A 44,153-nucleotide genomic window follows, 5' to 3' on the forward strand; every position below is an offset into this window, starting at 1 on the left:
AAGAAGGCAATAAAAAGTACAGAAGCCGAAAAATAGATGTCGAGCCCGTCTTTGGACAAATTAAACACAACCGAAAATTCAACCGGTTTTCTCTAAGAGGCCTATCCAAAAACACCACGGATTGGGGTCTTATTTGTGTTGCCCACAATTTAAAAAAGTGGGATGATCTTCTACAAAACAGGTAAAAAGAGTGAAGGTTTAGGAGGATAAATNGGGATATCTCTCCTAATTTTGAATAAGTTACTCGAAATTGAGGACAAAATGATCTCAAAATAAAAAACTGACTCAAAAGAGTCGTCGTTCAACGACCTTTTGAGTCAACCTCTTTTAAAATCAAGAAAAATATTGCAAATTTTACTCCTCGCCTTCAATGCTGAGTCCTTCAACGTGCTTCTTGTTCATAAGCTTATTCTTTTTTCTGTTCTCTTTCGACTCAAAAATAATGTCAAAATCATACTCGTCCGGGTACAATTCCTCAGCCGGTATATAAAGTTTTAGTCTTTTATGATTAATGATCATTTTTTTCCCTTTTATTTGTACTGAAAAGTTCCCTCTCTCATCAGGTCCTTTGTAAATGATGCCAATTTCATTCTGAGGACTTATCAGTACGTTATCTCCTTGTTTGAAAGATTGAATGGCCTCTTCGCTCTTCTTTTCTTCCTTTACTCTTCTGATGTGGCGGTTAACGGTTATTTGTCTTTCTAATTCAATTTTTGAATTGTGTTCGTTACGGTAAGATTGATACGTTCTTTCTTCCTTATAAGTGATTTGATGAGCTCTTTCTATGATCTTGGGATGCATCCCAAGTTTTAGTGCTATAGCAAATGCCTGGCTCTCTCCACCCTTCCCTATCATAAGTTTATAAGTAGGCTTTAAGGTATCCAGATTAAATTCCATTGCCCCATTTATGAATCCTTCATGCGCTTCGGCAAATCCTTTAATTTCACTATAATGTGTAGTAGCCATTATTGTTGGCCCTTTTTTGTACATTTGCTCCATTATGGCTGTTGCAAGGCCCATTCCCTCAGCAGGATCTGTTCCCGAGCCTAGTTCATCCAGCAGCACAAGTGTCCGGTCATTCGTTTCTTGCAAAATCTCAATGATATTCCTGATCCTTGAACTAAAGGTGCTTAAGTTTTGTTCTATGCTTTGGCCATCCCCTATATCTAAGAGCACCTGCTTGAATATGGCAATGGAGGAACCTTCCTGAACAGGGAGCAGCATCCCTGATTGCGCCATCAGCGTCAGCAGCCCGACTGTTTTTATGGTTACAGTTTTCCCGCCGGTGTTGGGTCCAGTGATAACAAGCGCGTGCTGACCGTTTCTGCCCAGCTCTAATGTCAGCGGCACAGCATCCTTTCCCAGTAAAGGGTGTTTAGCGCAAATAAGCTTAATATAATGGGATTCATTTAAATGAGGATTTTTTCCATCAATGGATCTTGCATACTTTGCTTTCGCAAACAGCACATCATAATGGATCATGGTCTCAACGGCCATTCTAATCTCTTTTTCCTTTTCCTCCACAAGGCCGGTTAAGAAAAGCAGAACTTGCTGGACCTCAGCCTCTTCTTCAGCCATCAGCCAATTCAATTGTTCTTGATAGACAGAAATTTCCTCCGGTTCAATAAAAATGGTGGAGCCAGATGCCGATGTATCCAAAACAGAGCCTTTAATTTTATTTTTATATTCTTTCTTTACTGGAATCACATATCTGCCGCTGCGCTGGCTTATGACCATCTCCTGCAGATAACTTTTATTCTTGTTTGATTTTATAAGCTGATGGACCTTTTCCTTCAGTCTTTCTTCCTGAATCGAACGTTGCTTTCTTACTTTTAAAAGTTCCTTGCTTGCGTAGTCATCCACTCTTCCGTTTCTTATGCACCTGATAATTTCTTCTGCTAAAGCAGGCAATTCTTCAATTGAATAGATATAAGAAGCTACTCTTGGTGCCAGAAATTCTTTATCTTTCATAAACCTGCGTATTTTTCGGCAGCAATCCAAAAAATCGTAAACCTTCATCAGCTGTTCAGGACTTAAAGCAATTCCCTTGTTAAAATTCTTCAGTACTGATTCAATTCCATCAAGGCCATGAACTGGAATACTTGCACTCTTCTCAAGTATGTTAACCGCTTCTTCAGTTTCATCCAGCCAGGATTTAATTTGTTTGAGATTTACAGATGGCATCATCTCAAGCAGTTTCTTTTTCCCCTCTTTAGATAAAGCAAACTGTGAAGCCCTCTCTTTAATGTTGTCATAATCCAATTGGGTAAAAGTATTTTTGTTCAATGTTTCTTCCTCCTTAATTTGTTAAGGGATTTTCCTGAAATGTTGTTTTAATTATAAATTTTTCGATGCGGGAGTTAATTGTCCTCCGCTACAATCAATTCAGTTGGTTAATCTTAGTAAGCTCCGAACAGCAGCAAGCTTTATGAAAACAGCGATTAGCTATTAACTCTGTTAAACTTGCCTTTAGATATCCACTCGTGTAAGCTCGCTTTCAGCGGCGGTCCGGGGGCTTCTCCCCATGGTGTCTCGCATATCCTCCTCCCTCAACATAGTGACATTGGCAATGGCGGCTTTAGAAATTCTATTTCCATAAAAAAAGACCGCAATGAACAATGTTCATCACGGTCTGTAAGACAGAGTAGTCCCTGTCAATAAAGCAAATATATCTAGACAAAATAAAAAGCCATGTAAGAGAACACAGCTGCATGCCAAAAATATATTGCCTGTTTATGCAGTGATATTGTTCTTAACTTTCATTCTCAAGGCATGCTTAAATAAGCTTAAAGCAGAGCTTTAATTTTGCATGATTGCCTTTGAATGACCGTATAAAATTAACGGATTAGTTAAGAACGACACCTAACATAAAACATACTCCTTTGCCAAATGGCCCCAATTTCTTTTCCATATTATCATATTCATTTCATTAATATTTGTCAAACTATTTTTGATTCTTGGGAGATATGCAGAAAAACGTCGAATATTATCAGAAAATTATTTTAATTCAGAGTTGATTTTACAGTTTTATTAGTGTTAACATACCAATGTAAGCGTAACCACAGGTGTTCTTCTAAAAGTTTGGCATCGAGAATTACATAGAATACTATTTTAAGGAGGAATTATATGAGTCAACTAACTGTAGGTTTAAAAGAAAAGGTAGAAAAATTCTTAAATGGAAAGAAAAAGCTATATATCAATGGAGAATTTGTTGAAAGCAAAACACAGAAGACTTTTGATACTTATAATCCAGCAACAGGTGAAGTGCTGGCAACTGTATATGAAGCAGGTGCAGAAGATATAGATTTGGCTGTGAAGGCTGCACGAAAAGCCTTTGACGAAGGTAAATGGTCTAAAATGGGCGCTTCTAAGCGCAGCCGGCTAATGTATAAGCTTGCTGATTTAATGGAACAGAATAGTGAAGAATTGGCACAGCTTGAGACTTTGGATAACGGGAAGCCAATCCGTGAAACCACAAACGCAGATATTCCTCTTGCTATTGAGCATATGCGCTATTATGCAGGCTGGTCAACGAAGATTGTAGGACAAACGATCCCAGTAAATGGACCGTTCTTCAATTACACTCGCCATGAAGCTGTTGGGGTAGTAGGACAGATTATCCCTTGGAACTTCCCTCTTCTTATGGCAATGTGGAAGCTTGGTGCTGCTCTTGCAACAGGATGTACTGTAGTCCTTAAGCCTGCAGAACAGACACCTTTATCTGCCTTATATCTGGCGGAATTAATGGAAGAAGCAGGATTCCCTCCAGGTGTGGTAAACATCGTTCCTGGGTTTGGCGAAACAGCTGGCCAGCCGCTTGTTGACCATCCATTAGTAGACAAGATTGCTTTCACTGGTTCTACCGAAGTAGGGAAACTGATCATGTCCAATGCTTCAAAGACTCTTAAGCGCGTAACGCTTGAGCTTGGCGGCAAGTCGCCAAACATCATCCTGCCTGATGCAGATCTATCAAAAGCAATCCCAGGAGCCCTTAATGGGGTTATGTTCAACCAGGGCCAGGTTTGCTGTGCAGGTTCCCGCGTATTTATCCAGAAAAAGCAGTTTGATAATGTTGTAGCTGATATGGCTTCCCATGCAAAGAAAATTAAGCAAGGCGCCGGTATTCATGCTGACACGGAAATTGGCCCGCTCGTCTCTGCTGAACAGCAAAATCGAGTTCTTGGCTATATTGAAAAAGGCCTAAGCGAAGGTGCACAGCTTGTTGCAGGCGGTGAAAAGCCTCAGGAACAAGGCTACTTCGTCTCCCCTACTATTTTCGCAGATGTGCGCGATGAAATGACAATTGCCAAGGAAGAAATCTTTGGCCCTGTAATTTCTGCAATGCCATATGAAGATCTGGATGAATTAATTAATCGTGCAAATAACAGTGAATATGGATTAGCAGCTGGGGTTTGGACTCGCGACGTTGCAAACGCCCACTATATTGCCAACAAGCTTCGTGCAGGTACAGTTTGGGTAAACTGCTACAATGCGTTTGATGCAGCATCTCCATTCGGCGGATATAAGCAGTCCGGCATCGGACGTGAAATGGGATCTTACGCTCTTGATAATTATACAGAAGTAAAGAGTGTTTGGATTTCAATGAAGTAATTGATAAATAAAGTAATTGATATTAGTAAACGGAAAAGGAGCCTGAATAGGTTCCTTTTTTTTGTCCTCCCTTTTCGTGTTGATTCCACATTTAAATTTGTTCACACATTATCCATAGGATTTTCAATGGATATTAATTATCTTTATATTGGGAGGGAAAATAATGAAAAAGATTTATTTTATAAGTTCGCTCATTGTATTTATAGGCATTGCAGCAGGCATAACTTTTTTTATAATACGTGATGCGACCGCAAAGATACCTGAAAATATCACACTTGTAACCGCAAATGATGAGGTATATGATTTTGATGAATCCGAAGAGAAACTTAAGTTAGTTGAATTTATTTATACACATTGCCCTGATATCTGCCCTGCAACTACACAAAGGATGAACATGCTTAAAAATGACCTTAAAAAGGAAGGCGTTTACGGAGATAAGATACAATTTATAACGGTAACCATAGATCCTTACAGAGATACAGCAGAGGTACTCAGAAAATATATGAATACCTTTGATATTGAAAATGATGGAAACTGGATTTTGCTTACGGCAGATTCCAATAACTTAAAGCAGGATCAATTGGAAATTCAGGAACTAGCCAATACGTTTCAATTCCAATACAGGGATCCCGGTGATGGCTTTTATGTTCATAGTACCTTTGTTTATCTATTAGATGAGAATAATAAATTTATTAAGAAATTCCCGATGGGAGAAGATTTTAATAAAAATGAAGTTTTTAAAAAGGTCATGAAGGAAATTTAATTTTATACAAATTAAAAAACGGCGGATGCAATATCCGCCATTTTTTTAACCTAATTCGTAGAAGAAGATAGATTTTTGTTTTGGTTAATGAGTATTAAAGTTTTTGATCTTGGCTTGGAAAAGCTTACTTTAATACCGGATTGCTTCAATCGGTTCACTAAATCAACGAGCTGCTTTTTAGCCATTTAAAAAACTCCTTTTTTCCTGCCTGTATGTTTAATATTGTACATGAAAATTATGAAAAAACTATGAACAAAAAGGAACATTTTTTTAATTATTTTTCGACTTCGGCCTCATCCTTCTATGGGCTTAAACAAAGAATTCCAAAGCTTGTTCAAATTCATTCCAAATTGCTGCTTTATTCATTTTGAGAATGGCTTCTACTCCAGATTGTTCAAGTGCTGTCCATGGCAATAAAAGAACAATATGTTTTCCGCTGTCTTCAGCAAATTCCGAAAATACGGGTCCGTGGCGTGTAATTGTCACTCCATAATCGATGGTTATTCTTCTTTTTTATTTTTATTGGTTCCTCCTTAATTACTTCTGCCTTTTCCCGCTTTACATTAAACAGAAACTCATTTTTGTATTATGACATATGCAAAGCTCTTTCCTAAATCTAACCTGCTTTTGCCTATTATGTAAGGGACTTGTTCCGGATATGAGGGGAATAGATTGTATGTTTTTTCTACCGGAAAAAGCTGAAGAAGATAATAACGGAATGCCTGGCTATTCCAATGGCCGCTGAGATCATATGCCATGTATTTACCTATGGTCAGAGAATCAGCAAGTGACCACTCCTCAGGCTCAGTATGGCTATTAAAATTGCAGCAGGTCCAAGCTGCATATCTTTTTAATTTTGATTTTGATCTAAACTAGACTAAACTTCGGATACAGAAAACCTTACTAATATTAAATTTTTACTTGGAACACGCCTGACAGTTTCTGCTCACCAGCTTCATTTTTAACTAACACTTCTCCAGTCAATCTTTTCTCATCTTCTTCAAACGTTTCACCTGTTACTCTTCCTTCAATTGTCAGTTTCTCGCCTGGACGTGTCATTCTGCTAAAGCGGACTTTGAACATTCTCAGGTCTTTTCTTGGAAACCATTTAGTCAATGCTTCTCCTGCCATTCCCATTACCAGCATTCCATGGGCAATCACTCCCCCCAAGCCTGCTTTCTCTCCGATTGGAACAACCGTATGGATTGGATTAAAGTCTCCTGATGCACCTGCATATCTGACTAGCTGTGTATGGGTAATTTCAGGTTTATGGAGTGGTGTCAAATGTGTCATTTTGGTGACCCTCCTCTTTCAATAATGGTTGACTCAGAGTAGAGAACCTTTACTCCATCGACATTTTTGTAGGTGATTCCTACAGTAAAAAAACGTAAATTCCTTTTTTCAAATGCTGAAATTAATCTTGGATAGGCATTGATGGTATCTCCCGCATATAGCTCTCCCATGTAGTGATATTCCTGCCCTCCATGAAGAACCTTTAAGGGGTCTAAGCCGAATAGGTCAATCAGTGTCTCAAAATCCAAACCACCCCACATTTCTATTGCTGTTGGAAATGTGGGCGGAACCGGTATGTCCCGATATCCCTGACTTCTTGCTGTTTCCACACAATAATAAATAGGATTTCTATCTCCTATTGCCATTGCAAATTCCTTGATTTTGCCCCTTTCAATTGTAAACGTGAAGGGTTCAATTCTTACATCCTCTTTTAATAGAGATTCCATAATATATACCACTTCCTTCCTTTCTGCTGTCAAATTTCACTCTTTTATATATATTCCATTTTTTCATTCTACATCCTTTTAATAATCGAATCTTTCTATTTTTAGTGGCAGAAGCCAAAAAATGAATTAAGAAGAGTTAGCGAATATGTGATGGAAGTGTTATAATTTTAAGGATAATGTATTTGGAGGAATAAAAATAATATGATAACTGTCAGTAATGTTGGTCTTCGATATGGTGACCGGAAACTTTTCGAAGATGTTAATATTAAATTTACACCGGGCAATTGCTATGGATTGATTGGAGCAAATGGTGCCGGAAAATCCACTTTCTTAAAAATTTTATCTGGAGAAATTGAAGCACAGTCAGGCAGTGTTCATTTAGGTCCTGGTGAACGTCTTGCAGTACTAAAGCAGAACCATTTTGAATATGAAGAATTTGAAGTTTTAAAAGTGGTTATTATGGGGCATGCCCGCCTTTATGAGGTTATGCAGGAAAAAGATGCAATTTATATGAAGCCTGATTTCACAGATGAAGACGGTATGAGGGCTGCCGAGCTTGAAGGTGAATTTGCAGAATTAAACGGATGGGAAGCAGAATCTGAAGCAGCCATCCTTTTAAAAGGTTTGGGAATTGAAGAAGAGCTTCATACAAAAAAGATGGCAGATCTTTCTGGTTCGGAAAAGGTTAAAGTGCTTCTGGCACAAGCTCTATTTGGCAAGCCGGATGTCCTCTTGCTTGACGAGCCGACGAACCACTTGGATATCAAAGCGATTCAATGGCTTGAGGAGTTCTTGATCAACTTTGAAAATACAGTCATTGTCGTTTCCCACGACCGTCATTTTCTAAACAAAGTATGTACGCATATTGCCGACCTTGATTTTGGCAAAATCCAAATTTATGTCGGAAACTATGACTTCTGGTATGAATCAAGCCAGCTTGCATTGAAGATGGCCCAGGATGCCAATAAAAAGAAGGAAGAAAAAATCAAAGAACTGCAAAGCTTTATTGCGCGTTTCAGTGCAAATGCATCGAAGTCCAAGCAGGCAACTTCACGCAAAAAGCTGCTTGAGAAGATTTCATTGGATGACATTAAACCGTCTTCAAGAAAATATCCGTATGTCGGCTTCACTCCTGACCGCGAAATCGGCAATGATTTGCTCCGTGTTGACGGCATCAGCAAGACGATTGATGGCGTTAAAGTCCTGAACAACGTAAGCTTTATTATGAACAAAGATGATAAAATTGCATTAGTTGGCTCAAACGAACTTGCTAAAACTACACTATTTAAGATTTTGACAGGCGAAATGGAACCGGATGAAGGAACATATAAATGGGGTGTGACAACATCTCAGTCTTATTTCCCTAAAGATAACTCCGAGTTCTTCGAAAACTCTGACCTGAATCTTGTTGACTGGCTGCGCCAATTCTCCCCTGCTGATGACAGTGAGAGCTTCTTAAGAGGATTCCTAGGGAGAATGCTTTTCTCGGGAGAAGAAGTCCTTAAGAAGGCAAGTGTATTATCGGGAGGAGAAAAAGTCCGCTGTATGCTTTCAAAAATGATGCTTAGCGGCGCCAATGTGCTTCTTCTGGATGAGCCGACAAACCATCTTGACTTGGAATCCATCACAGCATTGAATAATGGTTTGATTAATTTTAAAGGTTCACTAATCTTTGCTTCCCATGACCATCAATTCATCCAAACCATCGCCAACCGCATCATTGAAATTACACCGGCTGGCATCGTGGATAAGCAAATGACTTATGATGAATACTTGGAAGATGCTTCGATCCAAAAGCAAGTAGCAGAAATGTATAATTAATGAAAAAAGCAGGAGGTTCAGCCTTCCTGCTTTTTTGCATTATACATCCTGTTTCTTATTTTTATGACGTGCAGAGGAAGCCGTTCTGCTCCCTGTTTCCATGTTTGTAGTCCCTTGACCTTTTACATTTGGAGAGCTTAAACCCGCCTTCGAAGGATCCTTTTTGCGTTTGCTCATTTTCAACACCTCCTTCTTTACTTTTTGTAACTGGCATGTTTTTATCCGTGGAATAAAAATGGATAAAAATAGCCAATCTATCAACGGAGGAGGTGTTATGAATGACGAAAAGAGTAGCGGTTGAACAATCCTTAACAAATGTATCTGATGCGCTGCGCCAAAGAGGATATGAGGTTGTTGAGATGAAATCGGCACATGATGCGGAAAATTGCTCATGCTGTGTTGTAACCGGTTTTGACTCCAATGTAATGGGCATGCAGGATACTTCTACAAAAGCACCTGTGATTGAAGCAAACGGCTTATCGGCAGATGAAGTTTGCCGACAGGTAGAACAAAGAGTGCAATAAATGTGTCAAAGACTAAAGAGATAATCTTTAGTCTTTTTTTTGTTCTCGCTTGCAATAGTCGTTTTTTCTGCACATTTCTGCATTCAACTCGGCTGGCTTGGTTTCTAAATAGCTCTTTTTGTAACAGACAGGCATAAGACAGTTTCGCGGATATATTCCAGATTTCGTGAATATATTTTCGCGGATATAATCATTTTTTCGCGTTTAAATCGTTTTTCCTGATAAAAATCAAGCAAATGCACAAAAAACGGGCATTACACCCGTCTTCTCCGTCTTGCTTTTTCTTTTAGATTTTTTATTAATAAAAGGATGAACACCGCAAATAAAAATAAGGTCAGGCCTATTTTGCCGTAATAACCAGTTGTTTCTTTTTTAGGTTCCTCTTCTGGTTTCAGCTGGCTTGACACGACTTCATCTTTTTTATCTTCTGACAGCTGAACAGTTTGAATGACCTTTCCATTTTGATCTTCAATCAAAAGCTTTCCCTTAGGTGTCACATTTTCATTGAATGTCCCTTTTGGCAAGGTGATTGCTACATCTTTTCCGCCTGTCGTATAGTTTTTTCCATCTGCAGGGAATACCTCAGTGCTGCTAAGATCTGATGATTCAAAATGATTGAATCCAAAATTTAAAAGGCTTTTTGTATCCTTGTATATATCCCTCTTAAAATCTGCCTTCAGCACGATGGCAGTGAGCTTGATTGATTCGTTCTCAGCAGATGTAGCAAGCGTTTGCTTTGCTTCATCTACAAAACCTGTCTTCCCTCCTGTGACACCCTCAAAGGGAACTTCCCCCTTAAGCATCCGATGATGGGTAAAAATCGTTGTTTCCCATGACTTTCCAGACCATTTTAATTCCTTTGTTCCAAATATCTTTTTAAAGGTTTCATTTTTAAGAGCGTAGTTTGTTAATTTTGCAAGATCTTCTGCAGTAGTATAATGGTTCTCATCATGCAGGCCATGCGGATTCACAAAATGGGTGTTTTCTAAATGCACTTTCTCTTTTAAGTAGGAATTCAGATTCACCGAATAACGATCCATGCTCCCATCGAGATGCTCGGCGATTGCCCACGCAGCATCATTGCCTGAATTGATCAGCATCCCTTGCACGAGCTTCTTAAGGGGAACCTCCTCGCCTTTTTCCAGATATACTCTAGTTCCATCAACTTCAACGGCTTCTTCACTTACCGTTGCCATTTCATTTAAATCTCCGTTTTCAATCGCATAAATAGCGGTAGCAATTTTGGTTAAGCTTGCTGGAAACATCTTTTTGTCTGCATTTTTTTCATATAATATTGCCCCTGACTCCGAATCAGTGAGAACTGCTGCCTCACTGATGATCTCAGGTTCAGTTAATTCTTCAGCACCTGCCATCGTATCTGGAAACGATGAAAGGAGCAGCATAGCAAGTATCAATTTCTTCATAAATACACATCCAATTCGATCCCAATAATCGTCCAATACCGATTGTAACAAAGAATCCAATAAGGTAGATATTATAATTATAAATTGTTACACAATTGAAAATTTAATGCCGAAATTTGAAAGTACTGATAAAGTAAGGAAATCCTACCTTTATTTATTTCCAAACTTACGCTTCAATAAGAATAAAAAAACAAGCAACCCAAATGGATTGCTTATTTTTTTAGCTGCTGCAGCCGCCCCCGCAGCTTGAACAGCTTGATCCTCCGCCGGAGTCATTTCCTCCCGAATCATGGTCTGTTGGACTGCTGCAAGCATAACCTGAGCAGGAAACACCTCCTGCAGCCCCTCCTTTGGCCCATTCAGGCGGCATGAGTTTATCCATATATTCATCGTAACTGTCAGATTCATAAAAAGAATAATAAACTGCCGGCAGCAGCAAATAAGAATATTGGTTTACAGCAGATTGCTTTACAAATTCCGGTGTTTTAATATCTCGCTTAATCTCTTCAGCTTCCGAGATTTCTTTTTTAAATTTGCCGATCAAATCCTTCTTTATATCCAGCCAATGGCTGCTTTTTCTGAAATATTTGGCTAATAGTTCCTCTTCATTCATGTTTTTAAAGTCTTCAAGGATTTCTTTTTTAATTGGGTTCTTTAAAAATCCTCCCCAAATTTTCCTGCTGTTGTGGCCCGTTTCAAAAAGGGTTAAATACATCCAATCGAAAAAGGCCCTTTCTCCTGGAATTGGTGTACTGTCCATATTGGGAACGTGGTGCAAATACTCTCCATAAAAATCCTTTGAAAACTGGCCGTATTCACGGGTAAACATAAGCATTTCATGCCAAATTTCATCCACTTTGTCACTGAACATTGGGACCGACCTCAAAAGGCTATTCAGAACGAAATATCTTTTAAGTTCAAAAAAAGCCCATTCATATTCGTGATCCTTCCATTGCGGATGATCCTTTAATACCCTATTTTTAATATTTTCGCTGTATCCTTGAGGCAATGAGTTTTCAAGCTCCTGAATAATAGGCAGCAAGCTGTCTGATTGGATGCCCAGATTATCAGGAATGGGCTCATTTTTAATGAAAGAAGCCCTTTTAGATCCCGTAAAAAGGATCTTCATAAACACTGCGAAAAATATAATGCCGAAAAAAACCAATAATAATTCCATTTGTCCTCTCCTTCCATTTATGCTTTCTCCATTATATATGAAATGTGCATATTTTTTACAGAATAAGGGCATATTTCAGCCATCCCAATAGAAAAACCGCCTTGACGGCGGTTTTAAGGCTTCATTTTCATGTGGAATTCTTTTAAAAAGTCGACATACACGTCATCGCGGGCAAGCCATGCCAAATACTTTCTTTTAATAAATGTTTCAGCAGCCTGGAAATCTCCAAATGGCTCCTGTATGAGTTTCCCATTCATTTCGATGTTCCATTTATTTTCTTTCTTGGAAAAAATGAAGAATTTATCACCCTTTCTATTTTCGTACAGCGAGCCCTGCGGTGAATTTTTATTGTTGTATCTATTTTTGAATGCGTCTTGCCTCATGGGGTCCAGAGGGAAAATATCATTGACGAACAGCTGGAAAGCCTCTTTTCCCATTGAGCACCCGGATGCTTTAGCATGGCCGCCCCCACCGAACTGGCCAGCTATTGCGGATACATCCACATGATCATGAATGGTTCTGAAACTGATTTTTTTGCCGCCAAGATTTAAAATAGCGATATAATCCAAATGAGGATTATCCTTCCCCAATTCATTTCCAAGCTCAGAATGATAAGACTCTGCATGGACAATTCCTGCACAATAATCTCCTATGAAGGTTTGGACGATTTCCCGCTTTTTTCTTCTTATATAACGTTCAATTTTCTCTTCTTCCATCTCAAGCAGCTTCTGTTCAAAATCGTCAAACTCAAAATGCTCAGCGTTTAGTATGCGTTCTGTCATTTTTTCTTCAAATTCATCGATTGATACCATAAAAAATAAGTCATTGAGATTCTTTGCTTTGATATTATCATTTTGGTCCCATTCCCAAGTATCATATTGGCGGACCAATTCAACAAATTCATCGATCGCCTGGGATTTATTTATAAGGTCATGTTCAAGGAGATATTCATAAAGCAATGAAGTGGCAGCTGTCAGCCTGCCATCTTCATAATTAACCTTTATTCTTCCCCAGCTGTAATCATTAAAGTGCAAAGCGGTTTTATGATGGTCGATCAATCGAACATTCCCGCCGCTCTTTACAAGGTCATCAAGCCTTATGGCATTTTCCTCATTTACTGATAAATCTGTGATAAAGAGGAAATCATCTTTCAGTCCTTTCTCTTGTTCGAAAAGCCTTTCGATCTGATGGTCCAGCCCCATCACAGAATTGTAGCGGACGTCTACATCCTTTCCAAAAGCGATTCTCGCAATTATGCCGCAGCCGACCCCATCCAGGTCATTATGCGTATACAGCCTGTACAAAATGCATCACCTGCTATCCTTAGACTCTTTTATATAATGTTACAGTATCCTTTACTAGTTTGTTTTTACAGTAGGATTCTATGCGAAAAATCCCCGCTGGAATTAGCGGGGAACAAGGTTTAGAGCAATAAATAAGCCAGAGGAGCTGCGATGACAATGGTTAAAATCGTTCTCTCCACCCAGATGGCAAGCAGCTGGGGGATTGAGATTGGTATGTCTGTTGATAAAATGCATGGTACAAGTGCCGAGAAAAAGATAATGGCTGAAACAGAAACAACGCCGATTACAAATTTGGTAACGATTGCTGCTTCTGCCACAAGCAAGGCTGGCAAAAACATTTCCGCGATTCCTACCGCACTTGCTTTCGCTGCAAGTAATGGTTCTGGAAGCTGGAAAAGAGCAGTAAAAGGATAAAAAACATACCCAATCCAATCAAAAACAGGTGTGAATTCAGCCAGGATCAAACCTAAAAGACCCACTGACATAATGGATGGCAGTATGGACATGGTCATGATAAAGCCGTCTTTTAAGTTCACGCTGATGTTTTTCCATAATGAAGGTGAATGGGCAGCTGTGTCCATTGCTGTTTTCCATGCTGCCTGCAGACGGTTTCCAGTAATGGTTTCTTTAGGCGGTTCCTGGCCGTTATAATAACTTTCACTCATGGACCGCAATGGCCAAATTCGGACGGTAATCGCGGTGACGATAAAAGTTACGGCCAATGTTGTCCAAAAATAAGTATTCCACATTTCCATTAATCCAAGTGTTTTGGCAACGACAATCATGAATGTTGCTGAAACGGTTGAAAAGCCTGTTGCAATAATGGCTGCTTCTTTAATGCTGTATTTCCCTTCCTTAAACACACGGTTTGTAATTAAAAGCCCGATCGAGTAGCTGCCCACAAAGGATGCCACTGCATCAATGGCAGATCTTCCGGGTGTCTTCCAAATTGGCTTCATGACAGGCTGCATGAGAACGCCAATAAACTCAAGCAAGCCATATCCCACAAGCAATGCTAAGAATACCGATCCAATCGGGACAAGCAAACCAACGGAAATGACAAGCTTTTCAAATAGGAATGGGCCCATGCTCGGATCGAAAAGCCATTCGGGACCAAAACTAAAGACGATCATAATCGCAGCAAGCAATCCAATGATTTTAAATATAGAAAAAACGGTATTAACTTTATTCTTGTTCCACGTCTTTGTGTAGAAAGGGTATATGGCTCCAAGCAAAATGACGAGTAATGCGTAATAAGGCACTAGGGCTGGAATAGCTGTTTGGATGGCTGAAACCAAATGGTCCAGCATGATGGAGGATTTCTCGTTCAGGGTAACGGGGATAAAAAACATAAAAATGCCAATTGCGCTATAAAGGAAAAACTTTATTGCATTTTTCGAAGTGGCACTGGGTCTATCGAGCTGTGGTGAAGGTGAATTCATCATCGTTTCTTTTTCCATTCTCTTTCCCCCTTAAATTTTAAAGTAAGGAGCAAAAATGCCCCTTACAATTATTTATTCATCAATGCTGTTAAAAAGGTTAAAAAAGTGTATGTGCCTGCTTTTACGGTAGGCTGTGCCTGATGGTCCCTTGTTGGGTCCAGGCAAACGATATCCATGGCAGCTGTTTTGGAAGATAGCCCTGCAGTATAGACGGCTTCAAATAGTTCGTCTGTCCTCATCCCTCCTGGGGTAGAGGCTGGAACGCCCGGAGCAAATCCGATATCAAGAACATCCATGTCGATTGTCACATAAATGATGTCTGCCTTTTTCTCCAGCTGCTTGAGAGCTTCTTCAACCGTTTCAGTTATTCCGCGTTTTCTGGCTTCTTTCAATGTAATGCAGTTAACGTTGTGTTCACGGGCATATTGGATGAGTGATTGGCCATTAAAAAAGCCGTGAAGACCAATGTTGTAAACATTTTCACCTTTTATTACGCCGTTCTGAATCAAATTGCGAATGGGTGTTCCATTTGTTGGCCCGTGGTCATCGAGGCTGCGCAAATCCAGATGAGTATCAAACTGGAGAATCCCAATCTCTTTATCCGGCTCCAGTTCCTTCAAGCCGCTTACAAGCATGGCGGTGATGGAATGGTCCCCTCCGATGGCGATAGGAAAGGAGTTTGGGAGATGCTTTTTGACATCTTTAATCGTTTGTTTGATATTTGCATGACTTTGCGGAATATCGGTAAAATGCATTTTCACATCGCCAAGGTCCGCAACATTCAGATGCTGAAGATCACATTCAAAATCAAGATTATAAGTGGAAAAACCTTTCCAGGATCTCCGGAATGCTTCAGGGAATTCTGAAGCACCTGAGACACTGATGGATGATCTGGAAAGCGGGACGCCGAACAGGACGGCATCCCAGTTTGATTTTCCTATTTCCTTGATGTCCTGGATTTGATGAATCCATTCATGCACTTTTACATCCATCCCTAGTTCAGTTCGGGGCCAGAAGAAACCCGGAAGAGTCAGCGTTGATAGCATAAACTCCCTCCTTTGACAACGATATCCCCATTTTTAATGACTGTGTCTGTATGATTCATGCCGTAATGATATTGCATTTGCATATAGTTCGGTACATTAAGAAGCAGGAGGTCAGCCTTTTTGCCCTCTTCTATGCTCCCGATTTCTTTTGCGCGATTGATTGCATGAGCAGCATTAATTGTAGCAGCAGAAATGGCTTCTGCAGGAGTCAATCCCATATGCATGCAAGCAAGATTCATCATGAATGGCATGGAGCATGTTGGCGAAGATCCTGGGTTGCAGTCTGTTGAGAGAGCTACAGGGACTCCTTTATCAATCATTTTTCGGCCCCTTGCTGCTTCAGCCATTAGAAAGAATGCGGTTCCCGGAAGGAGAACACCGATTACGCCCTTCTCAGCCATCATCTCCATCCCTTTTTCTGAAGCTCTTAATAAATGGTCAGCTGAAATAGCGCCAACTTCAGCGGCAAGTTCAGCACCTTCATAAGGTTCAATTTCATCAGCATGGATCTTTGGTGTTAAGCCAAGCTTCTTCCCGGCTTCCAAAAGCTTTCTGGACTGTTCGGGAGTGAATACACCTCTTTCGCAGAAAATATCATTGAATTCGGCCAGTTTTTCTTCTGCTACTTTAGGGAGCATTTCACTGATGACCAAATCAATGAAATCATCCGGATTTTCTTTGTATTCCGCAGGAACGGCATGTGCGCCCATGAAGGTTCTGACAACGTCCACCGGGTGAAGCTCATCCGCTTTTTGGGCTGCCGCAAGCTGTTTCCGCTCTGTTTCCCAATCCAGGCCATAGCCGCTTTTTGCTTCTACAGTCGTGACTCCGTGCTTAAGAAAGCGATCGAGACGGACCAGGCTCTCTTGAACCAACTCTTCTTCAGACGCTTTCCTGGTCTTCGACGTGGTGGCGTGAATTCCGCCGCCATTATTCATAATTTCCATATATGTGGCACCGTTGAGGCGCATATTGAATTCCTCTTCCCGGCTTCCTGCATAAACAAGGTGTGTATGCGGGTCTACTAGTCCCGGAAGCAGAATTTTACCTGAAGCGTCAATGATTTCAGCTTCATCCAGTCTGTTCTGATATTGGCTTTCGAGCTCTGCTGTTTTCCCTGCCGCTTTTATTACGCCGTCTTCTGACCATATGGCTCCATCTTCTATAATATGGAGCTCGCTCATTTTTTCTTTTGTAAGCGGCTGCTGTGAGCTTCCTTTAAGGGTAATCATTTGATTTGCATGCTTTATAAAAATAGGTTTTGAGTGCATTTTTTTGCTCCTCCTTAAAAAATGGAAGCTCCAATCTTTGGCGGGCCACTGATTGGAGATCTTCCTTTCTTGAAAAAAAGTGTTTAGCAGAGTAAGAAAATAGTTTATTAGACAGTTTCATCCATTTATTTGCTAAATTTACTAATTTATTCGCTAGTTTTATTGATTTGTTTGCTAATTTCTCTTTTTCTTCGCTAAGTTCACAATTCTGGTAAATAATGAATCTTCTATTCCATCATCGGAATGTTTACGCCTTTATCCTTAGCGGTTTTGATTGCCAGGTCATAGCCGGCATCAACATGGCGGACAATCCCCATTCCAGGATCGGTTGTCAAAACACGCTCCAGCCGCTGTTCTGCTTCCTTCGTGCCGTCTGCTACAATAACCATGCCGGCATGAAGGGAATAACCCATACCTACTCCGCCACCGTGGTGGACGGATACCCAGCTTGCTCCGCCAACTGCATTGATAAGGGCGTTCAGGATCGGCCAGTCTGCAACTGCGTCACTTCCATCCTTCATGCCTTCTGTTTCACGGTTTGGCGATGCAACAGAACCAGAATCCAAATGGTCACGTCCGATGACGATCGGTGCCTTCAGTTCTCCTCTAGCAACCATGTCATTAATGATTTTTCCGAATTTTGCACGTTCTCCATAGCCTAGCCAGCAAATTCTGGAAGGCAGCCCCTGGAATTGAATTTTCTCCTGTGCCATCTTGATCCATTTGCAGAGATGCTCATTGTCTGCAAATTCGCGCAGGATGACTTCGTCTGTTTTATAAATATCTTCCGGATCTCCAGATAACGCTACCCAGCGGAAGGGCCCCTTGCCTTCACAGAATAACGGACGGATGTAAGCTGGAACGAATCCAGGGAAGTCAAAAGCATTCTCCACACCCTCATCTTTTGCCACCTGGCGGATGTTATTTCCGTAATCAAACGTGATGGCACCCTTCTTCTGCATGTCTAGCATAGCCTGGACATGGACAGCCATGCTGGCTTTGGATTTCTGTACATATTCAGCCGCATTATTCTTTCTCAAAGCGGCAGCCCCTTCCAGTGAGCAGCCTGCCGGTACATAGCCATTTAAAGGATCGTGTGCAGAAGTCTGGTCTGTCAGAACATCCGGAATAAAGTTCATTTCCAGCATTTTTGGAAGAATTTCAGCGGCATTCCCTAACAGGCCGATAGAAAGCGGTCGGCCTTCATGCTTTGCTTCTTCCGCAAGTTTAATAGCTTCTTCAATTGTATGAACCTTCGTATCCAAATATTTTGTTTCCAGGCGGCGGTCAATGCGGTGTTCATCAACATCAATTGCGATGCAGACACCGTCATTCATCGTTACTGCAAGCGGCTGTGCTCCGCCCATTCCTCCGAGGCCTGCGGTTAACGTTATCGTTTGCTTTAACGAGCCGGAAAAGTGCTGTCTGCCTAACTCTGCAAACGTTTCATAGGTTCCCTGTACAATTCCCTGGCTACCAATGTAAATCCAGCTGCCTGCTGTCATTTGGCCATACATCATAAGCCCCTTTTTATCAAGCTCATGGAATGTGTCCCAGTTCGCCCACGCAGGAACAAGATTTGAGTTGGCGATCAATACCTTAGGTGCATCCTTATGTGACTTGAAAACAGCAACCGGTTTTCCCGATTGGACAAGCAATGTTTCATCATCTTCAAGTTCATGCAAAGTTTTTACAATTGCATCATAGCAATCCCAATTTCGGGCGGCCTTACCAATGCCGCCGTATACGACCAGGTCCTCAGGTATTTCTGCAACTTCTTTATTTAAATTATTCATTAACATGCGTAAAGCAGCTTCTTGGATCCAGCCTTTTGCATGCAGTTCACTGCCATGGTAATTTTTAATCTCTCTTTTAGTATCCGCTTTCATATTGATCCCTCCAATATTATCTATAATTCAATCTTAGATGGAAAACTGTCTGAAAAGTATAATAATAACATTTGTTTTTTTATATTTTATTAAGGTTATTTACTGATATTTAGTATTTTTTTATAAAAATATTAGTGTTTTTATATTTTTATAAAAAAAGCTGTGTTGAGGCTTATTGTTGATTTTAGCACCCTGTTGATTGGAGCGGAAGGTACTAATCCCGCGAAAATGCTATCGCATTTTCTTCGTGCGGTGTTCATTCGAGGAAGCTTATTCAATGTCCTGCGGGAAAAGCGTGTCAGCGGGAGACCCCGCAGGTGCAAATGCACCGAGGAGCGTCGGACCGCCCGCGGAAAGCGAGTGCCTCGTGCTGAAATCAGCAGGCAAATTTAACAGAGCTAATAAAAAAAGCCCCTTTTATATAGAGGCTTTCTGCATGTTTTTTCTAAATTGATTTGGAGGCATTCCTTTAATCTTGTTAAAAACTTTATTGAAATATTGCTGATTGCTGAAGCCGCAAATAGCTGCGATTTCCTTTATGCTCATTTCCGATTCAAGGAGAAGTTTGGCGGATTGGCGGATTCTCGTCTCATTTAAGAGCTCGCGAAATGATTTGCCGCACTTTTTTGCAAGGATGGTGCTAATATAGTTTGCATTGCGATCAGCATATTCTGCAGCCCTTTCAAGGCTGACAGCCGGGTCCCAGTAATTTGTTTCAATAAAAAATACAATTCTGTCGGCAAGATCCAGCTTAAGCTTCTTATCAGAGCGTATGGTTTCGAATATAAAAGAAATAAAATGAATCATTTCTTTAATAATGCGGTAGATCAAGGGTGAGTAGAGGATTGTTTGAAATAAACGCAGATACTCTTTTTCGGTATCGCCGCTGGAGAGTCTGAATGTTTTCATATGTCTGCGAATCTGTGCCAGTATGCTGGTCAGTCTGATTCTGATTAGACCAGGATCAGGATAGGGCTCGGCCAAGACTAGGAACTCTTTATGAAACCAGGATTTTATTCCTTCCAGATCGGATTGGTTCAGGAAATCAATCCAGGTACTCTGTTCCTCAGGAGAAAGAAAGGGATCGATTGAATGCCATTTTGGCAGCGAATTTCCTTCAATCACCTGGTTAAAGCCTGTGTAAAATGTTAATTCCATAAGTTTTTGATTTGCCAGATAATTACTTCTGATTGTACTGTTATCCTCTTCACCAGCAAATATACTGATGGCGATTTGAACACTTGATTTTTCCTGCCAATCTCTCATTAATCGGATGCATTCTTCTTTCCATGCGAAGTCTGCTAGTTCAGCAACAAGGAGTACCATATCACTTAAAATAAAAGAGCGGACTGCTTTTTGGAAAGGATAGTCATTTAGAAAAGAATAAAGGTTTGGCAGTTCATTAGGGTCCTCAGTCTTAATGCCCAGGGTAATAAAGGGTTTTGCAGGACAAAATCCTTCTAAAAATAAGTCCTGGTATCGGAAGTCCTTTTCATTCATGCCGGGTTTCTGTTCTGAATATCGCCCATTAAGCTGGGCAAGTCTTTGAACTTTCCTGGCTGATTTAAGCAGGGCATCAGCAGAAATTGGCTTTAAAATTAAATCTGCAACACCCATATCTATTGCTCTCTTCGCCTGTGAAAAGGTGGCTTCCATTGTAATGGCAATCAGGTCAGGTCGAATAATTTGTATCGTTTTTATAAATGAGCTATAGCTGATTTCATTGATTAAATCTAATTCGAAAACCAGCAGATCGGGCTGGAAGGATTCAAGCTTGTTGATCATTTCCGATTCATCTTCCGCCGATTCCACCTGCCACGCAGGCATGGATGATTTCAAAAGCCACACGATGCCTTTCGTATCATACTCATCCCGATTGGCTACAAGTACCTTGTACATGCTGCCACATCCTTTTTTAACTCTATTATGAAATAATTTTTTAGGGCATGTAAAGAAATAATCAGAAAAATCATAGAAAAGTAGACAAGTTCCTAGACCCTAGATGCATATCTATATATGGACAAACATTTAGGAAGGAGTTTAGCCATGCAGTTTCTTGTTTTGAAGAAGCGGAGCATCATTGCATTTTTAATTATTTTTATCGTAATTGCTTCAGCGTCGGTCTGGTTTTATACCCAATCAGAAAGCTTGGCAGTTTTTAACCAGGCGAAAAATGAGACAGTCCGCGAGATTCATATGGTTACAGGGGAGTTTAAATCCAAGCTGCCGGACGGAAAAGAAATTGAAGCCTATCGTTGGGATCCGGGTACCATTTTTCTGAAAAAAGATGAGAAAGTAAATCTTAAGATTCTTGGAGTCAATGGAGCCGAGCATCCCTATATCATCGAGGGAACCGATATGAAGGGGGTTGTGAAAAAAGGCGAGGAAACAGTTGTCCCGCTTCAATTTGACAAAGAGGGCGTTTACAGATTAATTTGCCTTACACACCCGGATAAAGAAAATAATGGGCCAATGATCGCTTATATAGTCGTTGACTAAGGGCAGAAAAAAGCACCGGTTTTTTCTCCGGTGCTTTTTCTTATCGTCCAATAAACATTTGAGTCCAGTAATGGCCATAGTATCCGCCCTGTGCATACCCAACGCCAATTTCAGTGAAGTTGGCAGAGAGAATATTTTTGCGGTGGCCTTCGCTATTCATCCAAGCCGTAACAACCTCTTGAGGTGTTTTTTGTCCTGCAGCAATGTTTTCTCCTGCAGTTCTGTAAGTAATGCCAAAGCTCTTCATCATATCAAAAGGGCTTCCGTAAGTAGGAGAGTTATGATCGAAATATCTTTTATTAATCATATCCTGGGATTTGTATCTAGCCACTCTAGCAAGTTCCCAATTTGATTTTAGCGGCTTTAATCCATATTTCGCCCTTTCCTGGTTAACAAGCTGAACAACCTGTTCTTCAACACTGACAGTAGCTTTAGATATAGTAGGTATATTCACCTTCTGGCCAGGATAAATGAAGTTCGGATTAGAAATCTGCTGATTGGCATTAATGATTTCAGGTACTCCCACCTGATATTTCAGGGCGATTTTCCACATTGTGTCCCCTGATTGCACGGTATGTACGATTGATGCTTTAGCATTGTAATTAAATCCAAAGGCTAGTGCGACAGACAACATTAGAGTGATTAACCGTTTTGATAGTGTTTTCATATTTTATATTTAATCAGAATCTATTAATCAATTAAACCGGTAATTGTTGCCGCTGATTGAAGGATTTTCAAAATTCCCTCTCTTGGACCCCTCCTCCCTTTTATCCACTTAAAAATAGATCACCATTCAAATACATTTTGCCGGGTTTTTCACCATTTACAGGTCAGAATAAAAGCAGCCACTTACTCCCGCTTTTATAACAGTTAGGTAAAGTTTGCCGCTTTGAGATAGTAAGATTAAATTTCATGGAATTTTCAGCCAACACCTGACACTAACGGCCAAACTGTTAGGTTTACAGGCCGAAATAGAAAATTTGCGGTTTCCCGACTCCTAAAAGCTTACAGAAAAGATTTTTGCCGGCCGATTATGTTAATTTACCGGCCAATTTAGGTAAAATATCGTCCGAACATTGTAGTTACTGGCCAAATGTCAATTGAAAATATAATACAGATCGCCCCAGTTAATGTTTGAATTACCCGTTAAAGTCTATATTCACAATAAATCCACAAAGTATGTGATTCATTTCACATTCCATCTGTTATAGTAAATGTATAGTTAAGTTGTAATAACTGTAATAAAAATTGTAAATAGCGAAATTTGAGGTGATTTTTCTATGGAAAGATGGAGTGGCTTTAAAAAAGGCAAATGGACAAGGGAAATAAATGTCAGGGACTTTATTTTGAAGAATTTCACACCTTATATGGGTGATGATGCATTTTTGGAAGGACCAACAGAAGCTACAGCTTTATTGTGGGATCAGGTGATGGCTCTGACTAAAAAAGAACGGCAAAATGGCGGAGTGCTGGATATGGATACCGAAATCGTATCTACTATTACTTCCCACGGCCCAGGTTATCTTGATCGGCAAAAAGAAAAAATAGTCGGCTTTCAGACTGACCGCCCTTTCAAGCGCTCCCTTCAGCCATTTGGAGGATTCCGTATGGCGGCAGCAGCTTGTGAGGCATATGGCTATGAAGCAAGCAAAGAAATGGAAAAGATCTTTACCGAATACCGCAAAACCCATAACCAAGGAGTATTTGATGCCTATACCGATGAGATGAAACTTGCCCGCAAAGCCGGCATCATCACCGGCCTTCCTGATGCCTATGGCCGCGGACGGATTATTGGGGATTACCGCCGGGTTGCACTTTATGGTGTTGATCGCTTGATACAAGCCAAAAAGGAGGATTTGCAAACCACCAGCCGTGTTATGACAGAAGAAAACATCCGGCTGAGGGAAGAAATTTCAGAACAAATCAAGGCGCTGCGGGAACTAAAGCAGCTGGCTGAGAGCTATGGTTTTGATATTTCCGAGCCTGCCGGAAATGCATCAGAAGCGTTCCAATGGCTCTACTTTGGCTATCTTGCAGCCATAAAAGAACAAAACGGGGCAGCTATGAGTCTTGGCCGTATTTCCACTTTCCTGGATATTTTCATAGAAAGAGATATTCAAAACGGAGTACTCACAGAACAGGAAGCCCAGGAGCTTGTGGACCATTTCGTAATGAAGCTCCGTCTTGTAAAATTCGCAAGAACACCTGACTATAATGAACTATTCAGCGGAGATCCTACCTGGGTTACAGAATCAATTGGCGGCATGGCTGTCGATGGCCGATCTCTAGTAACAAAAAGCTCATTCCGCTTCCTTCATACATTAAGGAATTTGGGACCTGCACCTGAGCCGAATTTAACGGTTCTATGGTCTAATAAACTGCCTGAAAACTTTAAAAAGTATTGCGCCAGAATGTCTATAGAAACGAGCTCTATCCAATATGAAAACGACGACATTATGCGCCCTGAATACGGTGATGATTATGGAATTGCCTGCTGTGTATCTGCCATGGAAATAGGAAAACAAATGCAATTTTTCGGGGCAAGGGCAAACCTGGCAAAAGCCCTTTTGTACAGCATCAATGGCGGAAAGGATGAAAAACTGACTATCCAGGTAGGTCCTGAATATTCACCGATCACATCAGAGCTTCTGGATTATGAAGAAGTAATGGCTAAGTTCGACCTTATGATGGATTGGCTGGCAGACCTCTATATTAATGCGCTGAATATCATACACTTTATGCATGACAAATACAGCTATGAGCGTATTGAAATGGCTCTCCATGATTCTGAAATACTGAGGACAATGGCCACAGGAATTGCAGGGCTTAGTGTGGCTGCAGATTCATTAAGTGCCATCAAATACGCTGCTGTAAAGGCAATTCGGGATGAAAACGGATTGGCTGTTGATTTTGTTACAGAAGGAGACTTTCCGAAATTCGGCAATAATGATGATCGTGTTGACAGCATTGCAGTAGATCTTGTTAAGCGGTTTATGAAAAAACTGCGAAAGCATCAAACATACCGAAATTCCAAGCATACGATGTCCATATTGACGATAACATCCAATGTCGTGTATGGCAAAAAAACAGGCCATACACCAGATGGCCGCCGTGCCGGCGAACCTTTTGCTCCAGGAGCAAATCCAATGCATGGCAGGGACACAAAAGGCACACTTGCTTCCCTTTCTTCCGTGGCAAAACTGCCTTACGAATATGCGCTTGATGGCATAAGCAACACCTTTTCTATTGTTCCTAAAGCACTTGGAAAAGATGATGAAAGCCGTATCCGCAATCTTGTTTCCATTCTTGACGGATATGCCATTAAGTCAGGCCATCACCTTAATGTAAATGTATTTAATAGAGAAACGCTGCTTGACGCCATGGAGCATCCGGAAGAATATCCGCAATTAACGATCAGGGTTTCAGGGTACGCAGTAAACTTTATTAAACTGACTCGGGAGCAGCAGCTCGATGTGATAAATCGAACATTCCATGAAACAATGTAGTAGTGATAATTGCAGGCCTTCTTCTTTGAAATATTTTTTGAGCCAGGGTATTGCGAAGGTGCACCCTGCTGAGTGAAAGGGAGATCTTCATGAACGGTTACATTCATTCAATTGAGACATTTGGAACAGTGGATGGGCCAGGCATTAGATATGTTGTTTTTACGCAGGGGTGCCTGCTTCGCTGCCAATTTTGCCATAATGCTGATACATGGGAAATTGGTACCGGAAAACAGATGCCTGTTTCAGAAATCATAGATGATCTTCAATCCTGCCTCCCATTTATAGAGGCATCAGGAGGCGGAATCACTGTGAGCGGAGGTGAGCCTTTATTGCAAATCTCTTTCTTAATTGAGCTTTTCAAAGAGTGTAAAAAGCTAGGCATTCATACAGCCATTGATACTTCTGGAGGCTGCTATTCCAGCTCCTCTCTTTTTCAAAGCCAGCTTAAAGAGCTGATGGCCTATACTGATTTGGTGCTGCTGGATTTGAAGCATATGGATAAAGAGAAACACAAGAAACTCACTGGCCTTACAAATGAACATATACTGCAATTTGCCAAGTACCTTTCGGATTGCCATGTTCCAGTGTGGATTCGCATGTACTGGTCCCCGACATTTCCGATGATGAAAAAGATCTTGAAAGGCTGGGGCAATTTATAAAAGGTCTGGAAAACGTCGAGAAGATTGAGGTTCTTCCCTACCACAAACTCGGAGTATATAAATGGGAAGCGCTCGGCATGGAGTATCCATTAAAAGATATTGAGCCGCCGAGTGAAGAAAAAGCAGACTGGGCTTACCAGCTCCTTTCCGGGCAATAATAAAAAGAAAGGAAAATCCCACTTTAGGATTTTCCTTTTGTATTCATTAATATTTATTTCCACCAGTCATCGTGCATGGATGCAGGAAGCTGACGCTTATGTTCGGAGAAAATGTAACGCTTTTCTATTTTTTCAGCTGCTTCAGCACTAACTACTTTTCCTTCCAGATAATCATCCAATTCATCATAGGATATACCTAATTCCGTTTCATCTGCTTGTCCAGGTTTCTGGTCGAGCAAATCCGCAGTAGGCACCTTTAAATATAGTCTCTCTTCTGCACCGAGCTCTTTGAGAAGCGCTTTCCCCTGTCTTTTTGTCAGTCCGGCAAGCGGAAGGACATCAGCGCCTCCGTCACCATACTTCGTGAAAAATCCTGTAACTGCTTCAGCAGCATGGTCGGTGCCAATGACAAGCATCCCATTTTGGCCGCCAATGGCGTATTGTGCAATCATTCTCATGCGCGCTTTCACATTTCCTTTATGATAATCCTTTAGAGGATCTTCCGGCATGATGCGGTCATATTCATTTTTCATTTCATCAACGGCATTTTTAATATTGAATACAACTTCCCGGTCCGCCTGGATAAACGAAAGGGCCAGCTGGGCATCCTCTTCATCTCTTTGCACCCCATATGGCAAGCGGACTGCGATGAATGCTGCTTCCCTTCCTTCGTTTTTCAGTTCTTCAACTGCCAGCTGGGCAAGGCGTCCTGCCAAAGTAGAATCCTGGCCTCCGCTGATTCCAAGGACATATCCTTTTGAATTGGTTTTCACGAGATAATTTTTTAGAAATTCCACTCTTTTTTTGATTTCTTCTTTTGGATCAATTTCTGGATTTACATTTAGAGCTTTCATAATTTCTTCTTGCAATTTCATTGTATTGGTTCCTCCCTCTCTTACTGCATGCTGCTTTTTACTTTTTCTTTAACTTGATGGATGAGATTCATTTTATTATCCCAGCACTCCTGGCTTAAATCGACTGGGTATTCCTCAGGATTTAATGAGCGGCGGTATTCATCCCATAGAACCTGCAGGTTTTCTTTCGCAAAATTTTGTATTTCTTTTAATGATGGAACCTGATAAACAAGCTGTCCTTCTTTAAAAATCTCTTTATGAAGTTCCCTTGCCTCGAAGTTTGTAACAAATTTGCTTACAAATGTATGGACGGGATGAAACATTTTAAGTTTTTCTTCCTGCTGTGGATTCTCATGTTCCAGCGCAATATAGTCACCTTCTGATTTATGATTATCTCTATTGATAATACGATATACCCTCTTTAGGCCAGGAGTTGTGACTTTTTCTGGGTTACCGCTAATTTTAATGGTATCTGTCATTTTACCCTTTTCATCTTCAATTGAAACGAGTTTATAAACAGCGCCGAGTGCTGCCTGCTCATAAGCCGTAATTAATTTTGTCCCCACACCCCAAATATCAATTTTGGCATCCTGGGCTTTCAGATTTATAATAGTATATTCATCAAGATCATTGGAAGCGATTATTTTAGCATCAGGAAAACCTGCTTCATCAAGCATTCTTCGCGCTTCTTTTGACAAATAGGCCAGGTCGCCGCTATCAAGCCTTATGCCTTTGAAATTAATCTTATCCCCTAATTCTTTGGCTACTTTGATTGCATTGGGAACTCCTGATTTTAACGTATCATACGTATCTACAAGGAAAACGCAATCGATGTGGGTTTGTGCATATTTCATAAAAGCTGTGTATTCATCCCGGTAAGCTTGAACAAATGAATGGGCATGGGTCCCTGCCACAGGTATCCCAAACTTTTTGCCTGCTCTCACGTTTGAAGTTGCATCGAAGCCGCCAATGTAAGCTGCTCTCGTTCCCCAGATGGCTGCATCCATTTCATGAGCTCTTCTTGAACCAAATTCCATGGCAGTTCCATTACCTATTACCTCTTTAATACGTGTCGCTTTTGTAGCTATTAATGTTTGGTAGTTAATGATATTTAATAATGCTGTTTCAACAATTTGAGCTTCTGCCAATGGCGCTTCCACTCTCATGATCGGTTCATTGCCAAATACGAGCTCGCCCTCTTCCATTGATTTAATCGTGCCTGTAAACCTCATGTTCTTTAAAAAATCAAGAAATTCATCTTTATAATGAAGCTCATTTTTTAAATACTTAAGATCACTTTCGGTAAAGCGGAAATTTTGAATATATTCGATTACTCTTTCAAGGCCGGCAAATATCCCATATCCATTGCCAAACGGCAGTTTTCTGAAAAATACCTCAAAAACAGCTTTTTTATTATGTATGTTATCTTCCCAATAGGTTTGGGCCATATTGATTTGATATAAATCAGTATGCAATGCTAAGCTGTCATCAGCAAATTCATTGCGCATATTCCTACCTCCTGTGTAAAATTTGTCTGTTAAATGATCTTGGCGTTCATGGAGCTTTTGAAATGTTCCAAGGCCCATCGATGACCCATTTCATTAAAGCTTGCAGTCGCTTTTTCGTATACAGCAATTTTGAATCCCTTGTTATAGGCATCTACAGCTGTATGCAAAACACAAATATCTGTGCAGACTCCAGCCAGGTGGACTTCCTGAATGCCGCGCTCCCTTAATTTCAATTCGAGATCTGTTCCTGCAAAAGCACTATACCTGGTTTTATCCATCCAAAAAACATTTTCCTTATCAGCATTTAACTTATAGAGACTATTCAGCTTCCCATATAACTCTCTTCCTTCTGTCCCTTTAATGTTATGGGGCGGATAAAGTTCTGTTTCCGGGTGATAATGATCATTTGGAAAATGCAGGTCAATGGCAAACACAGTGAATGCCCCTTCTTCAATAAACTTTTGGGTAATTGCCGTTATTTCGTTTTCGATATCAATTGCAGGCTGACCGCATGGTAAAGCTCCAGTGACAAAGTCATTCGTATAATCAATATTCAAAAGTGCTTTTGTCATTTAATATCCCCCATTTGCCCATTATCATCTCGTTCTGAAGAAAATTTTGGCTATTACTTAAATACTAAGTGAATAATAGCCAAATAATCAAATTATACATATCGTCTGCATAATCATTTTTGAATTTACCCTTTTAAAGAGAAATTAGATATTAGTTAATGTACATATTTCAAGAGAAATAGTAAGGAAGAATTGGCATTATCCCCTGTTCAGAATGGTTTGACAAGAATTTAATATAATAATATAGTTGTATTATTGTTAACTTTTTATATTTATAAGTTTACATAAAGAAAGGGGTTATCTAATGACAAAGGAACAGCTGAAATTGAGATCGATGATTGTAACAGCCCTATTTGCAGCCGTTATCGGAGTGATGGCGCAAATTACCATACCGCTCCCTTATGTGCCCATTACCGGGCAGACCCTAGCAATTGGACTGGCAGCAACAATTCTTGGTGCCCGTTATGGGACAATGTCCGTTCTTTTGTATTTAATCATTGGGGCAACAGGAGTTCCGGTATTTGCTGAGTTTTCTGGAGGTTTAGGAAAATTAGTTGGACCAACAGGCGGTTATTTGATCGGGTTTATCCCGGCTGCCTTCATAATCGGCTGGTATATGGAAAAAACTTCTTTTTCCTTTAAAAATGCGATGATTGCAAATACGATTGGCATGCTTGTAACTTTGGCATTTGGAACAGCTTGGCTAAAAATAGCAGCCGATTTAACTTGGATGGCAGCAATTGCAGGAGGAGCAACCCCTTTCATCGTGGTTGGTTTAATAAAAGCGGCCCTTGCTTCATGGGTAGGCATTATTGTGAGAGGAAGACTTCAGTCTGCGAATCTTCTGCTCCCTGCAAAAGAGGAAATAAATGAGACAGCTTGATCTGATGAAAGAGCCGAACTTGAGTGGATCGGCTCTTTTTTCTGTTTATTTATGGATCGGCTCTTATTAAAACCAGATGATGCAATTTTATTGGCAGTGTATTTTTTATGATAATTTCGGTAAATAGCTTCTTCTGGTAATGAATAAGGATGATAAAACTGCCACCTTGTGGAAAATGGCAGTTAATCAGGAGGGTTAACGCCGTAAGGGCTGTCCCCTAAAGGAATCAGGAGGATGAACCCCGAAAAGTCTCCCACCTTAAGGAAAACGGTAGTTATCTAGTCATTACATTCAAAGAAAAGTATAAAATTAATCAATGCAAGACCACCTTCCTATCATACCCGCTTGCCCTCATGTTTCAAATCCATCATAAACTGTCCTTTCACCCCATTCCTCCTGTCAGCATAGTATGTCATGAACTGACAAGGAGGGCTGTGAAATATGGACAGACGGGGACTTTTGCCTTTTATCGTGACAGCATTTTTTGCTGTAATGATTTCGCTGTTTACTTTCTCCCTGATTGATTCAAAGAATGCTGATCCAAACACTCACCAGAAATCAAATGGCCGTGATTCTAACAGTGATATCACAAATACTGTTGAAAACAATATTAAAGGCGATAAAGCGAATGTCAATAATTCCATTGATAATGATCTAAATAATGGAGACAACAGCCAAATTGAAAATAATGTCTCAAATGATATTGAAGTAAATGTTGATGTGAATGTAACGAATAAAATAAAGAATAAAGCTGATCGACAGGACTCAAGCTCAGAGAAAAATAAAAACGGGAATGATAGCAGCAATAAAAATGGCAATAAGGATAGCAGCCAGGGTGAAGAGGATGGCCAAACAGATGGGAATGAAGCCGCTTGGGGTGTCGACTCTGCAAGTCTCACCACAAGCGGCTTGCTTTCCTGTGTCCGTGATAACTTTGGGACCCCTGAAATCTGGGGACGCTATTTGGGTGATAAAGAAGGCATTTCTGCTGGTATTACACCTGAAGAAGCAGAATTGCTCCGTTCCAATGATATAAAAATCCTTGTAATCTGGAATCGATTTAATATTGCAGCAGGCCTTGAAAATGGACAGAATGAAGCCAGAGCAGCCATTCAGCTTGCTCAGGAATTAAACATCCCGGAGGGTGTTGCCATTTTTGCCGATATCGAGCCTAACTATCCCGTTGATTCTGCTTTTATAGAAGGCTGGTATCAGACAATGGAAGAATCACCTTATCGCCCAGGCATATATGGAATTTTTGAACCCGAGCGTGCCCTTACCCAAGCTTTTGAACAAGCGGCTGATGGCAATGCTGCCCTTCTTGAAAACACATATGTATGGACTGCAGCACCAAACGTTGGCATTACAACTGAAGAACAGGCGCCTGACTATAAACCGCAAGCTCCTGGAAATGCCCTGATTGCAGGGTGGCAGTATGGGATAGATGCTCAGGCATGCAATATTGATACAAATTTATTTAATGATGAAATAATGGATGTTTTATGGTAATAGAACATTCATATGACAGAAAAAGAGCCCTTGAAGGCTCTTTTCCATTTTAATATTTAGGCTGTGTTAAAGATTATTGTTGATTTTAGCACCCTGTTGATTGGAACGGAGGGGTACTAATCCCGAGAAAATGCATCCGCATTTTCTTACGACTCGTTGTGCATTCGGGGAAGCTTATTCAAAGTCCTGCGGGAGAAACGTGTCAGCGGGAGACCCCGCAGGTGCGAATGCACCGAGGAGCGTCGGACCGCCCGCGGAAAGCGAGTACCTCGTGCTGAAATCAACAGGAAAATTTAACAGAGCCAATATTTAAAAGCACAATGTGGATTAGAATCGTAACAAGCGTCCACGCTGAAAAATTAAAAAAATCTAAATTTTAAATGCATTTCTTGGGTCTCTATTATTCCAGATCTGGTTCATCACAAAAGGTGTACCGATAAATACAGGAACAATATAATAGCTCAGCCGGTAGAACATAAGGATTAAAAGGCCCAATTCTGTGGGAACTCCTTGTGATTCAAGCCCAATTAAAAAAACGAAGTCAAATGATCCAATTCCCCCGGGAATCATACTGGCAATACCCGCACACGATGAGATGACTACAATAGGAAAAAGAACAAAGAATGGGATTGAAACTTCAAGTGCTTTTGCAATACCCCATATACAAATAATAATGAAAAGCCACTCCAATAATGAAACGATCAGCAGCTCCCCTGCATATCCTTTTTTCATATATTTAAGATTCCAGAAAGATGTTTTGAAAAAGTAAAAGCCCAGCAGCAAAGGTGCATAGGACGCAATTCCCCAAACGGCCATTTTGATAAGCTTGACGTCTTCATATAAATGCATATCTGAAAAAATGATCATCCAGGAAAGCAATGATAAGCCTGTCAGATAGAATAGCGAAAGCTTGGCAATTATTTTTATATAAGGAGTACCGCCGGATAAGTAGTTTTTATAAAAGTAGGATCTAAGGGTCGCACCAGCAACGCCTCCAAACCCGATAAAGTTAGAAAAAGCATTTGCTGATAAGGAATAAAATAAAAGCTTTTTTTTTGGGACATTTATTCTGAAAAGCCGCTGCAGAATTTCATCATAGAAATACATAGGAAAAAGGGCAATTAGCCCAAGTATAATTATGAAAACAATTCTTTGAACTGATAGGCGGTCTAAATAAAGCTGAATCAATGCCCAACTAAAATCATTGAACATGCCTTTTGCCTCATAGCTAATAAAAAGCAATATGAATATCGGTACCAGGAATTTGGCCAACGATAGGACTGTTTTTTGTTTTGGAAAAGACAAGTTATCCCACCATTCATTAAATCAGTATAAAGTATGTTGTTTAAAGCTTCCTGATAGAGTGTACCATATTGCAGCATAAAATACACATACACTTCTCTATCATTATATTCCTGGGTTAGTACCTTAGAATGGACAATCTTTATCTAATTAGCAATAGCAGCATAAAATTGGTCTGCCGTTGTGGATGTATGTGAGAGAAAAATGTCTTTGCATAACAAGTAGCGATATTGGAATCCTAAGGATGAAAAATTAAAAATAGGGGTGACTATCTGTGATAAAACCTAAAGCGGTTCTAACTGGAGCTCTTGCAGCAATTGTTCTTGGCGGTTGTGCCATGAATGATGCTGATATGAACGAAACAGCTCAGAGAAACAGGGATTTGAGCCAGCCAACAAAAGCTAACGACAGCAATTATGGGGAAAACGGCCGTACAACTGAACCAGGGATAGACCTTACCCGTACCCGCACGGAGAATAATGCAAGAAACGAAACTCCAAGAATGAGGGTTGCTGATAAAGCTGCCGAAAAAATAACAGCCATTCCAGAAGTGGAAACAGCGAACGTGATGGTGACTGACAATAACGCATATGTGGCAGCGCGAATGAATAATGGGAATGGGAAATTAACAAGAAATATGGAAAGAAAAATTGCCGACCAGGTAAGGTCAGTTGATCAGGATATTGATAACGTATACGTATCCGTTGACCCGGATTTTTATGACCGAATGACGGGATATACGGAAGATATTCGCGGAGGAGAGCCTATTGAAGGATTCTTTGAAGAATTCAATGAAACGGTACGCAGAATTTTTCCGACACAAAGATAATCAGTCAATTTAAAAAGAAAACGGCCCATTATTGGCCGTTTTCTTCTTGCTTTTAAGCATCTTCGAAGTAGTCCTTATAAAATCCGCTTACTTTTCCAGAATTGTCTACAATAAAGTAGAATTCTTCTGTTTCATTTTTAACATCATAAACCTTGCCTGCTGTAAGCGCCCTGTCTACAATGTATTTCGCTGCATCTGTATGCACACATTTTACTTTTTTCACTGTATCACGATTTTGCCATGTTAAATGAATCAAAATTGCCACTCCTTCTTCTTATGCCTAACCCGCTTTAGCTAAGTTATTAATTATTATAAAGAATGCGAGCTATTTTCTGCAACATGATTCTCTTTGATCAATGGAGTAACCTTCATTATTTTCCGGACTCTTTTAATTCTGTCCATGTCAAATGTATATACTTCCCCAGTTAAAATGTTTTTAAAGGTAACATAGCTTATTTCACAAATATGATCAATTCGTACAAACTCCAATTGTTCATAATGTTCATTTTCATATTCCACTTCATATAAGCCATTATCCGCAATTATATTCATTTGATGACCTTCTTTCTTAGATGATGGCAATGTATATTTACCACCGGCTTAGCCTGGTTCAAACATCAAATGAAAAAATATCACTAAATTTTTTCGCAACCACCCAGATAGATGGTTTCTAGCTTTCTCATTGTAAAAAAGCGCCGGCATTACAATATAGACTAAAGGATGAACGTTTGCTCATCCTTTAGTCTTAGGTTATTGCGCATCCAAGTTTATTTTGACGCCGAGTTTTTCCAGCTGTTCCTCGAGTTTTTTATAATATTCGTCGCTGACTCTTCCCCGTGCCCCCCGAAGAATCTCTAAGGCATAATGATTGGGCGGAGGCAATTCCCCTTTTTTATTATATACATGGAAAGTTAACACATCTTGATAGAACTCTTTCCCAACTTGTACATTTACAAATGCTGGCCGATACCACTGTCCATAAAAGCCTTCCCGCTGAAACAGATATTCAACAGCTTCATATGGCAGCTCATAAAGGATGCCCTCAGTAACTCCTCCATCCTCTATAATATCCGCTCTTCCTCCATCATCCCTGGAAAATAAGTATTGCATCGAGTAGCCTTTCAGTACGCCTCCGCCAACAACGGACTTAAAATGCTGGTCAACATTGGCTAACCGAAACCGTTCATCATCCATACAAGATCCGTAAGCAAAGTAATGCGTTTTTTCCGGTTTATCTTTCATTAATCGGTATAGCTTCCAGTCTCCGTGCAAAATCGGTTCTGCCAATAGATCATCCCTGTTTGATACATACACAAGTGCCATTACTTCTCCTGTATCGGTGTGAACAGTTTGTTCCACTCTGTCATATAAATTATCTTTCCTGCCGGGAATATAAACCTCCAGTTCATCCAGGCCGGCGAAATGGTCAAGATGAACTTCATAGAGTTCACCATAAACTTTTTGATCGAGTGATGCCTTCATAGTTGGATAACCGAGCCCTGTATCATATAGCTCCCCGTAGACCCATGCCTGTTCTGCAATGCAGGGACTTCCTTTTAAAACAAAATGGTTCGATTCATTTTTTCTTAATGTCCCGTACACAAATAGCTTCTTCGCTGTCATTGATCATGCCCCTTTTATCTATTTAATCATAATGAATTTATCTACTATACTACCATTTTCAGAAGATTCTTTCCAAAGAATAAGACGGAGAAGATTCTCCGTCCATTCTTTAAGAGCATTGGCACATTTCGAGTTTCCTTAGGAGAGGAAGCTTGCAGATCCATTTGTTTTGGCGATGCTTTTGCAAAAGATCAGGATGCCATATTAAATTCAATTCTTTTTCTTTTAATTTATTTTGTGTTTCCATTACATAAATTTCATCGTACATTTTTAATTCTCCCTTCTTCTTATCTTTAATCCCATTTTATTCTTTCTGATTTTTTAAAACATTGGCAGAGGGAATGAGATTTTTTAAGACTTTCGAATGAAGGAAGATGGAGTTTTTTAATAGAAAATACCCTGTCGGCACTCAGCTTGATGGCCAACAGGGTATTTGCATTAAAGAAAGTTACTTTAGCGTATTTGCTTTTTCAATAGCTTCCTTTGCTTGTTCACGCAAGCGGAACTTTTGGATTTTGCCAGAAGCTGTCATTGGATAAGACTTGGTAAATTCAATATAGCGAGGGATTTTATGCCGTGAAATTTTCCCTTTGCAATACTCCCGCAGTTCATCGGCAGTAACTTCTTCGCCTTCCTTCGGTATAATCCAGGCGACTACTTCTTCCCCATAAACCGCATCAGGAACCCCTACTACCTGGACATCAAGGATGGCTGGATGAGTATAAAGAAATTCTTCAATTTCACGGGGATAGATGTTCTCCCCTCCTCTGATAATCATATCCTTCAGCCTGCCTGTTATTTTACAATAGCCGTTTTCATCCATTACAGCCAGGTCACCAGTATGCAGCCAGCCGTCTTTATCAATGGCTTCTTTCGTAGCATCAGGGTTTTTATAATACCCCTTCATGACGTGATAGCCTCTCGTACATAACTCTCCCTGTACACCCCGCGGGACTTCTTTATTTGTCCCGGGTTCAACAATTTTGACTTCTACATTAGGAAGAGCCCTGCCAACGGATTCGACTCTTAACTCGATTGGATCATCTGTTCGTGTCTGGGTTATGACAGGAGATGATTCTGTCTGTCCGTAAGCGATTGTGATCTCGCTTGCACCCATCTTCTCAATAACCCCTTTCATTACCTCAATTGGGCAATTGGAGCCAGCCATTATGCCTGTACGAAGGCTGGATAAATCATACTTGCTGAATTCCGGATCGTTCAGTTCTGCGATAAACATCGTAGGCACCCCATGCAGACCTGTACATTTTTCATCCTGGACAGTCTGCAGGACTGCTTTAGGGCTGAACTCCTGCACTGGAACAATGGTTGCTCCGACGGACACACAGGCCATGGTTCCAAGTACACATCCGAAGCAATGGAAAAACGGCACCGGAATGCATAATCGGTCTGCTTTGGTCAAACGCATGCAATTAGCAATATTGTAGCCATTGTTGACAATGTTATTATGCGTAAGCATAACCCCTTTTGGGAAACCTGTTGTCCCGGAAGTGTATTGCATATTAATGGCGTCATCAGGGTCAAGGCTATCCATCCGTTTATTTAGTTCCTCATCGGTTACCTCTTCGCCCATCTTAATAATATCATCCCAGCTGTATGTGCCTGGGAAGCGCCTATCGCCCATAATTACGACATTCTTTAAATAAGGCAGGCGTTTGCTCTGCAATTGTCCCGGCTCTGATGTCTTAAGCTCCGGAACAATGCTATATAGCATCTCTATGTAAGAAGTGTCTCTGTATTTTTCCATTAAAACGATTGTAGTAGAATCAGATTGTTTTAATAAATATTCAAGCTCTGCAGCCTGGTAGTTTGTATTTACCGTAACGAGCACAGCCCCCATTTTACCTGTTGAAAACTGGCATGTCAGCCACTCTGGCGTATTTGTAGACCACGCAGCAATATGCTCCCCCTTTTCAAGGCCAAGTTTCATAAAACCTTTGGCAGCAAGGCGGCAATAATCATCAAATTGCCTGTAAGTCATGCGCAGCCCTCTGTCTGCATAAACTACAGCTTCATGATTGGGGTGAAGGCGGGCTTTCTCCTCGAGGAGCTTCCCTACTGTGAGATTTAACAATTCTGTCATCCAGAAATCCTCCTTAGAATATGATCTAATCATTGTGCAGAGATTTCTCTAAGGTGTTTGAATAAAACGCTTACATTTTATGTTATCATATATTGCTGAATATTCAATATTTTCGTATATTAATAATCTAATAAAGTTGGACAGTTGCAGGTGGTAAAAAAAATAGGGGATTAGCAGCTTTGAGCATTAAAAAAATAGTTTTCTCAGGCGATTATTTAAGTAAGTGCACAAGATCAGAGGCAGGTACATCAGGGCTAAAGCCTGAAAAGCATGGGGCTCCAAAAGAGCCGCCCAAAAAAAGCTGCACCTAAGTCAAGGGCAGCTTTTTAGATTTAATGTAAAATTTTCACATAAAAAGTTCGTGTTCTGGGCCCGTCGAATTCACAGAAATAGATGCCCTGCCAGGTTCCCAGAAGGAGATTTCCTTCGGTGATGATGATATGCTGTGAAGAGCCGACTGTACTTGCTTTCATATGAGCAGCAGTATTCCCTTCCATATGAAGGTCTTCTTTATGATCCCAAGGAAACACTTCATCAAAGCGTCTGATCATATCTGTTTGGACATCGGGATCGGCATTTTCATTTATGGTAATTCCAGCAGTGGTATGGGGGCAATATACAATTGCAGCCCCTTCCTTAATTCCGGATTCGTTGATAAAATTCTGAACTTGAGAAGTTATTTCATAAAACTCATTTCGCTTTGAACTATTTATTGTGAATTTTTTCAGCAAATGGATTCCCCCTTACGAATAGTTTGATCCAAAAATATTTAGTTCATTTTCAAGTGAGGGTGCAATTTGAATCTTAAAGGGCTTTTCACCGCGAGTTTTTAAAACAGCAGCCGCCAAGCTTGATTCAGTTAATGGCTGGCAAAAAATAATCTGTGCGGAGCCTGCAAAGATGGCTGTTCTTCTTTCAGCTTGCTCAACAGTCCCGGATGTACCCTTTATTATAAATGGAAAGAGCTTTGTCCATTCTTTTGCTGTCTTTTCACTGTCTTCAGAAGCTATGTAAATCGAGTGTATTCTCGCGTTTTCAAGTCTTTTGTCCAGCAAACCAAGTTGTTTTAACTCTTGGAATCTAATTTCGTCTTCTTTTTCCCAATCTATAAAGAACGGATATTTATAATCAGGATTATCTTTAATAAAGAGCATTTTCCATTTAATAATGCTGCCATCTTTACGTTTGCGGCTCCCGTGGAAAATAGGATATGTTTCACAGCCTTTGTCCTCAAGGTCTTTTTTCAGCTGAAGGATGTTATCTGTTCTGAAGCAGATTTGCCCGATTCCTTCTCCTTTTTGCAGCTCCTGAGCGAGCTGCCGGATGAGAGGATTATCTGATTGAAAGGCAATTTTAGCTGCCTCTATAGAAAGAAATTCCAGGTATGAATGTCCAATGTAAAGCAGACTATTATATGTTCCCCATTTTTCATGACTTCCGCCCATAACAGCATTAAAACCGTGACTCTTCCATGCAATCACTGCTTCTGAAGGATGGCCATTAACAAAATGCACGATATGATCAAGTTTTATTTCCATCGGTATCCTCCTCTTTCGCTTGATTATAATAAAATCATACAAGTGAGGCTCCAACAAGTCCAATTATTCATTTTTTTGATTTTATAAGGCTCTTTTCTCATAGATTGTTGTTTTAGTTTATAAATTTTGCCCGCTGATTTCTGCTCCGGACACTTGCTTTCCGCGGGGGGCGGTGCGAGCCTCCTCAGCTTCGCCTGTGGGGTCTCACACTTCCCTCTTCTCTGAGCTGGAGTCAAGTGCCATCCGCTGCAATCAACTCAGTTTGTTAAACTAAGTTCGCCTTCAAAAAGCACAAACTTTACGAAAAGAGCCTTTTATAATTAAACATCAGCTAGCAGACGTTTGTCATCATAATGAAATAAAACTTTTTTAAATAATGGGTTCACAAATCTTTAGAAAACCTTTACAATAAATTAATAAAATAGAATATTCAATCCATTTACCAGGAGGTATGCAGAATGAAAATTATGAGTAATGAACAGCTGGTCGTCTCGTATCGTGATGCATTAAAGTCAGGGTCTGAAAAGGAATGGATTAGGATATTAAAAACCGAAATTCAAAAGCGCGGCTTAAAGCCTTTTAAAGAATAGCGGTTATTCATAGCAGCGGTTTTCAAAATACTTAATGACAAATTTAGAGCGGGAACTTATCCCGCTTTTTTTAATGCCTGTGCAATTTATCATTGAGCTTATTGGCATGTTTGATATTTTCATATTCTTTTTCAGATAATACTCCAAGTTTTTTCAATACCAAACTATATTGCCAAATTTTCATTTGCCTTCTCCGCATGTTTTCACCTCTTTTTACTAATATAATATTCATAATCAGTACATTGTTTCCTTCACGCAACATTATTTCGCAGAATAAAAAACAGAGCGGATATTTTCCGCTCTGTTTTTTAAAGAAATTAAGAGTATTGATAACTTTTCCAGCTGAGGAACTCCGCCGGCATAAGCTGCTTTTGGCTTGCCGAAGGGCGCCTTTGCTTATTATTTAAGCTTCAAAAAGAAGGCTTTCCGGATCTTCAATAAGCTCTTTAACCCGTTTTAAGAATGTCACAGCTTCTTTGCCGTCGACGATTCGGTGGTCATAGGATAATGCAATATACATCATTGGACGGTTTTCCATTCTTTCCTCATCAATTGCAACAGGGCGCAATTGGATGGAATGCATTCCAAGGATTCCAACCTGCGGGCCATTCAAAATCGGAGTTGACATCATGGAACCGAAAATACCGCCATTTGTAATGGTGAATGTTCCGCCTTGAAGGTCTGACAGAGCGAGTTTATTATCTCTCGCTTTAGTGGCAAGATCCATAATATCTTTTTCGATTTCAGCAAAGTTTTTGCGGTCCGCGTCACGTACAACCGGTACAACAAGACCTTCTTTCGCTGATACAGCAATGCCGATATCATAGAACTTTTTAAGAACTATTTCATCTCCCTGAATTTCTGCATTCAAGAAAGGATTCTTCTTAAGTGCAGCTACAACCGCTTTTGTAAAGAATGACATGAAGCCAAGCTTTACATCATTTTCTTCAAAGAACTTGTCCTTGCGCTTTTTGCGGAGGTTCATAACATTTGTCATATCAACTTCATTGAATGTTGTCAGCATTGCGGCTGTTTGCTGGACTTCAACAAGGCGATTTGCAATGGTTTGGCGACGGCGCGACATTTTGATTCGTTCCACTTCTTTTCCGCCATTTTCTTGTGCAGCCGGCTTGGACGCAGGAGCTGGCTTCGTTGGCTGTGCCGCCTGCTGCTTTGCCTGGTTTGGATTGTATGATTCAACATCCTGTGCCCTTACTCTTCCAAGCGGGTCAGTTGTTGGTACCTGGCTAAGGTCAATTCCTTTTTCCCTTGCCAGTTTCCGCGCAGCCGGTGAAGCAATCGGACGCTGGCCGCCATTTTTTTCTTCTGCAGCGGGCTGTTCCGCTGCCTTAGGCTCTTCAGCTTTTGGGGGTTCAGCTGTTTCAGCAGGCTTTTCTTCTGTTTTTTCAGGAGCAGGAGCTGCTTCTCCGCTTTCATCAACGATGGCTATGGTTTCGCCTACATTGACGGTATCTCCTTCTTGTGCTTTTATCTCCTTCAAAACACCGCTATGTTCAGAGATGATTTCAACGTTTACCTTATCAGTTTCGAGTTCAACAACATAGTCACCTTTATTGACAGTGTCACCAGGATGTTTCAGCCACTGAGCCACTGTACCTTCTGTAATGGATTCCGCCAATTCTGGAATTTTTATTTCTGCCACCTTAATTTCCTCCTTGTTGCTTGCGTGTTAGTGCTTCTTCTATAATGCGTGCTTGTTCTTTTTTATGAACGGTTGGATCTCCCTCTGCCGGGCTGGACCTGCGTCTTCTGCCAACATACTTGACATCTATTCCCTTGCCTGCAATTTCCTTCAGTCTTGGTTCAGCAAAATTCCATGCTCCCATGTTCTTTGGCTCTTCTTGAACCCATACCATTTCGTCTACATTTGGATAACGGCTTAGGATTTCTTTAATATTATCCATTGGGAAAGGATAGATTTCTTCTACCCGTAAAATATGGAACCAATCCTGGTCTTCATAATTTTTCAGATTTTCCGCCAGATCAATGGCAATCTTTCCGGATCCGAGTACAATGCGCGTTACTTTTTCAGGTTTTTCGCCTAATCCAGGCTGTTCCACAACCGGTTTAAATTCCCCTTCGCTTAATTCAAGCCCATTGGAAGCAACCAAAGGATTCCGCAATAGACTCTTAGGGGACATAATCACTAGCGGCCTTACTTCCTCTTTTCCAAGAATGGCAGCTTGCCTTCTTAAAATATGGAAATATTGCGCTGATGATGTTAGGTTAGCGACTGTCCAGTTATTTTCCGCTGCAAGAATAAGGAATCTCTCCAGACGTGCACTGGAGTGCTCAGGACCCTGCCCTTCATAACCATGAGGCAACAGCATAACAAGACCGGATTTTTGGCCCCATTTTGCACGGCCTGCCGCAATAAATTGGTCAAACATAACCTGGGCCGCATTGGCAAAATCTCCATATTGAGCTTCCCATAAAACAAGCGTTTCAGGAGCGAAAACATTATAGCCATACTCGAATCCGACAACAGCTGCTTCCGATAATGGGCTATTATGGATAGCAAATGAAGCTTTGGCAGTTGAAAGCTTATGAAGCGGTGAATAGGCTTTTCCTGTCGTATGATCGTGCAGCACCACATTTCTCTGCGCAAAGGTTCCTCTTTCAGAATCCTGCCCTGTTAATCTAACAGGGGTTCCATCTGACAGGATGGATGCGAAAGCAAGTGTTTCAGCAAGTCCCCAATCGATCTTCCCGTCTCCCTCAAGCGCTTCCATTCTGCGCTTTAAGATTTTGCCTAGTTTGTCAAACACTTTGAAATCCTCAGGCCATTTTAGCAGTTCTTTATTGATCTGCTTAAGTGTTTCGATTGGTACAGCTGTTTTAACTTTTGGAAGCCCTTTTTCCACTGTTTCAGGCGGATTGGATGGTTCTGCTTCCTTTCTCTCTTTTGGCACTTTTTCGTATGCCGTTTTCATTTTTTCCAATACTTCGTTTTGTATGTTTTCCGCTTCTTCTTTAGAAATAATTTTTTCTCTTTGAAGCTTTTCTGCATACAGAGCTTTCACAGTCGGACGTTTGCGGATAATGTTATACATCATCGGGTTAGTCGTCATAGGCTCGTCCATTTCGTTATGTCCAAATCTGCGGTATCCAATCAGGTCAATTAGGATATCCTTTTCGAATTTTGCCCTGTACTCACATGCCAGCCTTGCTGCTGCCACTACAGCTTCAGGCTCGTCCGCATTTACATGGAGGATAGGCATTTCATACCCTTTTGCAAGATCGCTTGCATATCTTGTGGAACGGGAATCATGTGACTCTGTTGTAAAACCAATCGTATTATTCGCGATGATATGGATGGAACCACCGGTATTGTATCCTGTCAGCTGGCCAAGGTTTAGTGTCTCTGCCACGATTCCCTGTCCTGGGAATGCTGCATCGCCGTGGATAATAATGGCTAAGGCAGATTTAGGATCAACTTCCGGATACCCAGCCTTTGTTCTGTTATCCTGTGAGGCCCTTGTAAATCCTTCTACAACTGAACCAACAAACTCCAGGTGGCTAGGGTTATTAGCTAATGTAACCCTTGCTACTGTAGTATTCTCGTCTTTGATTTGCTTGTCTAATCCGAGATGATATTTTACGTCTCCTGTCCAGCCATAGTTAATCCCTATGGAGCCTTCGGAAGGAACAAGCTCTTTATTGGGCGCATGCTGGAATTCAGCAAAAATCATTTCATATGGTTTGCCAAGTACATGGGCAAGGACATTAAGGCGTCCGCGGTGAGCCATACCGATATTAATCGTTTTTGCACCGTCTGATACAGATTCAGATACGATTTCATCCAATAAAGGCACCATGGTATCAAGGCCTTCAATTGAGAATCTCTTTTGGCCTACGAAAGTTTTATGAAGGAATTTTTCAAACTCCTCGACTTCAGTCAGCCTTCTTAATACTTTGATTCTCTCTTCTTTTTGCATGGAAAGCTTATGGCTTTTAGCACCAATTTTCCGGCGCAGCCAATCTTTTTCGTTTTCATCATAGATATGCTGAAATTCAAACGCTATAGGTCCCATGTAAGCATTTTTCAGGAACTCGATTGCTTCCAAGCCATTTCGCAATGGATATGTGGCATCCTTTGTGATGACTCCTGCTGGAATTTCTGTTAAGTCTTTTTCTGTTAATCCATATTTTTTAAGTTCAAATAAATCCGTTTCAGGTTTATGATTTCCTAATGGGTAGATATCTGCAGCCAAATGGCCATATGTGCGGATCGTATCAGCAAGGCGGATTGCTGCAAGTGTTTTTTCAAGCTGACCTGCATTTAAAGATAAGCCGCCTTTCTGGTCATCGGTCTGTGAAGTCTGCCCGGCAAGGATTGGTGAACCATTTTTTTCAAAGTACTCTTTCATTTCAGGATCTACTGAATTCGGATCCTCTAAATATCTTTCATATAATTCAATAACATAGCCAAGGTTAGGGCCATGAAATCCTTGTTCAAAGGGTCCCTCACCATTTGATGGCTTTTTCATGGAAAATTACCTCCATAACTGTTTTTAAATAAATAATTCAATACATTTTAGCCCTCTGAATCCATTACCCTATCCTAGAATGAATTAACGGTTTATTTTTATGAATAATAATATTTTTCAGAGGATAAAACGTTTCCACAGCTATTCTAACACGGAAAATCTTGTTGTACAAAGATAAAAACATGAATATAGTGGAAAACTATAAAAAAAAATTAAAGTAAATTACTTATATTACTAAAATGATTTGTTAAACCATGAGCTTTTATTAATAGGAATAAACTAGGCATAAATTTTTTGTTTAAGATGGCAAAAATAAAAAGCCGATTTTATTAATCGGCTTTCAGGCTGTCGACAAAGTCGACAGCCGTTTTTTATCATTATTACCCAATCAATATATGGGGTTCTATCTTAATCCACACACCTAAATATGCCGTTAAAAAAGATAAAAAGCCCCTTTTTCTTTAAATAGCTGTTTGAAAAAGGGGTTTGTCTACACTCTG

At 40.5% G+C, this 44,153-nt stretch carries 37 protein-coding genes and 2 pseudogenes; 12 read left to right on the forward strand and 27 right to left on the reverse strand.

What is annotated here, in order from left to right; translation table 11 throughout:
• Nucleotides 1-185 (forward strand): transposase (locus tag L634_RS31165; RefSeq protein WP_034262717.1); only part of this gene is annotated, 185 nt, incomplete at its 5' end.
• A 169-nt stretch (nucleotides 186-354) separates the two neighbouring features.
• Here the strand turns inward: L634_RS31165 and L634_RS0114235 are convergent.
• Nucleotides 355-2,286 carry an endonuclease MutS2 gene (locus tag L634_RS0114235; RefSeq protein ID WP_026583028.1) on the reverse strand — a complete coding sequence of 644 codons (1,932 nt, stop codon included), beginning with the start codon at nucleotides 2,284-2,286 and terminating at the stop codon, nucleotides 355-357.
• A gap of 840 nt (nucleotides 2,287-3,126) precedes the next feature.
• Between L634_RS0114235 and L634_RS0114240 the strand changes: the two genes are divergently transcribed.
• Both L634_RS0114240 and L634_RS0114245 read left to right on the forward strand, forming a co-directional pair.
• A complete protein-coding gene (locus L634_RS0114240) occupies nucleotides 3,127-4,611 on the forward strand; it encodes an aldehyde dehydrogenase family protein (RefSeq protein ID WP_026583029.1) in 1,485 nt (494 codons plus the stop codon).
• A gap of 163 nt (nucleotides 4,612-4,774) precedes the next feature.
• A complete protein-coding gene (locus L634_RS0114245) occupies nucleotides 4,775-5,374 on the forward strand; it encodes an SCO family protein (RefSeq protein ID WP_026583030.1) in 600 nt (199 codons plus the stop codon).
• A gap of 315 nt (nucleotides 5,375-5,689) precedes the next feature.
• Here the strand turns inward: L634_RS0114245 and L634_RS34935 are convergent.
• From L634_RS34935 to L634_RS0114270, 3 genes and pseudogenes are all read right to left on the reverse strand, one after another.
• Nucleotides 5,690-6,180: pseudogene (locus L634_RS34935) on the reverse strand (penicillin acylase family protein); the annotation flags it as partial.
• A gap of 103 nt (nucleotides 6,181-6,283) precedes the next feature.
• Nucleotides 6,284-6,667 carry a MaoC/PaaZ C-terminal domain-containing protein gene (locus tag L634_RS0114265; protein WP_026583032.1) on the reverse strand — a complete coding sequence of 128 codons (384 nt, stop codon included), beginning with the start codon at nucleotides 6,665-6,667 and terminating at the stop codon, nucleotides 6,284-6,286.
• Nucleotides 6,664-7,113: an FAS1-like dehydratase domain-containing protein gene (locus L634_RS0114270; RefSeq protein WP_026583033.1), complete on the reverse strand. Its 450-nt coding sequence runs from the start codon at nucleotides 7,111-7,113 to the stop codon at nucleotides 6,664-6,666. The genes L634_RS0114265 and L634_RS0114270 overlap by 4 nt, the downstream gene beginning before the upstream one ends.
• Before the next feature lie 201 nt (nucleotides 7,114-7,314).
• Here L634_RS0114270 and L634_RS0114275 point away from each other — a divergent pair, with 201 nt between their 5' ends.
• Entirely contained in the window at nucleotides 7,315-8,934 is a 1,620-nt protein-coding gene (locus L634_RS0114275; RefSeq protein WP_026583034.1) for an ABC-F family ATP-binding cassette domain-containing protein, read from the forward strand.
• A 39-nt stretch (nucleotides 8,935-8,973) separates the two neighbouring features.
• Here L634_RS0114275 and L634_RS32740 read toward each other — a convergent pair whose 3' ends face one another.
• On the reverse strand, nucleotides 8,974-9,111 hold the full coding sequence (locus L634_RS32740) for a YuzL family protein (protein ID WP_084028908.1): 138 nt from the start codon (nucleotides 9,109-9,111) through the stop codon (nucleotides 8,974-8,976).
• A 101-nt stretch (nucleotides 9,112-9,212) separates the two neighbouring features.
• Between L634_RS32740 and L634_RS0114285 the strand changes: the two genes are divergently transcribed.
• Complete coding sequence (locus tag L634_RS0114285; protein ID WP_026583035.1) at nucleotides 9,213-9,458, forward strand: YkuS family protein; 246 nt, start codon at nucleotides 9,213-9,215, stop codon at nucleotides 9,456-9,458.
• 254 nt (nucleotides 9,459-9,712) lie between these two features.
• Here the strand turns inward: L634_RS0114285 and L634_RS0114290 are convergent, their stop codons facing one another.
• From L634_RS0114290 to L634_RS0114330, 8 genes are all read right to left on the reverse strand, one after another.
• On the reverse strand, nucleotides 9,713-10,882 hold the full coding sequence (locus L634_RS0114290) for a D-alanyl-D-alanine carboxypeptidase family protein (RefSeq protein WP_026583036.1): 1,170 nt from the start codon (nucleotides 10,880-10,882) through the stop codon (nucleotides 9,713-9,715).
• 220 nt (nucleotides 10,883-11,102) lie between these two features.
• The gene (locus L634_RS0114295) at nucleotides 11,103-12,059 is read right to left on the reverse strand and encodes a hypothetical protein (protein ID WP_026583037.1); all 957 of its coding nucleotides are present in this window, start codon (nucleotides 12,057-12,059) and stop codon (nucleotides 11,103-11,105) included.
• A gap of 113 nt (nucleotides 12,060-12,172) precedes the next feature.
• The gene (locus L634_RS0114300) at nucleotides 12,173-13,363 is read right to left on the reverse strand and encodes a DHH family phosphoesterase (RefSeq protein ID WP_026583038.1); all 1,191 of its coding nucleotides are present in this window, start codon (nucleotides 13,361-13,363) and stop codon (nucleotides 12,173-12,175) included.
• A 119-nt stretch (nucleotides 13,364-13,482) separates the two neighbouring features.
• The gene (locus L634_RS0114305) at nucleotides 13,483-14,823 is read right to left on the reverse strand and encodes a YjiH family protein (protein WP_026583039.1); all 1,341 of its coding nucleotides are present in this window, start codon (nucleotides 14,821-14,823) and stop codon (nucleotides 13,483-13,485) included.
• A gap of 50 nt (nucleotides 14,824-14,873) precedes the next feature.
• Nucleotides 14,874-15,851, reverse strand: a complete 978-nt coding sequence (locus L634_RS0114310; protein WP_026583040.1) for an agmatinase family protein — start codon at nucleotides 15,849-15,851, stop codon at nucleotides 14,874-14,876.
• Nucleotides 15,836-17,122: an imidazolonepropionase gene (hutI, locus tag L634_RS0114315; protein ID WP_026583041.1), complete on the reverse strand. Its 1,287-nt coding sequence runs from the start codon at nucleotides 17,120-17,122 to the stop codon at nucleotides 15,836-15,838. The genes L634_RS0114310 and hutI overlap by 16 nt, the downstream gene beginning before the upstream one ends.
• A 227-nt stretch (nucleotides 17,123-17,349) precedes the next feature.
• Nucleotides 17,350-19,011: a urocanate hydratase gene (gene hutU, locus L634_RS0114320; RefSeq protein WP_026583042.1), complete on the reverse strand. Its 1,662-nt coding sequence runs from the start codon at nucleotides 19,009-19,011 to the stop codon at nucleotides 17,350-17,352.
• 417 nt (nucleotides 19,012-19,428) lie between these two features.
• Nucleotides 19,429-20,910, reverse strand: coding sequence for an AraC family transcriptional regulator (locus L634_RS0114330; RefSeq protein ID WP_026583043.1), 1,482 nt, complete (start codon nucleotides 20,908-20,910; stop codon nucleotides 19,429-19,431).
• A gap of 147 nt (nucleotides 20,911-21,057) precedes the next feature.
• Here L634_RS0114330 and L634_RS0114335 point away from each other — a divergent pair, with 147 nt between their 5' ends.
• On the forward strand, nucleotides 21,058-21,510 hold the full coding sequence (locus L634_RS0114335) for a hypothetical protein (protein WP_026583044.1): 453 nt from the start codon (nucleotides 21,058-21,060) through the stop codon (nucleotides 21,508-21,510).
• Nucleotides 21,511-21,550: 40 nt separating this feature from the next.
• Here L634_RS0114335 and safA read toward each other — a convergent pair whose 3' ends face one another.
• Nucleotides 21,551-22,177: a SafA/ExsA family spore coat assembly protein gene (gene safA / locus L634_RS0114340; protein ID WP_084028909.1), complete on the reverse strand. Its 627-nt coding sequence runs from the start codon at nucleotides 22,175-22,177 to the stop codon at nucleotides 21,551-21,553.
• A 613-nt stretch (nucleotides 22,178-22,790) separates the two neighbouring features.
• On the opposite strand from safA, the gene pflB reads away from it, so the two are divergent.
• The gene (gene pflB, locus L634_RS0114345) at nucleotides 22,791-25,016 is read left to right on the forward strand and encodes a formate C-acetyltransferase (protein ID WP_026583046.1); all 2,226 of its coding nucleotides are present in this window, start codon (nucleotides 22,791-22,793) and stop codon (nucleotides 25,014-25,016) included.
• A gap of 89 nt (nucleotides 25,017-25,105) precedes the next feature.
• Nucleotides 25,106-25,833 (forward strand): annotated as a pseudogene (pflA, locus tag L634_RS31170) (pyruvate formate-lyase-activating protein).
• Nucleotides 25,834-25,886: 53 nt separating this feature from the next.
• Here pflA and nadE read toward each other — a convergent pair.
• Genes nadE through L634_RS0114365 form a run of 3 tightly spaced genes read right to left on the reverse strand, consistent with a single transcriptional unit; the run spans nucleotide 25,887 to nucleotide 28,767 of the window.
• Complete coding sequence (nadE, locus tag L634_RS0114355) at nucleotides 25,887-26,708, reverse strand: ammonia-dependent NAD(+) synthetase (protein WP_026583047.1); 822 nt, start codon at nucleotides 26,706-26,708, stop codon at nucleotides 25,887-25,889.
• Between the two features lie 20 nt (nucleotides 26,709-26,728).
• On the reverse strand, nucleotides 26,729-28,195 hold the full coding sequence (locus tag L634_RS0114360; RefSeq protein WP_026583048.1) for a nicotinate phosphoribosyltransferase: 1,467 nt from the start codon (nucleotides 28,193-28,195) through the stop codon (nucleotides 26,729-26,731).
• 29 nt (nucleotides 28,196-28,224) lie between these two features.
• On the reverse strand, nucleotides 28,225-28,767 hold the full coding sequence (locus tag L634_RS0114365; RefSeq protein WP_026583049.1) for a cysteine hydrolase family protein: 543 nt from the start codon (nucleotides 28,765-28,767) through the stop codon (nucleotides 28,225-28,227).
• A 304-nt stretch (nucleotides 28,768-29,071) separates the two neighbouring features.
• Between L634_RS0114365 and L634_RS0114370 the strand changes: the two genes are divergently transcribed.
• Complete coding sequence (locus tag L634_RS0114370; protein WP_026583050.1) at nucleotides 29,072-29,650, forward strand: biotin transporter BioY; 579 nt, start codon at nucleotides 29,072-29,074, stop codon at nucleotides 29,648-29,650.
• A gap of 441 nt (nucleotides 29,651-30,091) precedes the next feature.
• Nucleotides 30,092-31,159, forward strand: a complete 1,068-nt coding sequence (locus tag L634_RS0114380) for a glycoside hydrolase domain-containing protein (RefSeq protein ID WP_026583051.1) — start codon at nucleotides 30,092-30,094, stop codon at nucleotides 31,157-31,159.
• 369 nt (nucleotides 31,160-31,528) lie between these two features.
• Here L634_RS0114380 and L634_RS0114385 read toward each other — a convergent pair whose 3' ends face one another.
• Entirely contained in the window at nucleotides 31,529-32,464 is a 936-nt protein-coding gene (locus L634_RS0114385; protein ID WP_026583052.1) for a lysylphosphatidylglycerol synthase domain-containing protein, read from the reverse strand.
• Nucleotides 32,465-32,735: 271 nt separating this feature from the next.
• On the opposite strand from L634_RS0114385, the gene L634_RS0114390 reads away from it, so the two are divergent.
• Nucleotides 32,736-33,290, forward strand: coding sequence for a YhcN/YlaJ family sporulation lipoprotein (locus L634_RS0114390; protein WP_026583053.1), 555 nt, complete (start codon nucleotides 32,736-32,738; stop codon nucleotides 33,288-33,290).
• A 52-nt stretch (nucleotides 33,291-33,342) separates the two neighbouring features.
• On the opposite strand, the gene L634_RS0114395 is transcribed toward L634_RS0114390, so the two are convergent.
• The 7 genes from L634_RS0114395 to L634_RS0114430 form a co-directional block, all read right to left on the reverse strand.
• Nucleotides 33,343-33,546, reverse strand: coding sequence for a DUF6501 family protein (locus L634_RS0114395; protein WP_026583054.1), 204 nt, complete (start codon nucleotides 33,544-33,546; stop codon nucleotides 33,343-33,345).
• Nucleotides 33,547-33,599: 53 nt separating this feature from the next.
• Entirely contained in the window at nucleotides 33,600-33,842 is a 243-nt protein-coding gene (locus L634_RS0114400) for a hypothetical protein (RefSeq protein WP_026583055.1), read from the reverse strand.
• A gap of 198 nt (nucleotides 33,843-34,040) precedes the next feature.
• Nucleotides 34,041-34,913 carry a gamma-glutamylcyclotransferase gene (locus tag L634_RS0114405; protein WP_026583056.1) on the reverse strand — a complete coding sequence of 291 codons (873 nt, stop codon included), beginning with the start codon at nucleotides 34,911-34,913 and terminating at the stop codon, nucleotides 34,041-34,043.
• Nucleotides 34,914-35,022: 109 nt separating this feature from the next.
• Nucleotides 35,023-35,181, reverse strand: coding sequence for a hypothetical protein (locus L634_RS33430; protein WP_157452406.1), 159 nt, complete (start codon nucleotides 35,179-35,181; stop codon nucleotides 35,023-35,025).
• Between the two features lie 180 nt (nucleotides 35,182-35,361).
• Entirely contained in the window at nucleotides 35,362-37,005 is a 1,644-nt protein-coding gene (locus tag L634_RS0114415; protein WP_026583057.1) for an AMP-binding protein, read from the reverse strand.
• Between the two features lie 341 nt (nucleotides 37,006-37,346).
• Entirely contained in the window at nucleotides 37,347-37,745 is a 399-nt protein-coding gene (locus tag L634_RS0114425) for a secondary thiamine-phosphate synthase enzyme YjbQ (protein WP_026583058.1), read from the reverse strand.
• 12 nt (nucleotides 37,746-37,757) lie between these two features.
• The gene (locus L634_RS0114430; RefSeq protein ID WP_026583059.1) at nucleotides 37,758-38,552 is read right to left on the reverse strand and encodes a VOC family protein; all 795 of its coding nucleotides are present in this window, start codon (nucleotides 38,550-38,552) and stop codon (nucleotides 37,758-37,760) included.
• A 458-nt stretch (nucleotides 38,553-39,010) separates the two neighbouring features.
• Between L634_RS0114430 and sda the strand changes: the two genes are divergently transcribed.
• Complete coding sequence (gene sda, locus L634_RS0114440; RefSeq protein ID WP_009334545.1) at nucleotides 39,011-39,142, forward strand: sporulation histidine kinase inhibitor Sda; 132 nt, start codon at nucleotides 39,011-39,013, stop codon at nucleotides 39,140-39,142.
• 403 nt (nucleotides 39,143-39,545) lie between these two features.
• Here sda and odhB read toward each other — a convergent pair whose 3' ends face one another.
• Together odhB and sucA are read right to left on the reverse strand one after the other, a co-directional pair.
• Nucleotides 39,546-40,805: a 2-oxoglutarate dehydrogenase complex dihydrolipoyllysine-residue succinyltransferase gene (odhB, locus tag L634_RS0114450; protein WP_026583061.1), complete on the reverse strand. Its 1,260-nt coding sequence runs from the start codon at nucleotides 40,803-40,805 to the stop codon at nucleotides 39,546-39,548.
• Nucleotide 40,806: 1 nt separating this feature from the next.
• Complete coding sequence (sucA, locus tag L634_RS0114455) at nucleotides 40,807-43,653, reverse strand: 2-oxoglutarate dehydrogenase E1 component (RefSeq protein ID WP_026583062.1); 2,847 nt, start codon at nucleotides 43,651-43,653, stop codon at nucleotides 40,807-40,809.
• Nucleotides 43,654-44,153: the final 500 nt, after the last annotated feature.

The sequence above is a fragment of the Bacillus sp. J33 genome (assembly GCF_000518885.1).
Taxonomy (GTDB): Bacteria; Bacillota; Bacilli; order Bacillales; family Cytobacillaceae; genus Cytobacillus.

Coding starts and splice junctions, on each gene's coding strand:
- L634_RS0114275 (WP_026583034.1), top strand. CDS start 7,315: ATGATAACTGTCAGTAATGTTGGTCTTCGATATGGTGACCGGAAACTT.
- L634_RS0114370 (WP_026583050.1), top strand. CDS start 29,072: ATGACAAAGGAACAGCTGAAATTGAGATCGATGATTGTAACAGCCCTA.
- L634_RS0114430 (WP_026583059.1), bottom strand. CDS start 38,552: ATGGAAATAAAACTTGATCATATCGTGCATTTTGTTAATGGCCATCCT.
- L634_RS0114405 (WP_026583056.1), bottom strand. CDS start 34,913: ATGACAGCGAAGAAGCTATTTGTGTACGGGACATTAAGAAAAAATGAA.
- L634_RS0114285 (WP_026583035.1), top strand. CDS start 9,213: ATGACGAAAAGAGTAGCGGTTGAACAATCCTTAACAAATGTATCTGAT.
- L634_RS0114380 (WP_026583051.1), top strand. CDS start 30,092: ATGGACAGACGGGGACTTTTGCCTTTTATCGTGACAGCATTTTTTGCT.
- sucA (WP_026583062.1), bottom strand. CDS start 43,653: ATGAAAAAGCCATCAAATGGTGAGGGACCCTTTGAACAAGGATTTCAT.
- L634_RS0114265 (WP_026583032.1), bottom strand. CDS start 6,667: ATGACACATTTGACACCACTCCATAAACCTGAAATTACCCATACACAG.
- L634_RS0114365 (WP_026583049.1), bottom strand. CDS start 28,767: ATGACAAAAGCACTTTTGAATATTGATTATACGAATGACTTTGTCACT.
- safA (WP_084028909.1), bottom strand. CDS start 22,177: ATGAAAACACTATCAAAACGGTTAATCACTCTAATGTTGTCTGTCGCA.
- L634_RS0114310 (WP_026583040.1), bottom strand. CDS start 15,851: ATGCTATCAACGCTGACTCTTCCGGGTTTCTTCTGGCCCCGAACTGAA.
- sda (WP_009334545.1), top strand. CDS start 39,011: ATGAAAATTATGAGTAATGAACAGCTGGTCGTCTCGTATCGTGATGCA.
- L634_RS0114330 (WP_026583043.1), bottom strand. CDS start 20,910: ATGTACAAGGTACTTGTAGCCAATCGGGATGAGTATGATACGAAAGGC.
- L634_RS0114305 (WP_026583039.1), bottom strand. CDS start 14,823: ATGGAAAAAGAAACGATGATGAATTCACCTTCACCACAGCTCGATAGA.
- L634_RS0114335 (WP_026583044.1), top strand. CDS start 21,058: ATGCAGTTTCTTGTTTTGAAGAAGCGGAGCATCATTGCATTTTTAATT.
- L634_RS0114295 (WP_026583037.1), bottom strand. CDS start 12,059: ATGGAATTATTATTGGTTTTTTTCGGCATTATATTTTTCGCAGTGTTT.
- L634_RS0114270 (WP_026583033.1), bottom strand. CDS start 7,113: ATGGAATCTCTATTAAAAGAGGATGTAAGAATTGAACCCTTCACGTTT.
- L634_RS0114360 (WP_026583048.1), bottom strand. CDS start 28,195: ATGCGCAATGAATTTGCTGATGACAGCTTAGCATTGCATACTGATTTA.
- L634_RS0114245 (WP_026583030.1), top strand. CDS start 4,775: ATGAAAAAGATTTATTTTATAAGTTCGCTCATTGTATTTATAGGCATT.
- L634_RS33430 (WP_157452406.1), bottom strand. CDS start 35,181: ATGTACGATGAAATTTATGTAATGGAAACACAAAATAAATTAAAAGAA.
- L634_RS32740 (WP_084028908.1), bottom strand. CDS start 9,111: ATGAGCAAACGCAAAAAGGATCCTTCGAAGGCGGGTTTAAGCTCTCCA.
- pflB (WP_026583046.1), top strand. CDS start 22,791: ATGGAAAGATGGAGTGGCTTTAAAAAAGGCAAATGGACAAGGGAAATA.
- nadE (WP_026583047.1), bottom strand. CDS start 26,708: ATGAAATTGCAAGAAGAAATTATGAAAGCTCTAAATGTAAATCCAGAA.
- hutI (WP_026583041.1), bottom strand. CDS start 17,122: ATGCACTCAAAACCTATTTTTATAAAGCATGCAAATCAAATGATTACC.
- L634_RS0114290 (WP_026583036.1), bottom strand. CDS start 10,882: ATGAAGAAATTGATACTTGCTATGCTGCTCCTTTCATCGTTTCCAGAT.
- hutU (WP_026583042.1), bottom strand. CDS start 19,011: ATGAAAGCGGATACTAAAAGAGAGATTAAAAATTACCATGGCAGTGAA.
- L634_RS0114400 (WP_026583055.1), bottom strand. CDS start 33,842: ATGAATATAATTGCGGATAATGGCTTATATGAAGTGGAATATGAAAAT.
- L634_RS0114240 (WP_026583029.1), top strand. CDS start 3,127: ATGAGTCAACTAACTGTAGGTTTAAAAGAAAAGGTAGAAAAATTCTTA.